The 54817-nt window shown below is 69.5% G+C and carries 55 protein-coding genes (2 of these 55 cut by a window edge); 21 read left to right on the plus strand and 34 right to left on the minus strand.

The genetic code is table 11. From position 1 onward, the window contains the following. The 4 genes from ligD to ACFOGJ_RS30335 form a co-directional block, all read left to right on the plus strand. Positions 1–464, plus strand: the final stretch of a protein-coding gene (gene ligD, locus ACFOGJ_RS15040) for a DNA ligase D (RefSeq protein WP_379901796.1). 2377 nt of this gene lie to the left of the window's left edge; only the last 464 of its 2841 coding nucleotides appear in the window; the start codon falls outside the window, past its left edge; its stop codon occupies positions 462–464. Positions 465–627: 163 nt separating this feature from the next. Next, entirely contained in the window at positions 628–1413 is a 786-nt protein-coding gene (locus tag ACFOGJ_RS15045) for a carboxymuconolactone decarboxylase family protein (RefSeq protein ID WP_379901798.1), read from the plus strand. Further along, on the plus strand, positions 1410–1874 hold the full coding sequence (locus tag ACFOGJ_RS15050; RefSeq protein ID WP_379901800.1) for a cytochrome P460 family protein: 465 nt from the start codon (positions 1410–1412) through the stop codon (positions 1872–1874). Before ACFOGJ_RS15045 ends, ACFOGJ_RS15050 begins: the two co-directional genes overlap by 4 nt. A gap of 85 nt (positions 1875–1959) precedes the next feature. Continuing rightward, positions 1960–2262 carry an SDR family NAD(P)-dependent oxidoreductase gene (locus ACFOGJ_RS30335; RefSeq protein ID WP_449288588.1) on the plus strand — a complete coding sequence of 101 codons (303 nt, stop codon included), beginning with the start codon at positions 1960–1962 and terminating at the stop codon, positions 2260–2262. Here ACFOGJ_RS30335 and ACFOGJ_RS15060 read toward each other — a convergent pair. From ACFOGJ_RS15060 to ACFOGJ_RS15115, 12 genes are all read right to left on the minus strand, one after another. Next, positions 2190–2969, minus strand: coding sequence for a helix-turn-helix transcriptional regulator (locus ACFOGJ_RS15060; RefSeq protein ID WP_379901802.1), 780 nt, complete (start codon positions 2967–2969; stop codon positions 2190–2192). The two genes, ACFOGJ_RS30335 and ACFOGJ_RS15060, sit on opposite strands and share 73 nt — an antisense overlap. 85 nt (positions 2970–3054) lie before the next feature. Next, entirely contained in the window at positions 3055–4263 is a 1209-nt protein-coding gene (locus ACFOGJ_RS15065) for an ABC transporter substrate-binding protein (protein WP_379901804.1), read from the minus strand. A gap of 228 nt (positions 4264–4491) precedes the next feature. After that, entirely contained in the window at positions 4492–5625 is a 1134-nt protein-coding gene (locus ACFOGJ_RS15070) for a hypothetical protein (protein ID WP_379901806.1), read from the minus strand. After that, positions 5622–5885: a hypothetical protein gene (locus ACFOGJ_RS15075; protein WP_379901807.1), complete on the minus strand. Its 264-nt coding sequence runs from the start codon at positions 5883–5885 to the stop codon at positions 5622–5624. Before ACFOGJ_RS15075 ends, ACFOGJ_RS15070 begins: the two co-directional genes overlap by 4 nt. After that, the gene (locus ACFOGJ_RS15080; protein ID WP_379901808.1) at positions 5878–7545 is read right to left on the minus strand and encodes an FAD-dependent monooxygenase; all 1668 of its coding nucleotides are present in this window, start codon (positions 7543–7545) and stop codon (positions 5878–5880) included. Before ACFOGJ_RS15080 ends, ACFOGJ_RS15075 begins: the two co-directional genes overlap by 8 nt. 4 nt (positions 7546–7549) lie before the next feature. Continuing rightward, positions 7550–8092 carry a VOC family protein gene (locus tag ACFOGJ_RS15085; RefSeq protein ID WP_379901810.1) on the minus strand — a complete coding sequence of 181 codons (543 nt, stop codon included), beginning with the start codon at positions 8090–8092 and terminating at the stop codon, positions 7550–7552. Between the two features lie 138 nt (positions 8093–8230). Beyond that, positions 8231–8752: a hypothetical protein gene (locus ACFOGJ_RS15090; RefSeq protein WP_379901812.1), complete on the minus strand. Its 522-nt coding sequence runs from the start codon at positions 8750–8752 to the stop codon at positions 8231–8233. Between the two features lie 81 nt (positions 8753–8833). After that, complete coding sequence (locus ACFOGJ_RS15095; RefSeq protein ID WP_379901814.1) at positions 8834–9301, minus strand: (R)-mandelonitrile lyase; 468 nt, start codon at positions 9299–9301, stop codon at positions 8834–8836. A 105-nt stretch (positions 9302–9406) separates the two neighbouring features. Further along, a complete protein-coding gene (locus ACFOGJ_RS15100; protein ID WP_379901816.1) occupies positions 9407–10801 on the minus strand; it encodes an adenylate/guanylate cyclase domain-containing protein in 1395 nt (464 codons plus the stop codon). A gap of 55 nt (positions 10802–10856) precedes the next feature. Then, positions 10857–11186 carry a cyclophilin-like fold protein gene (locus ACFOGJ_RS15105; RefSeq protein ID WP_379901818.1) on the minus strand — a complete coding sequence of 110 codons (330 nt, stop codon included), beginning with the start codon at positions 11184–11186 and terminating at the stop codon, positions 10857–10859. 481 nt (positions 11187–11667) lie between these two features. Next, on the minus strand, positions 11668–13977 hold the full coding sequence (locus ACFOGJ_RS15110; protein ID WP_379901820.1) for a xanthine dehydrogenase family protein molybdopterin-binding subunit: 2310 nt from the start codon (positions 13975–13977) through the stop codon (positions 11668–11670). Positions 13978–13979: 2 nt separating this feature from the next. Beyond that, positions 13980–14432 carry a (2Fe-2S)-binding protein gene (locus ACFOGJ_RS15115; protein WP_379901823.1) on the minus strand — a complete coding sequence of 151 codons (453 nt, stop codon included), beginning with the start codon at positions 14430–14432 and terminating at the stop codon, positions 13980–13982. A gap of 208 nt (positions 14433–14640) precedes the next feature. Between ACFOGJ_RS15115 and ACFOGJ_RS15120 the strand changes: the two genes are divergently transcribed. Further along, positions 14641–15531 carry a LysR family transcriptional regulator gene (locus tag ACFOGJ_RS15120; RefSeq protein WP_379901825.1) on the plus strand — a complete coding sequence of 297 codons (891 nt, stop codon included), beginning with the start codon at positions 14641–14643 and terminating at the stop codon, positions 15529–15531. On the opposite strand, the gene ACFOGJ_RS15125 is transcribed toward ACFOGJ_RS15120, so the two are convergent. The 6 genes from ACFOGJ_RS15125 to ACFOGJ_RS15150 all read right to left on the minus strand — a co-directional run bounded on the left by ACFOGJ_RS15125 (position 15494) and on the right by ACFOGJ_RS15150 (position 24609). Beyond that, positions 15494–16318 carry a hypothetical protein gene (locus ACFOGJ_RS15125; protein ID WP_379901827.1) on the minus strand — a complete coding sequence of 275 codons (825 nt, stop codon included), beginning with the start codon at positions 16316–16318 and terminating at the stop codon, positions 15494–15496. The two genes, ACFOGJ_RS15120 and ACFOGJ_RS15125, sit on opposite strands and share 38 nt — an antisense overlap. After that, the gene (locus tag ACFOGJ_RS15130) at positions 16315–18729 is read right to left on the minus strand and encodes a Lon protease family protein (protein WP_379901829.1); all 2415 of its coding nucleotides are present in this window, start codon (positions 18727–18729) and stop codon (positions 16315–16317) included. Before ACFOGJ_RS15130 ends, ACFOGJ_RS15125 begins: the two co-directional genes overlap by 4 nt. 142 nt (positions 18730–18871) lie before the next feature. Beyond that, entirely contained in the window at positions 18872–20461 is a 1590-nt protein-coding gene (locus ACFOGJ_RS15135; protein ID WP_379901831.1) for a PAS domain-containing sensor histidine kinase, read from the minus strand. 14 nt (positions 20462–20475) lie between these two features. Then, on the minus strand, positions 20476–22524 hold the full coding sequence (locus tag ACFOGJ_RS15140) for a methyl-accepting chemotaxis protein (protein ID WP_379901834.1): 2049 nt from the start codon (positions 22522–22524) through the stop codon (positions 20476–20478). A gap of 511 nt (positions 22525–23035) precedes the next feature. Beyond that, positions 23036–23602: a PRC-barrel domain-containing protein gene (locus ACFOGJ_RS15145; protein WP_379901837.1), complete on the minus strand. Its 567-nt coding sequence runs from the start codon at positions 23600–23602 to the stop codon at positions 23036–23038. Between the two features lie 86 nt (positions 23603–23688). Beyond that, on the minus strand, positions 23689–24609 hold the full coding sequence (locus ACFOGJ_RS15150) for a LysR family transcriptional regulator (protein WP_379901840.1): 921 nt from the start codon (positions 24607–24609) through the stop codon (positions 23689–23691). 98 nt (positions 24610–24707) lie between these two features. Here ACFOGJ_RS15150 and ACFOGJ_RS15155 point away from each other — a divergent pair, with 98 nt between their 5' ends. Further along, positions 24708–25595: an isocitrate lyase/PEP mutase family protein gene (locus ACFOGJ_RS15155; RefSeq protein WP_379901843.1), complete on the plus strand. Its 888-nt coding sequence runs from the start codon at positions 24708–24710 to the stop codon at positions 25593–25595. Here ACFOGJ_RS15155 and ACFOGJ_RS15160 read toward each other — a convergent pair. The 8 genes from ACFOGJ_RS15160 to phnF form a co-directional block, all read right to left on the minus strand. After that, complete coding sequence (locus tag ACFOGJ_RS15160) at positions 25575–26456, minus strand: ABC transporter permease subunit (protein WP_379901845.1); 882 nt, start codon at positions 26454–26456, stop codon at positions 25575–25577. The two genes, ACFOGJ_RS15155 and ACFOGJ_RS15160, sit on opposite strands and share 21 nt — an antisense overlap. Then, the gene (locus ACFOGJ_RS15165; protein ID WP_379901848.1) at positions 26453–27361 is read right to left on the minus strand and encodes an ABC transporter permease subunit; all 909 of its coding nucleotides are present in this window, start codon (positions 27359–27361) and stop codon (positions 26453–26455) included. Before ACFOGJ_RS15165 ends, ACFOGJ_RS15160 begins: the two co-directional genes overlap by 4 nt. Before the next feature lie 10 nt (positions 27362–27371). Further along, a complete protein-coding gene (locus ACFOGJ_RS15170) occupies positions 27372–28505 on the minus strand; it encodes an ABC transporter ATP-binding protein (protein WP_379901851.1) in 1134 nt (377 codons plus the stop codon). A gap of 37 nt (positions 28506–28542) precedes the next feature. Beyond that, positions 28543–29664, minus strand: coding sequence for a polyamine ABC transporter substrate-binding protein (locus ACFOGJ_RS15175; protein WP_379901853.1), 1122 nt, complete (start codon positions 29662–29664; stop codon positions 28543–28545). 144 nt (positions 29665–29808) lie between these two features. Further along, complete coding sequence (locus ACFOGJ_RS15180; RefSeq protein WP_379901855.1) at positions 29809–31128, minus strand: TRAP transporter large permease; 1320 nt, start codon at positions 31126–31128, stop codon at positions 29809–29811. 28 nt (positions 31129–31156) lie between these two features. Beyond that, entirely contained in the window at positions 31157–31720 is a 564-nt protein-coding gene (locus ACFOGJ_RS15185) for a TRAP transporter small permease (protein ID WP_379901858.1), read from the minus strand. Next, positions 31717–32766, minus strand: coding sequence for a TRAP transporter substrate-binding protein (locus ACFOGJ_RS15190; RefSeq protein WP_379901861.1), 1050 nt, complete (start codon positions 32764–32766; stop codon positions 31717–31719). The genes ACFOGJ_RS15185 and ACFOGJ_RS15190 overlap by 4 nt, the downstream gene beginning before the upstream one ends. A 108-nt stretch (positions 32767–32874) precedes the next feature. Next, a complete protein-coding gene (phnF, locus tag ACFOGJ_RS15195; RefSeq protein ID WP_379901862.1) occupies positions 32875–33708 on the minus strand; it encodes a phosphonate metabolism transcriptional regulator PhnF in 834 nt (277 codons plus the stop codon). Positions 33709–33787: 79 nt separating this feature from the next. Here phnF and phnG point away from each other — a divergent pair, with 79 nt between their 5' ends. The 11 genes from phnG (at position 33788) to ACFOGJ_RS15250 (ending at position 43431) form a co-directional block, all read left to right on the plus strand. Further along, positions 33788–34261 carry a phosphonate C-P lyase system protein PhnG gene (gene phnG, locus ACFOGJ_RS15200; RefSeq protein WP_379901865.1) on the plus strand — a complete coding sequence of 158 codons (474 nt, stop codon included), beginning with the start codon at positions 33788–33790 and terminating at the stop codon, positions 34259–34261. After that, positions 34261–34902 (plus strand): phosphonate C-P lyase system protein PhnH, encoded by a 642-nt coding sequence (gene phnH, locus ACFOGJ_RS15205; RefSeq protein WP_379901866.1) that lies wholly within the window; start codon positions 34261–34263, stop codon positions 34900–34902. Before phnG ends, phnH begins: the two co-directional genes overlap by 1 nt. Beyond that, positions 34893–36074, plus strand: a complete 1182-nt coding sequence (locus tag ACFOGJ_RS15210; protein ID WP_379901868.1) for a carbon-phosphorus lyase complex subunit PhnI — start codon at positions 34893–34895, stop codon at positions 36072–36074. Before phnH ends, ACFOGJ_RS15210 begins: the two co-directional genes overlap by 10 nt. Further along, positions 36058–36930 (plus strand): alpha-D-ribose 1-methylphosphonate 5-phosphate C-P-lyase PhnJ, encoded by an 873-nt coding sequence (locus ACFOGJ_RS15215; protein WP_379901870.1) that lies wholly within the window; start codon positions 36058–36060, stop codon positions 36928–36930. The genes ACFOGJ_RS15210 and ACFOGJ_RS15215 overlap by 17 nt, the downstream gene beginning before the upstream one ends. Then, positions 36927–37739 (plus strand): phosphonate C-P lyase system protein PhnK, encoded by an 813-nt coding sequence (gene phnK / locus ACFOGJ_RS15220; RefSeq protein ID WP_379901872.1) that lies wholly within the window; start codon positions 36927–36929, stop codon positions 37737–37739. Before ACFOGJ_RS15215 ends, phnK begins: the two co-directional genes overlap by 4 nt. A 4-nt stretch (positions 37740–37743) precedes the next feature. Further along, on the plus strand, positions 37744–38565 hold the full coding sequence (gene phnL / locus ACFOGJ_RS15225; RefSeq protein ID WP_379901875.1) for a phosphonate C-P lyase system protein PhnL: 822 nt from the start codon (positions 37744–37746) through the stop codon (positions 38563–38565). Positions 38566–38598: 33 nt separating this feature from the next. After that, on the plus strand, positions 38599–39516 hold the full coding sequence (phnC, locus tag ACFOGJ_RS15230; RefSeq protein ID WP_379901878.1) for a phosphonate ABC transporter ATP-binding protein: 918 nt from the start codon (positions 38599–38601) through the stop codon (positions 39514–39516). 42 nt (positions 39517–39558) lie between these two features. Then, positions 39559–40566, plus strand: a complete 1008-nt coding sequence (gene phnD / locus ACFOGJ_RS15235; RefSeq protein WP_379901880.1) for a phosphonate ABC transporter substrate-binding protein — start codon at positions 39559–39561, stop codon at positions 40564–40566. Positions 40567–40674: 108 nt separating this feature from the next. Then, positions 40675–41517, plus strand: a complete 843-nt coding sequence (gene phnE, locus ACFOGJ_RS15240) for a phosphonate ABC transporter, permease protein PhnE (RefSeq protein ID WP_379901882.1) — start codon at positions 40675–40677, stop codon at positions 41515–41517. A 56-nt stretch (positions 41518–41573) separates the two neighbouring features. Beyond that, positions 41574–42293: a DUF1045 domain-containing protein gene (locus tag ACFOGJ_RS15245; RefSeq protein ID WP_379901884.1), complete on the plus strand. Its 720-nt coding sequence runs from the start codon at positions 41574–41576 to the stop codon at positions 42291–42293. After that, the gene (locus tag ACFOGJ_RS15250) at positions 42286–43431 is read left to right on the plus strand and encodes an alpha-D-ribose 1-methylphosphonate 5-triphosphate diphosphatase (protein ID WP_379901885.1); all 1146 of its coding nucleotides are present in this window, start codon (positions 42286–42288) and stop codon (positions 43429–43431) included. The genes ACFOGJ_RS15245 and ACFOGJ_RS15250 overlap by 8 nt, the downstream gene beginning before the upstream one ends. A gap of 33 nt (positions 43432–43464) precedes the next feature. On the opposite strand, the gene ACFOGJ_RS15255 is transcribed toward ACFOGJ_RS15250, so the two are convergent. The 3 genes from ACFOGJ_RS15255 to ACFOGJ_RS15265 all read right to left on the minus strand — a co-directional run bounded on the left by ACFOGJ_RS15255 (position 43465) and on the right by ACFOGJ_RS15265 (position 46589). Continuing rightward, complete coding sequence (locus ACFOGJ_RS15255; protein ID WP_379901887.1) at positions 43465–44001, minus strand: TRAP transporter small permease; 537 nt, start codon at positions 43999–44001, stop codon at positions 43465–43467. Between the two features lie 2 nt (positions 44002–44003). Next, positions 44004–45356 carry a TRAP transporter large permease gene (locus tag ACFOGJ_RS15260; protein ID WP_379901889.1) on the minus strand — a complete coding sequence of 451 codons (1353 nt, stop codon included), beginning with the start codon at positions 45354–45356 and terminating at the stop codon, positions 44004–44006. Positions 45357–45476: 120 nt separating this feature from the next. Continuing rightward, on the minus strand, positions 45477–46589 hold the full coding sequence (locus ACFOGJ_RS15265) for a hypothetical protein (RefSeq protein ID WP_379901891.1): 1113 nt from the start codon (positions 46587–46589) through the stop codon (positions 45477–45479). 187 nt (positions 46590–46776) lie between these two features. On the opposite strand from ACFOGJ_RS15265, the gene ACFOGJ_RS15270 reads away from it, so the two are divergent. The 3 genes from ACFOGJ_RS15270 to ACFOGJ_RS15280 all read left to right on the plus strand — a co-directional run bounded on the left by ACFOGJ_RS15270 (position 46777) and on the right by ACFOGJ_RS15280 (position 49032). Then, positions 46777–47067, plus strand: coding sequence for a DUF2218 domain-containing protein (locus ACFOGJ_RS15270; protein WP_379901893.1), 291 nt, complete (start codon positions 46777–46779; stop codon positions 47065–47067). 57 nt (positions 47068–47124) lie between these two features. Further along, positions 47125–47898: a ZIP family metal transporter gene (locus tag ACFOGJ_RS15275; protein ID WP_379901895.1), complete on the plus strand. Its 774-nt coding sequence runs from the start codon at positions 47125–47127 to the stop codon at positions 47896–47898. 78 nt (positions 47899–47976) lie between these two features. Further along, positions 47977–49032, plus strand: a complete 1056-nt coding sequence (locus ACFOGJ_RS15280) for a 5-methyltetrahydropteroyltriglutamate--homocysteine methyltransferase (protein WP_379901897.1) — start codon at positions 47977–47979, stop codon at positions 49030–49032. A 36-nt stretch (positions 49033–49068) separates the two neighbouring features. Here ACFOGJ_RS15280 and ACFOGJ_RS15285 read toward each other — a convergent pair whose 3' ends face one another. From ACFOGJ_RS15285 to ACFOGJ_RS15300, 4 genes are all read right to left on the minus strand, one after another. After that, positions 49069–49554 (minus strand): hypothetical protein, encoded by a 486-nt coding sequence (locus ACFOGJ_RS15285; protein WP_379901899.1) that lies wholly within the window; start codon positions 49552–49554, stop codon positions 49069–49071. 148 nt (positions 49555–49702) lie between these two features. Next, a complete protein-coding gene (locus ACFOGJ_RS15290; RefSeq protein ID WP_379901901.1) occupies positions 49703–50518 on the minus strand; it encodes a trypsin-like serine peptidase in 816 nt (271 codons plus the stop codon). Between the two features lie 141 nt (positions 50519–50659). Then, complete coding sequence (locus tag ACFOGJ_RS15295; RefSeq protein ID WP_379901903.1) at positions 50660–51112, minus strand: hypothetical protein; 453 nt, start codon at positions 51110–51112, stop codon at positions 50660–50662. A 257-nt stretch (positions 51113–51369) separates the two neighbouring features. Then, complete coding sequence (locus ACFOGJ_RS15300) at positions 51370–52266, minus strand: OmpA family protein (RefSeq protein ID WP_379901904.1); 897 nt, start codon at positions 52264–52266, stop codon at positions 51370–51372. Positions 52267–52482: 216 nt separating this feature from the next. Between ACFOGJ_RS15300 and ACFOGJ_RS15305 the strand changes: the two genes are divergently transcribed. Then, positions 52483–52944, plus strand: coding sequence for a DUF3237 domain-containing protein (locus ACFOGJ_RS15305; protein ID WP_379901905.1), 462 nt, complete (start codon positions 52483–52485; stop codon positions 52942–52944). Positions 52945–53138: 194 nt separating this feature from the next. On the opposite strand, the gene ACFOGJ_RS15310 is transcribed toward ACFOGJ_RS15305, so the two are convergent. Next, positions 53139–54817, minus strand: the 3' portion of a protein-coding gene (locus ACFOGJ_RS15310) for an IlvD/Edd family dehydratase (protein ID WP_379901906.1). It continues 118 nt past the right edge of the window; 1679 of the gene's 1797 nt are visible here — the last part of the coding sequence; its start codon lies beyond the right edge, outside the window; it ends in the stop codon at positions 53139–53141.

Below are 54817 nucleotides of genomic sequence, written 5' to 3' on the forward strand. Positions count from 1 at the left end.
AGGGCGCGCCGGTGGCCGTGCCGGTCAGCTGGGACGAACTGGCCCGCGCGAGCTCCGGCGGCGACTACGACATGGCGAAGCTGCGCCGCCGCCTGGGCCGGCTGAAGGCCGATCCCTGGGCGGGCTATTTCGATTGCCGGCAGAAGATCACCGCGGCGGCGCTGAAGGCCGTGGCGGACCCGCAGACAGGAGGCAGGAAAATGGCGAAGGATCACGGGCCGCAGGTCAAGAAGGACAAGCTGTACGAGGACCTGCGCGACGAGGGCATGAGCAAGGAGAAGGCCGCCCGCATCGCCAATGCGAAGGCGAACCCGAAGCAGCAGCCCTCGAAGCGCGGCGGCAAGGCGCCGCCCTACGAGGACTGGTCGAAGCAGGACCTGTACGAGCGGGCCAAGGAGCTCGATGTCGACGGCCGCTCGAAGATGGACAAGGGCGCGTTGATCAAGGCGCTGCGGCAGCGGTAGGTGCCTCGCGTCCCGCAAGAGATTGATGAGAACGCCTCATAGGATCTAGCGGATTGCGGCCGGTTATCATCCGCGCCCCGATCCCCGATCTACTGACCAGGCGACATGGCCTGCATGCCGGGCCATACCGCATTTCACTGGACCAGTCGACGGAGATCCCGACATGAAGCGTCTTGCAGCAGCCCTGGTGCTGTCGACCGCCATTGCCCAGGCGGCCCATGCCCCGACAGCGAGCGCCCGGGACGGCGGCGCGCCTGCGGTTCCGGCCGCCGTGCAGTCGGCAACGCCGGCGCTGGCCGCCTATATGCGCGACAGCCTGTATGGCGATGTCTGGCAGCGGCCGGACCTGTCGCCGCGGGACCGCAGCCTGGTCACCCTGGCCGCGCTGGTGGCACGCAACCAGGCCGATGACATGCCGGACGAGGTCGACCGGGCCCTGGAGAACGGTGTCCGCGCGGCCGAGCTTTCGGAACTGATCACCCACCTGGCCTTCTACACCGGCTGGGGCAATGCCGTGTCCGCGGCCGAGGTGGCGGCGGCGGCCTTCGCCGAGCGGGGCATCGGCACCGGCCAGCTGCCGGCCGCGGACCCGACCCTGCTGCCGCTGGACGCGGAGGCGGAGGCGCGGCGCGAGAGCTTCGTGCAGGAGCGGTTCGGCGATGTCTCCCCCGGCGTCGTCGACAAGACACGCGACCTGCTGTTCCTCGACTTGTGGCTGCGACCGGCGCTGACGCCGCGGGACCGCAGCCTGGTGACGGTCAGCGCCCTGGTGGCGACCGGCAAGGTGGAGCAGATGCCCTTCCACCTCAACAAGGCGATGGACAACGGGCTGACGAAGCCCGAGGCGTCGGAGGTCCTGACCCAGCTCGCCTTCTATGCCGGCTGGCCGAACGTCTTTTCGGCCCTGCCGGTGGCGAAGGAGGTCTTCGCCGCGCGGGAAGAAAAATGACTGTCCTGACGGCGCCTGCCGTCCTGGCCGGCTGCCTCGCCGCGGCGCTCTCCGCCGGCGCGGCCTTCGCCGACAACAGCCTGGTCGGCTTTCCCGAGGATCATGCCGAGGGTCTGCACTACGGTACCGTCGAGCGCGGCAATATCACCGAGGAACTTTATACCGACCGCGAGGCGATCGAAGCGGCGAAGCGTGGCGAGCCCTTCCCGAGCGGGACCGTGATCACCCTGGTCGACTATCGCGGCGGCGACCTGCATCGCTATGTCGTGATGGAGAAGCGCGACGGCTGGGGCGCGCTGTCGCCCGCCGGCACCGGTGCCGGCGACTGGCTGTTCCGGGAGTTCGCCGCCGACGGAACGCCGAACCCGGCCGAGGACGGTACGCGCTGCATGTCCTGCCACCGGCCGCAGGCCCGCCAGGACTTCGTCTTCACGGTCGACCGGATGAAAAGCGTCGAATAGCGCCGACGGCAGAAGCCGTACCGGCAGCAGTGACACATGTAGGCCGCCCGGTGCGGCGCCAGAAAATGAATGAGAGACATTCGCCATGAGCGATCAAATCGAAGGCAAGGTCGTCGTCATCACCGGCGCTTCCAGCGGCATGGGCGAGGCCACGGCGCGGGACCTGGCGAGCAAGGGTGCAAAGGTCGTGCTGGGCGCGCGCCGGGCGGACCGCCTGGAAAAGCTGGCTGCCGGCCGAGGTCGATGTGAACGAGATCCTGTTCCGCCCCACCGTGCAGACGGAATAGGCCCGCCGGCCGCCGTCGGAGGCGCCGCCTACACTGCCGGGAAGCCGGACAGGCAGCGGGCGAACAGCTCGTTCTGCGTGGCGATGCCGAGCTTGGCGTAGGCGCGCTTCCGATAGGTCACGACGCTGTTGTGGCCGATCTCCAGGTCCAGGGCGATCCCTTCCGCCGTCATGCCGGAGAGGATCCGGCTGCAGACCTGGATCTCCCGCGGGCTGAAGGGAATCCCGAGCTGCCGCATCCGCTCCTCGACCAGCGGGATCGACAGCTCGCCGTTCATCGGGTTCAGCGCCGCCGCCCGGGCCAGGCCGAAATGGCGCCGTACCGCCTTCAGGAAGAAGGATCCGGCATTCACCACCCGCTCCACGTCCGAATCCCCGAACGCGGCATGGGTACGGAACCGGTAGAAGCTGAGCCGCAGGCGGCACGCGTCATCGTCGAACAGGAGCAGCAGCCGGTCGCCGATGTTGAGATTGTCGAAGCATTCGGCGCGATAGGCCTCGTCGACGCTCAGGTCGAGGCCCCTGTGGAGCTGGCCGACCGGCGTGACGGTGGCACCGTCGGACAGCACCGGGTCGCTGCGCCAGTGCCGGTCGGTGTAGCGGCGCGACGCCTCCAGGGCGTGGCGATCGGTCTGCGTCCCGCAGGAGGCAAGGCAGACCGGCGGCCCGTCGGCAGCGAAGGCGAACAGCGAGCAATAGTCGGCATCGACCACCTCGCGCCCCGCCCGCATCAGGGCGCGGCCGAACTGCTGCGTGCCGACCGTCCCGACCAGGTCGCCGCACAGATCGAATGAGACGAAGTTCGTCACCGTCCGCCTTCCCCCGGAAGCGTGAGCCCAATGCCCTAAACTAGGGCGCCGGAAGGGGGTGGGCAAAGGCAGAGCCGTCTGCTCCTCACTCCCCGCCGGTCGACAGGACGGCGCCGAAGCGGACCCATTCCTTGCCGTCGAAGCGCTGCAGCTGTGCCTGCTGGATCGGCGCATGGTCGCCGGGCGCGGTGTCGATCCGGATTCCCGGCAGCACCATCGGCACCTCCAGGTCCTGCAGGTTGGCCGCCTGTTTCATCATGTTCTCGCGGGTCAGGGTGTCGCCCATCTGCCGGATCACCTGCGCCACGGTCTTGCAGACCGCATAGCCGAAGCCGTTGAAGGCATCGGTCATGTCGCCGTCGGCGTAGTGAGCCTTCATGAACGCGGCCCATTCCTTGTAATCGGGGCTGTCCTGCCAGGCCGGATCGGTCGGATCCTTCATGTAGACGGCGGAGATGACGCCTTTCGCGCGGTCAAGGCCGGCCGGCGTCAGCACCGTGGCGACGGAGTTCGAGGCCGAGTTCAGCAGGTGCACAACGTCCCAGTTCAGGTCGGCGACCTTGCGGATCGCCTGCGCGCCGAACTTCGGCGTGGTGACGTTGTAGAACACGTTGGCGTCGGAGTTCTTCAGGTTGACGATCTGGGAATCGATCGTCGGGTCGGTGACGTCGTAGGTTTCCTCCGCCACGATCATCGTGTCCGCCCTGTCGCCCAGGACGTTCCGCAGCCCCTTCACATAGTCCTTACCGTAATCGTCGTTCTGGTAGAGGATCGCGATCTTGGCGTCCGGCAGGTTCTCCAGGATGTAGCGGCCGAAGATCTCCGCCTCGGTCAGGTAGCTGGGCTGCCAGCCCATGGTCCAGGGATAGTCTTCCGGGTTGTCCCACTTGCTGGCGCCGCTGGCGACGAACAGCTGCGGCACCTTCTTCTGGTTCAGGTAGCGGTGCACGGCGGAGCTGGTCGGCGTGCCCAGGCTGCCGACGATGCCCAGCACCTTCTCGCTTTCTACCAGCTTGCGGGTCTGCTCGACCGTCTTCGGCGGGCTGTAGCCGTCGTCGAGGGAGATCCAGGTGATCTTCCGGCCGTTGATGCCGCCATCGGCGTTGATCTCGTCGAAGCAGGCGCCGATCGCCTTGCCGATCGTCCCGAACGCGGATGCCGGCCCGCTATAGGGCATGGTGTTGCCGAGCTTGATCTCCGTATCGGACACGCCGGGTCCGTATTCCGCGGCGAGGGAGGGCGTGGCGGCGAGTGCGACGGCCGCGGTGGCGGCCAGCAGAATGGTGCGGGTCATCGTTCGGACGGAGCCTCCCTGTGGATCCTGTTGTTATCGGAGCGCCGCGGGCCCGGTCCTCGCGGAGATCGGATCGCCCGCCCCGTCGGGGTCGGCACCTCCGGCTTGCCGCGCGCCCGGCGGGTTTCCACAGACTCTATGGAGGGGGCCCTTTGCCTGCTGTCCCCCTGGAAAGGGACAGTCCCCGGAAGCCCGCGCCGGGACGCGCAGGCCCCGTCCCGTGACGGTTCAGAGGCCGGTCGCGAAATCCGCGATCAGGTCGGCGGCCTGCTCCACCAGGTCCGGCTGGCCGGCGAGATAGTGATTGCCGCCGGGGATCCGGTGCAGGTCCCATCGCGCCGCTTCCGAACGGCCGGCAAGCGCTCCCGACCATGCGGCGATGGTGGAGGGGAAGACCGACTGGTCGGCGGTATAGTCCAGCAACCGCACCGGCACAGAGGTCTCCGCCAGGCGATCGGGCCCGTCCGCCCGGCTGGCCATCGACCATTGCGACAGGTAGGCGGTCAGGGTCGTGAAGCGGCCCATCGAGTTGGCCGCGACGTTCACCGCAGCCGGATCGCCCCAGACGCTGCCGGCCTGGCGGTCGTTCGCATCCAGCGAAAGGTCCAGGAAGCGCGGGTCGGCATGGGTGCGATGGATCACGAAGGCCTCGTCCCGCGCCTTGCCGCTGCCGCGCAGGGTCTCGAGCCGCCGGCGCACCCAGGCATCGAGTCTGTCGTGGCGCCTTGCCTGGGCGGCACGGAAGGCGGCCACGAAGTCGGCCGGATAGGGGGGCGCATGGCGGCGGCCGTACAGGTCCAGCCCGGGGTCGAGCCGGTCGGGGTCGCGTTCGTCCAGCAGGGCCGGGTCGATCCAGCCGCGCAGCAGACGCGAGCGCCCGGCATGGGCGGCGCAGAGCAGGATCCCGTCGACGGCGGGCAGGTCCGCGGGCGACAGCTCGATCGCCGTCCCGTCGGGCGCGTCGCGGATCGTCAGATGCTCGGCCTGGGACTGGTAGAAGGCCGCCAGCGCCGCGCCGCCGGAATTGCCGATCAGGACGACTTTCCGCGCCCCCCTGTCGCGGCACCAGCGCACGCCGGCGCCGACATCCTGGATCGCGCGCTCCATCAGCAGCGACACGTCGTTGCCCAGATAGCGGGTGTTCAGCCCCATGCTCGCCACGCCGCGCCGGTGCAGCGGCTCCAGCAGGTAGTGGTTCATGAAGTTCGAGGTCGGATGGACGACGATCGCGGCGCAGCCGGACCAGTCCGCCGGCTGGCGCCAGGCGCCGTAGATCCGCGGCCAGTTCTGGTTCAGGCCGGACTGGCTTTCATGTGCCGCGCCGGAGGCGACCGGGATGACGGCAAGCTGCGGCTCTGTCATGGCCGGTCCTCCGGCAGGGAAAGGGCGAGGTCCCGCAGCGCCGCGTCGATCAGGCCCTGGGTCCGTTGCGCCGAACCCAGCTCGCGAAGCGCGGCCAGGGCCAGCTTGGCGAGGAACAGCGCCTCCGCCTCCACCGCACGGGCCGCGCCGAGACTGTCGCCGCCGGCATCGACGGCCTGCCGTGCGCGATCCACGCCCTGGGCCAGCGCCTCGTAGATCGCCTCGACGTCAGCGGCGGCGGGCTGGGATGCGTCAGGCATGGGTCCCCCGGATCCTGTCCATGGCGGCGGCAATGGACGCGCGGTCCGGCCGGCGCCTGGTCCGCCCGGCGACATGCCAGTCGGGCCGTACCAGGTAGAGGGTGCCGGGGGCGGCATCGTAGGCCGCCGCGATGCGGCCATCCGGATCGGCCAGGCCGGCCGCGCCCTCGCCGTCGACGACCAGCAGGTCGGCTGTCTTCGCGTCGGCGACCGCCGTCAGGTCGGCCAGCATCTCCCGCTCGTCCCCGTCCCCTGCGAAATACAGAAGCAGCGCCCGGGTGCCGAGCCGGTCGTGCAGGAAGCCCTCGTCCAGCCGGACCGAGCAGAGAGGGCTGCCGGCGGCAGGGCCGGCACGGAAGTCCGCCTCACCCTCCGGCCAGACGTTCAGCGGGCTCTCCGCGTAGGTGAAGGCGGTGCTCTGCCGGGGATTGGCCAGCGCGCCGGCCCAGCCTTCCGACAGCGAGAGGGAGAGCGCCGCGCGGCGCAGCAGCCGGTAGCCGCGGGTCGGCGGGGTCATGAAGCGCGTGGACTTCCCCGCCTCCTGGAAGATGTCCAGTGTCGCGGCCCGCCGCTCAGCGCTGTAGCTCTGCAGCAGGGTGGCCGGTGCGGACCCGTCCAGGACGGCGGCGAGCTTCCAGCCGAGATTGTTGGCATCGGCCAGCCCTGAGTTCAGCCCGCGCACGCCGAAGATCGGCACAAGGTGCGCCGCATCGCCGACAAAGACCACCCTGTCGTGCAGGTAGGACTCCAGGCACAGGCAGTGCGCGCTGTAGAGCGAGACCCAGTCGAGCTCCCACGGCGCGGTCTCGCCCGCCATGTCCAGCACCTCCTGGATCCTGCGGCGCAGCCGCGGCTCCTGCATCTCCGCGTCGGAATCGTCGCCATCCCGCAGCTGGTAGTCCACCCGCCAGATGTCGTGCGGCTGCCGGTGCATCAGCACGGTCGAGCCGCGGTTCGCCTCGCTGTCGAACCAGGCCCGGCGCTCCGTGGGGGAGCGGCTCTGCATGTGGATGTCGGCGATCAGGTAGCGGCCGGAATAGGAGGTGCCCGACAATCCCAGATCCAGCAGCTTGCGCATCGTCGAGCGCGCGCCGTCCGCGGCGACGGCATAGGCCGCCTGCAGGTCGTAGCCGCCTGCCGGCGTCTGCACCTGCAGCACGACACCTGTCCCGTCCTGCCGCAGCCCGGTGACCCGGCTGCGCCAGCGCATCTCCACCAGACCGGTCGCGGCGGCGCGCTGCAGCATGATGCGCTCCAGCAGGTTCTGCTGCAGGTTCGCCATCGGGAAATACCGCTCGTCTCGCGAATGCGGCATCTCCAGGCGGTAGATCGGCCGGCCGCGGAAGAAGGAGGTGCCGGAGGTCCAGGGCAAGGCGACCGCCTCGAAGGCATCGATGCAGCCGATCTGCTGCAGGATCTCCATCGAACGGCGCGAGATGCAGGCGGCGCGGCTGCCGGGGGATTCCGTATCGCCGTCCGTCACGACGACGGAGCGGACGCCGCGGACCGCCAGGTCCAGCGCGACGGCAAGGCCGACCGGCCCGGCGCCCACGATCGCAACGTCGTGACGCGGCGCCCCGCCGGACAGTTCCGGCGGCGTCACGAAGGGATAGGGCCGGTACTCGAAATAGGAGGCCCGGTGCAGGGCCGTAGCGGACACGCCTTCAGCCCTCCGTGCCTGCGCGCCGCCGGCGCTTGCGCTCGGTCCAGGCCTGCAGTTCGCCATGCACCCTGCCGGCGGCCTCGGCCAGGGCGCGCTTCTCGCCGGTGCGCGCCGTCAGCTCGACCCGCAGGCCGTTGGGATCGAAGCAGTAGATCGACCTGATGATGTGGTGGTCGGTGACGCCGATGACGTCGACCCCGGCCGCTTCCAGCCGCGCCTTCGCCCGGGCCAGGCTGTCCTCGTCGGGAACCAGCAGGGCGATGTGGTTCACCCAGGCCGGCGTGTTGGGGGAAGGCAGCGCGGCGGTATCGTCGCCCAGGTCGAAGAAGGCCATGAACGAGCCGTCCGCCATCCGGAAGAAGATGTGGACATAGGGCGTCTCTTCGCCGGTGGAGGGGACGCGGTCGCTCTGGATGATATGGGCCAGCGGCAGGCCGAGCAGGTCCTCATAGAAGTGACGCGTTTCCTCCGCGTCGCGGCACCGCCATGCGAAATGGTGCAATCCAGCAATGCCGAGACTGCCGGCCGCTCCTTGCGGTTCCATCGCGCTCCTCCCCCGATCGGTCCAAGGCATGGCACCGATGCTAGGGTGCCGCGCCCGGGCCCGCTGTCCCACCAGGAAGGGACAGCGGCACGCCAAGAGGGGGGGACGCCAAGAGGGCGGGATGCCAGGAAGGTGGCTTCAGTCGGTCCCGCCGGCAGCCGGTTCCGGTGCGTCCGGGAAGGATGTGAGCTGCTGCCACACGCCCTGGCCGTCCTCCAGCCAGAACATGACCGGCCGCAGTTCGCTGCTGTCGGCGGATTGCAGGAAGCCGATCGCCTCCAGCCGTTCGCCTTCCCGGATCGGCCGGTCCAGGCCCCACCGCGCCATCCAGTCCGGGCCGGCAAGCACCAGCCGCAGTTCCTGGCGATCGCCGCCATAGGGGCGGGTCGATGCCATCGTGGCGCGGCCGATCTCCGGGTCGGCGCCCGGCGGCAGGTCCCGCCCCGACAGGTCGGCCGGCGGTTCGGTCGTCGCGATCCGCAGGCGCACCTCGCCGTGCGGGTAGCCCCAGTAGACCTCCTCGACGGTGCCGGACACGTAGTAGGCGTGCCGGGTCTCGAAGGAACTCCAGCCATGATGCGCGCCGGCCCGTTCGGAAGCCAGGAGCGCAAGCAGGCCGAATGCGATGATTGTTGCGGCTGCGATCTGTCGGACGGGCATCTTCGGGACTCCCTTCGTTATGCGGTCGCGCCGCGGCCCGGATGCCATGCCGGACCGCGGCGCAAAGGTCCGCGGCTTGCCTTATTCCGCGCCGTACTGCGCGTCGGTCACCTGTTCCATCCACTCGACATTCTCGCCGTCGCGCACATTGGTCAGGGCGGTGTGCTGCATGGATGCGGTCGGCGTGGCCCCGTGCCAGTGCTTGACCCCCGGCGGGGTCCAGATCACGTCGCCGGGCCGGATCTCCCGCTTCGCGCCGCCCTCCTGCTGCACCCAGCCCGTACCGGAGGTGACCACCAGGGTCTGGCCGGCGGGATGGCTGTGCCAGGCGGACCTTGCCCCCGGGGCAAAGGTCACATAGGCGCCGGAGGTCGGTGTTTCCGCGTTCGGCGGGAACAGCATGTCGACGATGACATTGCCCGTGAAGTAGTCGGCCGGGCCCTCGAACGAGGACCGCGATCCGTTGGGCGAGATCTCCATCTGCTGCGCCAGTGCCGGCGTCGTGGCGATGAGCGCGGCCGCGCAGAAGCCGATCGTGCGGAGGTTCATGTCGGGTCCTCTCCTGTCTGGGTGCGGGTCGATGGCGGGCGCATGCCCGCCTCCGATAGGTCGTGCCCGAACCGGATTCCGGTAGGGCGCCGCACCCGGACGCCTCTATGAGCGGTGCTCATGAATGCCGGCCGGAATGGGCCCGGGACGCGGCAGCGTCCAGACAGCGACCGGGGCATGCCGGCCGCGGACCATGCGGTCCCGGTCGCGCCGGAGGCCGGGGACGAGGCTTTCGGGCGGGCTGCCGCGGTCCCGTGCGGCCTGGACCAGGGCGTCGCTTGCCACCAGACCCGCCCCCGTCTCCCGCGTGAGCCGTTCCAGCCGGCTCGCCACGTTCACCGCATCGCCCAGCACCGTATATTCGAGCCGCTGCGTGTCGCCGATATTGCCCACCAGCACCTCGCCATAGTGGATGCCGATGCCGATCTCCACCGGCGCGTCGCCGACCAGCGCGCGCGCCGCGTTCCACCTGGCGATCTCGTCGAGCATGGCCGCGGCACAGGACAGCGCCCGGACAGGATCGTCCGGCCGCTGCCGGGGCGTGCCGAAATGCACCATGATCGCGTCGCCCAGATACTTGTCCACGGTCCCGCCATGCGCGAAGGCGACCCGCGCCAGGCGGCTGTGGAACTCGCGCAGCAGGCCGACCAGTGCCGATGGCGGCAGCCGCTCCGAGATTGCGGTGAAGCCCACCATGTCGGCGAACAGGACCGCCACGGGCTGCACTGCCGGTTCGCCGAAGGCGTCGCCGCTGGTGGCGATCTCGTCGACGATGTTGGGGGAGAAATATCGTGACAGCGCGCCGCGCTGGGCCTCCGCGGCGACCTGCCGGCGGACCAGGCGGCGGGACCGCCAGACGGTGAGGGCCAGGATCACGGTGACCAGCACCAGGAAGACGACCTGATTGTACAGGGTGGTCAGGCTGACCGCGTCGGGGTCGAGATAGGCGCGGATCACCGCTTCCGAATTCAGCCCGCGATCGAGCATGTCCACCGAGGTGTAGGCGACCGAGCCCGGCAGGCCAGCCACCCAGAGGAACGCGGTGCTCCACGCCACGACGGAGGCGATGCCGGCCCAGATCACGAGGATGGGCGAATAGCTCAGGGCCATGCCGGCCAGGAAGACACCGAAATACACGAAGCTTGGCAGGCGGAGGTTGAGTTGCGGCGTCCAGCCCTCGACCGAGAAAGGTGCTGGCACCACCAGGATGTAGCTGAGGATGGCGGCGTCGAGCAGCAGGAAGGCGGCGGTCACCCAGGTGCTGCCGCGTCCCGCGCGGGCGAGCAGATAGGGCGGCGCGCCCAGAAGCGCGAAGCAGGCGATCGCCGCCAGGTAGAGGCCCGACCGTTCGAAGGGCAGGGTCAGCGCCAGCCAGACGGCCATCGCACCGAGCGCCACCAGGCGGGCCCAGAACATGTAGGCCAGGCCGGCCAGTTCCTCGCGGGCGATGTCCCGGCTGAGATCCTTCCACGGCATCCGGCCGTCGGCAGCTCCGCTCACGGGTCCGGGCGGTCTGCCATGCTGGTCCTGCCGCGGCATGCGGGATCCCCGCCCGCTACTGCCCGAGCAACCGGATCACCACCCGGCCCTCCGGGGCCTGCGCAAGAACCTCGATGCCGGTCTCGATGCCGCCCAGGCGGACGAGGCCGCGCGAATAGCCGAAGTCCCGGTAGAAGATCGCCAGATTGCCCCAGGGCGCGTAGTAGGCGATGTCGCCCAGTTCGGGGTCGTAGCCTTCCGGCGCATCTTCGGCATCGAGCTTCTCCGGCAGGTCGCTGACTTTCTCGGTCGCGGCATAATCCTTCAGGGTGACGGTGAGGGGAAGCATGGCGGCGAACTGCCTGGCCGCCGCATTGTCCTCCAGGGTCGCCGCTACGCGATTCACATATCTCTTCTCTTCGACGCGCCTCCCTGCTGCCGTCGCCCTCGGGCTTGACCCGAGGGGCATGACGGGACAGGGACGCTGCGCAACTTCGCCGTCTTGCCACGATCCTCGGCTCGGGGGCCGAGGATGACGGCAAAAAGGTAGGACCGCAGGGCTGATCTGGCCCCGCCGGCGAAATGTGTGAATGCCGTAGCGAAATGTGTGAATGCCGTAGAGGGTCGCCGTGAGGGTCACTTCCCCGATCTCGATGCCGATCCGCGTGCCTTCGACCTGGCGCCGGATCTGGTCCTCCGTCATTGCCGGCCCGGCGGCGGCGACCATCAGGCCGGCTGCGCCGGCCATTGCGTTCCGCAGCGCTCGCTTTGTCATTCCTTGTCCTCCCACGTCGCGGCGTATCGTGCTGCCCGCGATCGTGCGGCCCGCAGGTCCGGATCGCCTTCCCTGGATCTGCCCCCGCCGGACGATCCGGCAGGGGCAGTGCCTAGGCCAGCTGGTCGCGGATCGGCAGGCTGCGGATGCGCTTGCCGCAGGCGGCGAAGATCGCATTGGCCAGGGCCGGGGCCACCGGCGGCAGGCCGGGCTCCCCGACCCCGCCCAGCGGGGCGTCGAAGCCTGTGGGGCTGACCAGATGGGTGTGGATCCGGCGCGGGGCCGTGTCGATGCGGGTCACCTCGTAGTCGTGGAAGTTCGACTGTTCGACCCGGCCTTCGGCAAAGCTGATCTCGCCGGTGGTGGCCAGGCTGACGCCGAAGACCACCGCCCCTTCGAGCTGCGACCGCACCCGGTCGGGATTGACCACGGCGCCGCAATCGAAGGCGATATCCACACGCGGGATGCTGAGCTCCCCGCTGTCGCTCACCGCCGCCTCGACCACCACGGCCGCATAGCTGAGGAAGCTGCGATGCGCGGCGATCCCCAGGCCGTGGCCGGCCGGCAGGTCGCGGCCCCAGCCGGCCTCCCGTGCCGCGGTCTCGATCACGGCGCGCAGGCGGCCGGTGTCGAACGGATACTTCTCCGGATCCTCGCCATAGAGCCACGGGTCGGACAAGGCGGAGGCAGCGATCTTCCGGTCGGGGCCGAGCAGTTCGAGCAGACAGTCCTTCTGGTCGCGGCCGGCGGCATCGGCCAGTTCAGCGGCGAAGCTCTGCACCGCGAAGGCATGCGGCACGTTGGACACGGCCCTGAACCAGCCGATCCGGGTATGCGCCTCGGCCGCCGGGTTCTCCACCCGCACGTTGGGGATCGCGAAGGGCATGTCGACCGCGCCCATGCCCAGCTCGAACCCGCCCTCATGCTCCGCGCCGGGGGCGAACAGCGATTGGATCGTCGGCGCCACGGTGCGGTGCAGCCATGCCACCGGCTTGCCCGTTTCGTCCAGCCCGGCCTCCAGCCGTTCCACGGACACCGTGTGCAGGAAGCCGTTCCGGATGTCGTCCTCGCGGGTGAAGGTCAGCTTGACCGGGCGGCCGTCCATGGCGCGGGACAGGATCGCCGCCTCGCTGGCGAAGTCGGGCTTCGACTTGCGGCCGAAGCCGCCGCCCAGCAGCATCGTGTTCACGGTGACCTTCTCCGCCGGCAGGCCCAGGCGCTGGGAAAGGTCGTTGCGGATCGCCTGCGGGTTCTGGACGCTGCACCAGATCTCGCAGCTGTCGGCGCTGACCCGTGCCGTTGCGGTCGGCGGCTCCATCGGTGCCTGCGCCAGGTGCGGCAGGTAGTAGGAGGCAGTGACCCGCCGTGCCGCACCCGCCAGCCCGGCATCGACATCGCCGTCGTTGCGGACCACCTTGCCCGGCTTCTCTGCAGCGGATTGCAGGGTGTCGCGATAGCTGGCGGAATCGTAGCCGGCGTTCGGCCCGTCCTCCCACTCGATCTCCAGCATCGACCGGCCCTTGATCGCGGCGAAGGTGTTCTCTGCCACCACGCCGAGCCCGCCGAGTGGGGCGAAGACCGACGGGATGCCCGGCGCCGCGATCGGCACCACTTTCAGCACCCCGGGGACCTTCAGCGCCTCTGTGGCGTCGTAGCGCTTCACCTTGCCGCCATAGACCGGCGGCCGTGCGACGACGGCGAAGGCCATGCCGTCGACCTGCGCGTCGATGCCATAGACCGGCTTGCCGGTGGTGATGTCATGATTGTCGACCAGCGGCAGCGCCGCCTTGCCGATATAGCGGAAGCGGTCCGGCGTCTTGAGGGCCAGCGCAGTCTCCGCCGGCACCGGCCGTTCGGCCGCGCCGCGCGCCAGGGCACCGAAGCCGATGCGCCGGCCGCTGGCGGCATGAACGACCTCGTGACTGTCGGTGCGGAGCTCGGCGACAGGCACGTCCCAGCGTGCGGCGGCTTCCGCCTCCAGCATCTGGCGTGCGGCGGCCCCGATCCGGCGCAGCGGCATGAAATGGTGCCGCATGGAACGGGAGCCGTCGGTGTTCTGGTTGCCGTAGCGCGCCTCGTCGCCGGGCGCCTGCCGCACCGTGCAGCGGGCAAGGTCGGCCTCCAGTTCGTCGGCGACCACCATTGCCCAGCTGGTGCGGATACCCTGGCCCATCTCGGCCCGGTTGCAGAGCAGGGTGACCTCGCCGTCATCGGCGATGGACAGGAAGATCCGCGGATCGTCCTTCACCCCGCCGGGCATCGCGTCCGCGCCATAGACCTTGTCCTGGCCGAACGACAGCCTGGGCCGGGTCGCCAGGACGAAGGTGCCGGCGGCGAGGCCGAGCAGCACCGAGCGGCGGCTGACATTGGTCAGTCCGCCAGTGGTCAGTCCGCCATTGGTCAGTCCGGTACTCCCGGTCATCGTCATGCCCCCCCTGCGGCGCGCTTGATGGCCGCGCGGATCCGCGGATAGGTGCCGCAGCGACAGATATTGCCGCTCATCGCGGCGTCGATGTCGGCATCGCTGGGCTGCGGGGTCTCGTTCAGCAGGGAGGCCGCCTGCATGATCTGGCCGACCTGGCAGTAGCCGCACTGCGCGACGTTGAGGTCGCGCCAGGCTTCCTGCACCGGATGCGTGCCATCCGGCGACAGGCCCTCGATCGTCGTCACCTGCCGCCCTTCGATGTCGCCCATCCGGGTCTGGCAGGAGCGGATCGCCGTGCCGTCCAGATGGACGGTGCAGGCGCCGCACAGGGCCATGCCGCAGCCGAACTTGGTGCCGGTCAGGCCGGCCACGTCGCGCAGGTACCAGAGCAGCGGGGTCTCCGGGTCCCCGTCGAAACTCTGCGCCTGTCCGTTGATGGTGAAGGTCGTCATCTCCGCTCCTCGGGCTTCCACGCGGGGGCCATGCGGGCATGACTGCACCCATCGGGCGCGGTCTCCCCTACACTCAAGGTGGATCGAGGGAAGGCGGTGACTAGACATCTCAATTCACTAGGTCTTATGAATCAGGTTCATCAATGCGGTTGCAGTTAGAACTTGGCGGTCGCGGCCCGCGACAGCCCCTTACCCGAAGGGTGCGGCCGTGCTGCGTGACAATGCGAACGATCTGATCGCCTTCCTGGCCGTCGCCCGCGAAGGCAGCTTCACGAAGGCGGCGGGGCGGATCGGCGTCTCGCAATCGGCCCTCAGCCATACCATCCGGCAGCTGGAGGCCCGTCTGGGCATCCGTCTTCTGGCGCGTACCACCCGCGCGGTGGCGCCGACAGAGGCGGGGGAGCGCCTGCTGCGCAGCATCGGCCCGCATTTCGAGGAGATCGAGGCCCATCTCGAGGCGCTCAGCGAACTGCGGGACAAGCCGGCCGGCACCATCCGGATCACCGCGTCCGACGATGCGATCAACCACCTGCTATGGCCGAAGCTGCGCCGCTTCCTGCCCGACCATCCCGACATCACGGTCGAGCTGATGCGCGACAACGGGCTGGCAGACCTGGTGACAGAGCGCTTCGACGCCGGGGTCCGGATGGGCGAAATGCTGGCCAAGGACATGATCTCGGCCCGCATCGGCCCGGACTTCCGCTTCGCGGCGGTGGGGTCGGGCGCCTATTTCGAGCGGCATCCGCCGCCGGCCGATCCGCAGGACCTCGTCGGTCATGCCTGCATCAACATCCGCCTGTCCGCCGGCGCCCTTTATGCCTGGGAGTTCGAGAAGGAAGGGCGGGAGGTCCGGATCCGGGTGGACGGACAGATTGTCGTCAACAATCCCTACGATGCGGTGCAGGCGGCGATCGACGGGCTCGGCATCGCCTATGTCCCGGAACATGTCGCCGAGGGCGATCTGGCCGCAGGGCGGCTTCGCCATGTCCTGCAGGACTGGTCGCCCTGCTGGGACGGCTACTACCTCTACTATCCCAGCCGGCGGCAATCCTCGCCCGCCTTCACCGCCCTGGTGAACGCGCTCCGCCATCGCGACTGACGGGGGCGGTGCCCGTGACCAGGACCGGGACCATGCGACGGGCCGCGATGTCTGCCAACAGGGCCGGTGCGCCGACCGGCAGGGCGGGGCGGTCCAGCACCAGGAGGCTCTCGTCGATCCCGGCCAGTGCGCGCTCGAGCATGGGCAGGCTCAGGGTGAACGGCCCCGCACCCTGCCTGATGCGGTCGGCGAGATCGACCAGCGGGGCGCCGATGCGATGCGCGATGGCGGCCGCGATGCGATGGCCTTCCCCATCCGGCCCCAGGGTCGCCACCGGGCCCCGCCTGCGCCGCGTCCCGTGCGGCAGGTAGAGCACCGGGACGGTGCTGGCCGCGACCGACCGCAGGATGCCGGCAAAGGGATAGCTCAGGCGGGCCATCGGGTCGGCGGGCTCCAGGACGGCGAGCAGGTCGGCCGATTGCCCGCCAGCATGCTGCAGGGCGGCGGCGCTTGCCCGTTCGACCTGGAAGCCGGCGCGAACCCCGTGCGCGGCAGCGGCCTGCAGCAGGCGCTGCCGCATCAGGGCGGCACTGGTCGCGAACTCCGCGGCGAGCCGGTCCCGGGTCACCGCCACCGCGGCGCCGGATGCCCGGGCCAGATGCCGGGAGAGCGGCGCGGCAGACCATTCCAGGACCGGGTCGTCCTCGACGAAGACGCCCAGCAGCTCGCTCTGCAGCGCCTGTGCGAAGGCGACCGCGGTCTCCAGGTCCGGCATTGCGCAGGTCGCATCGTGGAAGCCGAGGACGATCCGCCGGAACGGCGGCGCCAGCGATGCCGGATCGGTCATGCGCCGCCTCCTTCGCTGCGCCCCTCCATGGCCCGTCGCGCCCGGCCGAAGGCCTTCAGGCGGTCGGCCACGAGCCGGTTCACGCTGCCCTCGGGAAAGCTCCCGTCGGCATCGGCCGCGCCGACCGGCCGGCCGGTCATCAGCGCCAGCCCCTCGTCGATCGTGGCGATGCCGTAGACGGCGAAGCGCCCGGCGGCGCAGGCCTCGACGACATCGTCGCGCAGCATCAGGTGCTGCACGTTCGCCGCCGGCACCAGGACGCCCTGGCTGCCGGTCAGGCCGCGGGCATTGCAGATGTCGAAGAAGCCCTCGATCTTCTCGTTGGCACCGCCGATCGCCTGCACCTGGCCGTGCTGGTTCACCGAGCCGGTCACCGCCAGGTCCTGCCTCAGCGGGACCTCTGCCAGCGCCGACAGCAGGGCGTAAAGTTCTGCCGAGGAGGCGCTGTCGCCGTCCACCCCGCCATAGGACTGCTCGAAGACCAGGCTTGCCAGCAGCGAGACCGGCGCGTCGCCTGCAAAGCGCCCGGACAGGAAGCCCGACAGGATCAGCACGCCCTTGGAATGGAGCGGGCCGCCGAGCTCGACCTCCCGCTCGATATCGACCACCTTGCCCGCGCCGGGGCTGACCCGGGCGGTGATCCGGGTCGGGCGGCCGAACATGAAGTCGCCCAGGTCCATGACGCTCAGGCCGTTCACCTGGCCGACGGCAGCGCCATCGGTATCGATCAGCGCGATCTCGCGCAGGATCGATTCGGCCACCCGGTCGCGGATGCGGCTTGCACGCCGCACCTGTTCCGCGATCGCCCGCTCCACGTCGGCCGCGCGGATCGTGAGGGCTTCGTCCCGCTTCGCCCAGTACGCCGCCTCCACCAGAAGGTCGCCGACCTCCTCCACCGCGAGGGTCAGCTTGGCGGCATCGCCGGCCAGGCGGGCGGCCCGCTCCAGGACCCGGCCGACCGCGCCGGGCTCCAGCGGCAGCAGGCCCTTGCGGCGGCCGACAGTCGCGACCAGGCGGGCATAGAGCGCCTCGCTTCCCTCGACCCTGTCGAGGCTGTCGTCGAAATCCGCCAGCACCTTGAAATGCTCCCGGAAGTCCGGGTCGACCGCGGCGAGGAGGTAGTAGAGCATGCGCTCGCCGAGCAGCACGACCTTGACGGCCAGCGGGATCGGGTCCGGCTCCAGGGAGATCGTGCTGGTCAGGCTCAGCAGGTCGACCGCGCTTTCGATCCGGATCTCGCCGGCCCGCAGCGCCCGTTTCAGGGCGGTCCAGGTGAACGGCTCGCCCAGCACCGCGCGGGCGTCGAGCAGCAGGTAGCCGCCATTGGCGCGGTGCAGCGCGCCGGGCTTGATCAGGCGGAAGTCGGTGATCAGGGCGCCCTGGCGCGGGATATGCTCGATCCGGCCGACCAGGTTGCCGAGGCTCGGATGCAGTTCCTGCACCACTGGCGCGCCCTGTCCAGCGGACTGGGTCACCAGCAGGTTGACCTCGTAGCGGTCGGTCGGCGCGGCGCCCGCCAGGTCGCCGTCGGCGCCCGGACCGCCGTCCTGCTGCGGCGCGAACAGGCCGACATTTTCCACCAGGTCGGCCTGCACCGCCTCCAGATGCGCCAGGACCTCCGGCAGGTCGGCGAAGCCGGCCCTTGTCTCCTCGATCAGGTGGCCGACCGCCACCTCCGCGGTTTCGCGGCCCAGCTTGCGCAGGTCCGCGCGGCGCTCCTTCTCCCAGGCCGGCACCGACCGCAGCACGGCTTCCAGCTTCTTCTCCAGTGCCTGGATCACCTCCCGCAGATGCGCCTTCTCCTCCTCCGGCAGTTCGTTGAACTGCTCGGGACGCACCACCTCGCCGTCCTTGATCGGCGCCAGGGTGAAGCCGAACGGCGTGCGGATGACGGCGACGTTCGCCGCGTTCGCCTCTTCCTGCAGGGCCTTGAAGGCGGTCTCCTGCGTCTCCTTGAACGCCTGCTCGATGGCGGCGTGACGCGACTGGAAGTCGTCGGCCTCGAAGGCCTTGGGCAGCGCCGCCTTCAGGTCCTGCACCAGTTCGCGCATCGCGTCCCGGAAGGCCGGGCCGCGACCCGGCGGCAGGGCAAGGGCGATCGGGCGGTGCGGGGTCGCGAAGTTGTTCAGGTAGACCCAGTCCGATGGCGCCGGCGCGGCCTTCGCCCGCGCTTCCAGAAGCCCGGTGACCGCTTCGTCCAGGCTATCGGGGGTGGCGCCCACGACGAACAGGTTGAAGCCGGGTGCGCTGACCTCCGTGCCGAAGGCGATGGCGGCGCCCGCGCGCTCCTGGCCCACCATCAGGTCGATATCGTCGAGTTCGGCGGTCGTCGCGAAGCGCAGCGCGGACATGTCGCAGTGGCGGATCAGCCGCTCCGGCGGGAGCGGCTGCACGACCGGCTCCGCGGTCATCCCTTGCCGCCCCCATGGCCGATGCGCCTGAAGCGATGTCCGGTCGGCACCATCATCCCCCTCTGCTGCCCGATGCCTGGCCAGCATCGGCTGGACCGCGGCGGTCCCGCCTTGATCCAGGTCAATCGGGACGCCACCGGCGTCAGGCTTCGGCGGCGGTCGCTTGTGCCGGGACCAGTCTAGCGGCGGGGAAGGTCACCGTCACCGAGGTGCCGCGACCGGGATGGCTGTCGATGGCCAGGCGGCCCCCATGCTGCTCCACGATACCGGCGACGATGGCCAGGCCGAGGCCGGCACCGCCGGGCCGACGGACCATGGCATCGGCCCCGGGCCGGAAGGGGTGCAGCGCCTTCTCCACCTGGGCCGGGGTCATGCCGATGCCGGTGTCGCGGACCTCCACCGTCAATCCGGTCCCGCCCGCTCCTGCCGGTCGGTTGCAGTCGGCCGCGAGGACGACGAGGCCGCCCGGCCGCGTAAAGGCCAGCGCGTTCGACAGAAGGTTGATCAGGATCTGCCGGAAGCGCAGGGGATCGCCGCGCATCTGGGGCAGGTCCGGCTGGGTCTGCACGGCAAACGCCAGGCCGGCTTCCGCCATCTTCGGGTGGAGCATTCCGGCGCAGGTCTCCACCTCATGCATCGGGTCGAAGACCGACTCGTGGAGGATCGGACGTCCCAGCTCGATCTGCGACAGGTCGAGCATGTCGTCGATGATCGCCTGCAGATGTTTGCCGCTGGTCAGGATGTGGGTCGCATAGTCCCTGTAGCGGTCGTTGCCCAGCGGCCCGAACGTCTCCTGCTCCATCATCTGCGAGAAGCCGAGGATCGCGTTCAGCGGCGTGCGCAGTTCGTGGCTCATGTTGGACAGGAACTTCGATTTGGTTCGGTTGGCAAGTTCCGCCTCCGCCTGCGTGCGGCGCAGCTCGGCCTCCTGCCGGCGCATTTCCGTGATGTCCTGCTCGACAGCGATGAAATGCGTGATCGCGCCCGTCGCGTCGCGGACCGGGGCGATGCGGTTGTCGACCCAGTACAGGCTGCCGTCCTTGCGGCGGTTGCGCAGCTGGCCCTGCCAGGGCCGGCCGGCACGCAGGTTCTGCCACATCTGCGCATAGACCTCCGGCGGGGTCTGGTCGGACTTCAGGAGCGCCGGCCGGCTGCCGACCAGTTCGTCCTGCGTCCAGCCGGTGATCTCCGACATGCGGTGGTTGGCGTAGACGATCCTGCCCGCGGTGCAGGTGATCAGGATGCCGGCCTGGGACTGCTCCACGGCGAGCTGCAGGATCTCCCGGCCGAAGATGCCGTCCGGCGGCGGCAGTTCCCGCAGCAGGGCGAGGTAGAGCGGGGCCGAGGCGGTGCCAGCCTGGCTGACCGAAACCGACAGGCTCCGGCCCGACGCCAGGGGCCAGGCGGCGGCAGGCTGCCCTGTCCGGACGGCCAGGGTTCGCACCAGGCGGAGCCGCGCGCCCTCGGCCGGCCTACGTTCGGTCCCGTCGGCTTCGGCGGCCGGCAGGGTCAGGCTGGCATCCGCACCGACGGCTTCCCCGGCGGAACGTCCCAGAAGCCGCTCCGCCGCCTCGTTCATCGCCACCAGCCGGCCGGCACCATCGACCAGCAGCGCGGCGTCGGCAATGATCCTGAGCAGGGCGCCGGTGTCCGGCTGCAGCGGGCTGCTTCCGGCCCGCTGCAGCCATCCCGGAAAATTCCCGTCCGGGCCGGTTGTCCGTGCGGCAGGCATGGCGATGCCCATGCTCAGGCGGCGCGGACGCCGGACAGGAAGCTGTCGACCTGCTCGCGCAGGACTTCGGCCTGGCGAGAGAGGTCGCCGGAGGTCGACAGCACCTGGCTGGAGGCGGATCCGGTGTCATTCGCCGCCTGCGACACGCCGGAGATGTTGGTCGACACGTCGGCCGTGCCGGCCGCCGCCTGCTGTACGTTCTGGGCGATCTCCTGCGTTGCGGCGGCCTGCTCCTCGACCGCGCCGGCAATCGCCGCGGCGATCTCGGAGACCCGGGAAATGACGCCGCCGATGCCGTCGATCGCCTGCACCGCGTCCCCGGTGGCGGACTGGATGCCGTTGATCTGGGCCGCGATATCCTCCGTCGCCCGCGCCGTCTGGGTCGCCAGGTTCTTCACTTCCGAGGCCACCACGGCGAAGCCCTTGCCCGCCTCGCCGGCGCGGGCGGCCTCGATGGTCGCGTTCAGGGCCAGCAGGTTGGTCTGGCTGGCGATGTCGTTGATCAGCTGGACGACATCGCCGATCTTCTGGGCGGCCTCCGCCAGGCCGCGAACCTTGCCGTGCGTCTCCTCCACCTGGGCGACCGCCTCGCCCGCGATCCAGGTGGACCGCTCCACCTGGCGCCCGATCTCCTGCACCGACGCGGCCAGCTCTTCCGAGGCGCTGGCGACCGTCTGTACGCTCACCGTCGCCTGCTCCGATGCCGCGGCGACCGCCGTCGACTGGCGGGCTGTCTCCTCCGCTGTCGCCGACATCGCCTCCGCCGTGTGCTGCATTTCGGTGGAGGCCGAGGCCAGAGTGCCGAGGATGGTGCCGACCTCATCCTGGAAGCGGTTGATCTGCGCCTCGATCCGCTGCTGCCGGGCAGCCTTGCGCTCCTCCTCGGCGCGCTGTTCGGCCGCCAGCCGGTCCATCTCGATGGCGTTGCGCTTGAAGATCTCAACCGCCGCTGCCATCCGGCCGATCTCGTCGCCGCGGTCCTGCGCCGGGATCTCCAGGCTCTTGTCGCCCTCGGCCAACCGGCCCATGACCTGGGTCATCGTCACGACCGGGCGCGAGATGCCGCCGCCGATCAGCCAGGCCAGCACCAGGCCGATGACGATGCCGCCGGCGCCCAGCGCCAGGGCCAGCAGCTCGGCATTGGCGATGGTGGCATGGGCCTCCGCATTGATCGCGCGCTCTTCCGCGATCGCCGCCTGGCGGATCGCCTCCGCGTCGGCATCGATCTGTGCGCCTTCCGCAGCAATCACCTCTTCCGTCAGGGTGCGGATCTCGGCATCGAGCCGCCGGCTCTCCGCCACAGCGGCAGCATAGGCGGCCAGGTCGCCGCGCACCTGCTCCAGGCCAGCAGCGGCCTGTGTCCCGACCAGCCGGGCGTCCAGCCGGTCGAGCAGCGTCGACAGACGCTGGACGGCCTGCCCGGCGCCATCCTCGGTCGGGGACTCACGCCGTTCCAGCGCCAGGTTCGCCTGCAGCCGCAGGTTCATCGCCTCCGCCAGGGCAGAGCCGGCAAGAACGGCCGCTTCGGAATCGCCGGCCTGGCCAGCCATGCCGGCCAGTGCATCGATGCCCGAAGTGACGGCCGGTCCGCTCCTGTCGAGCTCCTCCCTGGCCAACCGCGTGCGCTCCGCCTCGAGGGTGGCGAGGCGATCGAAATCCGCTTTCAGCGCCTGCACGACCTCGCGCAGGTGGACGAAGCGGGCCCTGCTTTCGGGCTCCTGCGCGAGGCCTTCGCCATGGGAGATATCGGCCGCCAGCCGTTCCGCGTCGGCGCGGGTCTCGTCCGCGGCATCCTTGCTGCCATCGCGGAGGAAGCTCTCAAGATGGTAGCGGAAGCGGGCACTGTCCGCCTCTATCGTGGCCGCATCCGCGGCCAGTTCGACGGCATGGCCGTAGCCGTCGAACTCCGCCGCCGTCCGTTCCAGGCTCAGATAGGCGGACCCCGCCACCACGGCGAGGATCAGCAGAACGACGGCGAAACCCGCCAGAATCCTGCTCCGGATGCTGGCATCGCCGGCGAGCCGGCGAATGCCACCGGCGCGGGGGGTGATTTCTTCGGACATGACTTTTCTCCCAGGCGGTCGTTGCCGACGTTCCGCGGCAGCCGATCGCCGCGGAAGATCGAGGGCGGAGCAGAATGGTTCAAGAGGAAAAGCGAGGTGCTATACGCAGGTATAAGAAGGGGATGTGATAAAAATTGAATCGCGGCGACATGCCGGAAATCAAGCGCTGTGAAATTTTGATTTCAAGCGGTGGCAGCAACCCTCATTTGGGGATCTGGGAATCCTAGTCGAATGACATATACATGTTGGAACTATAATTTTAATATATTAACAGGCATTTGTTCTAAATTCGATCCCGGTAAGACGTCGCTACGACAGGTTCCGTCAGGTTCATCCACCCCATGCATGGATCTGGATGAACCGGTACATGCGACAATGCATTCCTATGCAAGCAAAGCCGCAGCCGCCTGTGTCGTCAGGGTGCTGCGACCGCTCTGTCTTCTATCGTACGCAGGGATCGGCCGACCGGATCACTGCCGGGTGCCGCTGGGCACCGATCGGGCGCCTAGACCTATTGGCGAGGCCGGTCTTGCCCGTAGGGCAGGTCCCTTGGATCGGGATAGGGTTGCTCTCCGGCCATCGTCGGCGCCTCGCGCGGCCGCGGGCGAGGCGTGAGTTCGGGACGTTCGAGCCGCTCCAGCCACCAGGTCTCCAGCCCTTCCGGCCAGCCACCGGGACCGTCGGCGAAGTCCGCCTCGGCGAAGTGCGGCGCATCGGCGAGGAAGCCGGCCGGCAGCAGGGTCTGCAGGCGGTCCGGCCCGGCCCGCACGATCCTGTGCTCCGGCACCGGGAGGTAGCGACCTTCCCCCGCGGCGCCGGTGCCGATGACCAGAAACCGTCCCTGGCCGCTGGCAGCGGTGACCACGGCATCGACCTCGCCCAGGGGTGTGCCCTCGGCATCGGCCACGGCAAGCCCGATCAGCTCTGCTTCCTCCGCCAGCGCGCCGTAGGCGAGGTCCGGGCGTGCCACCGCGGTGGTCTCCCGGACCTCCTCCATCGCCAGGGCGGGGAGGGTGGCCAGCACGGCGAGGCCGGCGAGGGCGGCGAGGGTATCGATGGCCAGATGCCTGGGCAGCATGTCGGTCTCCGGGGTCTGCGGATTCGTCGCGGTATCCTTCCTTGCAGAACCGGCGGCGGGCGAAGCGGTTCCCCCGACCGTGGGTTCTAGCGACCTGCTGCAGTCTCCGGCCAGGCGAGATGGGTGGCCAGGTGTCGGCAGAAATCCTGCGCTGCCATGCTCAGGAAGCCTGCCCCGCGCCGAACCAGTACGACGGGCCGGCTGGCGTCGAGCCCGGCGACCGTAATCGCCGCCAGGCGGCCCGACCCGCACTCCTCCGCCACGCCGCTTTCCGCCAGCAGCGCAAGGCCGAAGCCGGCCTCGACCAGTCGCTTCTGCGCGGTGAGGCTGTCGACCGCGGTCCAGTCCGGGGCCTCGATGCCATGCGCCAGGAACATTGCGAAGATGTGCGCTGCGGCATGTTCGCTGCGCCCGGGTTGATCCGGAAAGGCGAGCCAGTGCGCCTGGGCCAGGTCGCGAAGTCCGGCGACGGTGCGGCCGGCCAGCGGGTGATCGGGGGCGCAGACCACGATCAGACGCTCCCGCGACAGGGTGACGCAATCCAGGTCGGCGGCGCTGTCGCTGCCGTAGCGCAGGCCCAGCAGCGCCTCGCCGCGGCGCACCAGGTCGCTGACCTCGGCACTGGTTGCCGTCCGCAGCCGCATCTCGACGGCAGGGTGGCGGCGCGCGAAGGCTCGCAGGACATCGCCGAAGGCGGCATCCGCAAGGGTGCCGACGACGGCCAGCGAGATCGGGCCGGCATCGGGACCGGCCAGGGCCCGGACGGCCGCTTCCGCATCGGCGAGCGCTGCCAGCGCGCGCTCCGCATGGGGCAGCAGGACCCGGCCGGCCTGGCTGAGAACGGGGCCCTGGGCGGTGCGCTCGAACAGGGGCGCGCCGAGCGCCTGCTCCAACAGGCGCACCCGGCGCGAGATTGCCGGCTGGGTGCGGTACAGCCGTTCCGCCGCGCGGGAGAAGCTGCGCTCACGGTGGACGGCCAGGAAGGCCGCCAGCCCGTCGCGATCCATATCTATGCAAAATCCTTATGGTGATGGGAAAAGTTAGAAATTAGACGCATCCGATCAGGGCGGCTACCACCCGGGTCCCACCGACAAGGGAGAGCGGGATGATGACGTTGATGGAAAAGGCCCTGGCGCTGCGCGCGCTGCAGCAGCGGGTGCGGCAGGGCGGCAGCGCCTTCGTGATCGGCAATGCCTGGGACCGCGGCTCGGCGCGGCTGATGGCGGCGGCCGGCTTCGAGGCGCTGGCGACGTCCAGCCATGGTTTCGCGCACAGCATGGGCGTTCCCGCCGGCACCACCGGCCCGGAGACGGTGCTGGCCAATGCGGCCGACATCGCCGCGGTCACCGACCTGCCGGTCAGCGCCGACCTGGAGCGGGGCCTGGGCGATACGCCGGAAAGCGCGGCGGAAACGGTGCGGCGGGCGATCGCCGCGGGCCTGGCCGGCGCCTCGCTGGAGGATGCCGTGCCCGGCTCGGTGACGCCGATCTACGATATCGGCCTGGCGGCAGAGAAGATCCGCGCCGCGGCCGAGGCGGTCCGGGCGCAGCCGGTGCCGTTCCAGCTGGTCGCCCGGGCGGAGAACTTCCTGCATGGCCGGCCCGACCTTGCCGATACGATCCGACGGCTGCAGGCCTACCAGGAGGCCGGCGCGGACGTGCTCTACGCCCCGGGGCTCAAGACGCGGGACGAGATCCGTGCCGTGGTCTCCTCGGTGGACCGGCCTGTGAATGTGGTGATGGGGCTGGCGGGCTGGGACCTGACCGTGGCCGACCTCACGGCGCTGGGCGTGGCGCGGATCAGCACCGGCAGCGCGCCGGCCCGCCTGGCCTATGGCCTGGTGGTGGCCGCCGCGCGGGAAATGCTGGACGAGGGCCGCTTCACCTTCGCCGGCAAGGCGATGAAGGTGGCCCCGATCGAGGCGATGCTGGTCGCCGCCGGCGCGCCGGCGGCCGGGGCCGCGGCAGGTGCCTCAGTGGCGGCCGGCGCGTAGCTGCTGCGCCGCCTCGTCGGCGCGCCGCGCGCGGTTGGCCGCGGCGCGCCGCATCTGCCAGGCGGCGATGCCGACGCCGATGCCGACCAGGAAGATCAGGATCGACGCCAAAGCGTTCACGTCCGGGCTCACCCCCAGCCGGATCTTGGAGAAGATCACCATCGGCAGGGTGCTGGAGCCCGGCCCGGCGGTGAAGCTGGCCACCACCAGGTCGTCGAGCGACAGGGTGAAGGCCAGCAGCCAGCCGGAGACCAGGGCCGGTGCGATCATCGGCAGGGTGATCCAGAAGAACACCTGCATTGGCCGCGCACCCAGGTCGGCGGCGGCATCCTCGATGTCGGACTGCAGGTCGACCACCCGCGACTGCACGATCACCGCGACATAGGCCATGGCGAAGGTGGCATGTGCGATGGTGATGGTGGTGGCCGAGCGTCCGGCCGGCCAGCCGATCAGCTGTTCCATCGACACGAACAGCAGCAGCAGCGACAGGCCGGTGATCACCTCCGGCATCACCAGCGGCGCGGTCACCATGCCGGTCAGCAGCAGCCGGCCGCGGAACGGGCCGAAGCGGGCCAGCGCGATGCCGGCCAGGGTGCCCAGCACGACCGCCAGGCTGGCGGACAGGGCGGCGACCTCCAGGCTGACCCGCGCGGCGTTCAGGATCTGCCGGTCCTGCAGCAGGCTGGCGTACCATTTGAACGAGAAGCCGGACCAGACGGTGACCAGCCGGTTCTCGTTGAAGGAGAAGACGACCAGAGACACGATCGGCGCATAGAGGAAGACGAAGACCAGGATGGTGATCCCGGGCAGCAGGTAGTGCCGCCAGGGGAAACCGTCGAGGGCGCTCCCGCGGCCGGTCATTTCCGCACCTCCGCCTGCTGCGTGTTGCGCAGGAACATGATCGGCAGGACCAGGATCACCAGCAGCAGCATCGCGATGGCGGAGGCGACCGGCCAGTCGCGGTTAAGGAAGAACTCGTTCCACAGCACCCGGCCGACCATCAGGTTGTCCGCCGGGCCCAGCAGTTCCGGAATGACGAATTCGCCCACCGCGGGGATGAAGACCAGCAGCGAGCCGGCCAGGATGCCGGGCAGCGACAGCGGCAGGACGATGTGCAGGAACGTGCGCAGGGGCCGCGCGCCCAGGTCGGCGGCGGCCTCCAGCAGGGTGCCGTCCAGCTTCTGCAGGTTCGCGTAGAGCGGCAGGATCATGAACGGCAGGTAGGAATAGACGATGCCCAGGTAGATGGCGCCGTCGGTGCGCATCATCTGCAGCGGCTCGCTGGTCAGGCCGAGCCAGATCAGGGCGTTGTTGATCAGCCCGGAATTGTTCAGGAAGCCCATCCAGGCATAGACCCGCAGCAGGAACGAGGTCCAGAACGGCAGGATCACCGCCAGCAGCAGCAGGTTGCGCAGGCCCTCCGGCGCGCGCGCGATGTAGAAGGCCACCGGATAGCCGATCACTAGGCAGATCGCGGTGCAGATCGCCGCCACCTTCAGCGAGGTGACCAGCGCCGCCAGGTACAGGGCGTCGCCGGCGACGAAGGTGAAGTTGCGGAAGAACAGGGTGACCTGCAGCACGCCCTGCTCGGCCCAGCTGAAGAGCGGCCGGTAGGGCGGCACGCCGAAATCGGCTTCGCTGAGGGAGATCTGCAGCACCACCAGGAAGGGCAGCAGGAAGAAGATTGCCAGGAAGGCGGTCGGCAGGGCGATGAAGACCCGCTTCCAGAGCGGCAGGGAGAGGCGGGCGCTGCTCTGCTCCGGCACCGGCCCGCTCCTAGCTGGTCAGCACGACCGGGGCGTAGGCGTCCCACAGGACCAGCACCTCTTCCCCGGTATCGAACTGGTCGTCGCCGCGCCGGTTCTCGTTGGGCCGCTTGACCGTCAGCCGCCGGTCGCCGGCGATCGCGACGTGATAGACGGAATGGCTGCCCATATAGGCGACCTCCGCAATCCGTCCCGGTACCTGGTTGTGCGGCGCATGTTCCGGCATCTCGGTGCCGGGCTTCGCCAGGCGGATCTTCTCCGGTCGCACCGCCACTGCCAGATCCTGGTCGGGCGCGGCGGTGATGCCATGGTCGACATAGAAGCTGCATCCCGAGGCCGGGCAATCGATCACCGCGTAGTCCGCCTCGTCCTCCACCAGGTGGCCCAGGAACATGTTGGCGGTGCCGATGAAGTCGGCGACGAAGCGGCTGTTGGGATATTCGTAGACGTCGTAGGGATCGCCGATCTGGACGATCTCGCCATAGTTCATGACGCCGATCCGGGTCGCCAGGGTCATCGCCTCCTCCTGGTCGTGGGTGACCACGACGAAGGTAATGCCCAGCTCCTTCTGGATGCGCATGATCTCGACCTGTGTCTCCTCCCGCAGCTTCTTGTCCAGCGCGCCCAGCGGTTCGTCCAGCAGCAGCAGCTTCGGCTGCTTCACCAGGGCGCGGGCCAGCGCGACCCGCTGGCGCTGGCCGCCGGACAGTTCGTGCGGCTTGCGGTCGCCGAACGGGCCGAGCTTCACCAGCTCCAGCATCTCCGCCACCCGGCGGCGGATCTCCGCCCGGCCGACCCGGTCCATGCGCAGGCCGAAGGCCAGGTTCTGCCGCACATTCATGTGCGGGAACAGCGCATAGGACTGGAACATCATGTTCACCGGGCGGGCATAGGGCTCCACCCGGGACATGTCGGTGCCGTCGATCTCGATGCTGCCGGAGGTCGGCCGTTCGAAGCCGGCCAGCATGCGCAGGAGGGTGCTCTTGCCGGAGCCGGAGCCGCCCAGCAGGCAGAACAATTCGCCCCGTGCAATGTCGAGGGAGACGTCGTCGACGGCGGTGAAGCCGCCGAAGCTCTTGGTCAGGTTGCGGATCCGGACGAAGGCGTTGTCCGCCGCCCCGTCCGGATCCTGCCGTTCGGCCATGTTCCCGCCGCCGCCGGGTGCCCCCCTCGGCGCGCCGTCAGCGACCGGCCTTCAGCCGGGTCCAGAGCCGGTTCAGGCTGCGCAGGACCTGCGGCGGCAGCTCCTGCAGGACGAAGGTCTTCTCCAGCACTTCCGGGGTCGGGTAGACCGCCGGGTCGGTCTTCACGTCCTCGCTGACGAATTCATAGGCCTTCGTGTTCGGGTTGGCGAAGAAGACGTAGTTGGTGATGTCGGCGGCGACCTTCGGCTCCAGGATATAGTCGATATAGGTCAGGCCGTTGTCGGGATTGGGCGCGCCGGCGGGCATGGTCATCAGGTCGAACCAGAGGCTCAGCCCCTCCTTCGGCATCATGAAGCTGACATTGACGCCGTTGTTCGCCTCGCCCGCGCGGTCGCGCGCCTGCAGGATGTCGCCGTTATAGCCCATAGCGACGCAGACTTCGCCATTGGCGAGGTCGGAGATGTACTGCCCGGAATTGAAGTCGCGCAGATGCGGGCGGACCTTCTCCAGCGCCGCATGGGCCTTCTCGAATTCGGCGATGTCGGTGGTCAGCGGATCGGCGCCCATATAGGCGAGCATGGCGCCGTAGACCTCGTTGGACTCGTCCAGCAGGCTGATGCCGCAATCGGCGAGCTTCGACGCCACCGTGGGGTCGAACACCAGCGACCAGCTGTTCGGCACCTCGCCGCCCAGGCGCTCCTTCACCTTGTCGACATTGTAGCCGATGCCCACGGTGCCGAACATGTAGGGCACGGCGTACTTGTTACCCGGGTCCAGTCGCGCCAGCCGCTGCATCAGCTTCGGGTCCAGATTGCCGTAGTTCTTCAGCTTCGCGGTGTCGATCGGCTGCAGCGCCCCCGAGGCGATCATCCGCTGCAGGTCGACACCGGCCAGCACCGCCATGTCGTAGCCCGATGAGCCGGCGCCGATCTTGGCATTGGCGACCGCGGTGGAATCGTACACGTCATAGTTGACGGCGATCCCGGTCTGCTTGGTGAAATTGGCGAGTGTGTCCTCGGCGACATAGTCGGACCAGTTGAACACGTTCACCACGCCCTTGTCCTGGGCCCGCAGGTCCGCCTGCAGTCCGGGAAGAAGGGCCGTGCCGGCGAGCGCCGCGCCGGTCAGCAGGGCAATGAGCGAGAGGCGAGAGGTCATTGGCGGATGCTCCAGTTCCCGAAACCCGTCCGGGTGCCGGCCGCGGCGGGCCGGGTGAAAGGCGACCCCGACACGGTATCGGGGAAAATGTCGGTATCAAGGGCAAAAAAGCAGTAGGGCACCGACGATCGCGGCCCGGCCCGTTCAATAATAGCTGCCGAGCCCCAGCAGGCCGGGCAGCCAGAGCACCAGCTGCGGGAACAGGATCAGCAGGACCAGCCGCAGGATGTCGGCGATCAGGAAGGGGACGATGCCGCGGAAGATCTCGCCCAGCGGCAGGTCCGGGGCCATCCCGTGCAGGACGAAGACGTTGAGCCCGATCGGCGGGGTGATCATGCCGACCTCGATCAGCACGATCATCACCAGGCCCCACCAGATCGGGTCGTAGCCCAGTTCCAGGATCAGCGGATAGACAAAGGGCAGGGTGATCACCATGCCGGCAGTGGTGTCGAACACCGAGCCGAGGAAGACGAACATCACCGCCAGGATCGCGATGACGCCGAGCGGCGGCAGCCCAAGATCGCGGATCCAGTCCACGATCGCACCCGGCGCGCCGGAGATCGTCACGAAATAGCTCATGGTCGAGGCGCCGATGATCACCACGAACAGCATTGCCGTCGTGCCGGCCGTGTCGCCCAGCACCTCCAGCAGGCTGGCGCGGCTGCGGCCGCGGCCGACCAGGTAGAACAGGAAGGCCAGCGCGCCGCCCACCGCGGCTGCTTCCGACACGGTGAAGGCGCCGCCATAGATCCCGGCGGAGACCACGAAGGCCAGGGCCACGACCCGCCAGCTGCGCGCCGAGGCCTGGAGCCGGTCGCGCCAGGGCTGTCGTTCGCTGCGCGGCGCGGCTGCGGGGAACAGCCGGACATGGACGGCGATTGCAGCCATGTACAGCAGCACGGCCAGCACGCCGGGCACCACGGCGCCGGCGAACATGCTCAACACCGACTGCTCGGTCAGGATGGCGTAGAGCACCATCAGGATCGACGGTGGGATCAGCATGCCGAGCGAGCCGCCGCCGGCGATCGCACCGGCAGCCAGGCGGGCCGCGTAGCCGCGCGCGCGCATTTCCGGCAGCGCGACCTTCGTCATGGTCGCGGTGGTGGCGATGGAAGAGCCGCATACGGCGCCGAAGCCGGCGCAGGCGCCGATGGTCGCGAGCGCCAGCCCGCCGCGCAGATGGCCCAGCCAGCTCTGCGCCAGGCGGTAGAGGTCGGTGGACATGCCGGCGGCGGTGGCGAAGCCGCCCATCAGCAGGAACAGCGGGATCACCGCCAGTTCCAGGCTGGAGAGCGCGCCCTGCGTCTCGGTCTTCAGGATGCTGAAGGCCAGGTTGAAATCGCCGTCGAGCAACCAGAAGCAGACCAGCCCGGTGGCTCCCATGGCCACGCCCACCGGCACGTGCAGGGCGATCAGCAGGAACATGCCGGCGAGGCCGAGGCCGACGACGAGAAGGGGATCCATGGTCAGCCCCGTGCGGCGGTCCGGCGGCTCATTCGCCGTGCAGGGCCGCCGCCGCCGGCAACGGCCGTCCGGTGACCGCGGCGGTGAGATGGACGAAGACCACCACCGCCTGGACGGCGGCGGCGATGATGGCGAGCCCGGCGGCGACCTGCCAGGCCCATTGCACCGGCAGGCCCAGGATGAAGGTCACCCGGCCGGCCATGTCGCCGACATGGACGACAAGCTGCCAGGCGACGAGGAGGATGAACACGAAGCCGACCGTCTGGCCGAAAAGCTCCAGCCGCATCGCGGCCGCCGGCCCGAGCGCCTTGCCGAGCATGCGCACGGTGATGTTGGTGCGCAATGCGAAGGCCGCCGGAAAACAGGCCGCCACCGCGATGGTGACGATCAGCGCGACGATGTCCTCCAGTCCGTGGATCGGGCTGGCGAACAGGTAGCGAAGCGTGACGTCCAGCGAAATCGCGAGCGAGGCCGCCAGCAGCACCAGCACGGCCAGCCAGGAGAGCAGCCGCGCCGCCGTCACGGTGGCCGTGTAGAGCCGCAGGCCCGGCGGCCCGGCCGCCGGGCTGTCCGCGTTCCGCGGCGGCGTCATCCCTTCCTGCCGGCCGGTTCGATCCGTGCCTTTTCCTCGTCCAGGGCTTGCATCAGCGCGGCCCCGTTGGGATGGCCGGCGACCCATTTGTCGATGATCGGCTGCAGGGCGGCGCGGTATTGTGCCCGCTCCGCGTCCGACAATGTGATGACGTTGTTCTTGCCGCTGTCGATCGCTTCCTTGCGCGCCTTCTCGCCCTGGATTTCATAATTGGCCGACATCCGCTCCGCGATCCATTCGCCCGAATAGCTGTCGACGATGGCCTTCAGGTCGTCCGGCAGCGCGTCGTACTTCGCCCGATTCATGGCGACCATCAGCGGGGTGAAGCCCAGCGGGATCTCGACATGGTGGGTGGTGACCGGGGTCACCCGGAAGGTGGCCATCGATTCCCAGCCCAGCAGGGTACCGTCGATCACGCCGCGGCTCAGCGCCTCCGCGGTCTGGGTCACCGGGATGCCGCCGACCGGCGTGGCGCCCAGCGCCTCGATGATCTCCGACTGGATCCCGGTCGCGGCGCGGATCTTCCGGCCTTTCAGGTCGTCGATCGAGGCATAGGGGAAGTTCAGGTGCAGGCCGTAGGCGGAGGTGGTGCCGAGGCCCAGCACCTTGACCCCGTCATAGCCGCGCAGCAGGCCGCGCTCGAACAGGCGCTGATGCACCAATGCGGCTTCGCGCGTACCGCTCATCACCAGCGGCAGCTCCATCAGGGAATTGTCGGGGAACTGCCCCGGCGTGTAGCTCTGCACGAGGAAGGCGAGGTCGACCACCCCGTCCAGCACCAGCTGCAGCTGCGCCGCAGGATTGCGGCCCAGCGAGCCACCCGGATAGACCTTCGCTTCCAGCCGGCCGCCGGATTCTGCGGTCAGGCCCTCGGCCAGGGGCACGAACAGGTTGCTGTGGGTCAGCGACTGGACCGGCAGGAAGTGGCCGATGCGCAGCGTCGTGCTGTCGGCGGCCTGCGCCATGCCAGCGGTTCCGCCGGCGACCAGGCCGGCCGCCAGGGCTAGCCACCATGCCGCGGCGATGAACCCGCGTCGGTTGCGCATCTGACTCCCTCCCACCTGCACGACCGTGCCATTCATCGCACAGGGTGGCTTGCAGATACAGTCTCTTCAGGGCGTGCGGCTCTTCATGGCGTGCCGGGGCCGCCGGCTTCAGCTATTCAGGACGATCTGCACCCGGTCGCTGGCGAAGCGGGTGACGGCATACTGGATCGGCCGGCCGTCGGGGTCCACATTGATACTTTCCGCCACCAGCAGCGGCCGGCTGGGGGGCTGGCGCAGCAGGGCGGCATCCTCCGCCCCGGCCGCCTGCGCGGTGATCCGGGTCTGCCGGCGCATATAGTCCGCGATGCCGTCCCGCCGCAGCGCCTGGGTGATCGAGCCGGTCTCCGCGTAGGCGGCCAGAAGGTTCGGCGCCAGCTGCACCGGGAACCAGTTGGTGGAGATGCTGAGCGGCGTGCCGTCGGCCACGTGCAGGGTCTCCAGCCGCAGGCAGGGCGCACCGGCAGGAATTTCCAGCGCTTCCGCCACACGGGGATCGGCGGCGACCTCGGCCGAGGCGATCAGCCGGCCCGAAGGCTCCTTGCGGTGACGGGCGATGATCTCGGAGAAGCGGGTCCGGCGGCCGATCTCGTAGTCGAGGAACTGCGGCTGGACGAAGGTGCCGCGGCCCTGCTCCACCCGCAACAGCCCGTCTTCCGCCAGGACGGCGATAGCGCGCCGCACGGTATGCCGATTGACCCCGTAGCGCCGCGCCAGGGCCGCCTCCGTCGGCAGCTGCGTGCCCGGCGGATGCCCGCCGCCGGCGATCTCCGCCCGCAGCAGGGTGACGATCTGCTGCCAGACCGCGATGCCGCCACCGCGCCGCAAGGGAAGGCTGTCGTCCTCCGGCCGCTCTTCCGACGAGACGCCGGCGGGCGCGGCTTCGTCCGGTGACAGGCTGTCGGCGGCAAGATCGTCGGGGAAGTGGGCAGGCGGGGGAGTCATCTGGCTGTCACACAGTCCTGCTACGGTCGGTCCAAGCATCTAGATGACTGGATGATATCTTTAGATTTGTCGAGTTGGAATGACAGATCCATTGCAGACGGAACAGGAGATCCGGCGCGCCGCGCTTGGCGTGCTGGCGCGTGCCGCGCCCGACAGCCTTGCGGCGCAATGGCGGGGCTATGTCGCCCGGCAGGGCGGCGCGCCGGCCTTCACGTGCCTTCGCGGACCGGAAATCGGCCTGACCATGGTCCGCGGCCGCATGGGCGGCACCGGCCGGCCGTTCAATGTCGGCGAGGCGACGGTGACCCGCTGCACCCTGCGCACCGACTGCGGCCGGGTCGGCACCGCCTATGTTCTGGGTCGCCAGAAGCGGCAGGCGGAGATCGCGGCCCTGGTCGATGCCCTGCTGCAGGACCCGGACCGCCGCGACGAGCTGCGCCGAGCCGTCGTCGAGCCCCTGGCGGCCGTGCAGGCAGGCGCGCGGCACCGCCGCGCCGCCGAGGTGGCCGCGACGAAGGTCGAATTCTTCACCCTGGTACGGGGAGAGGATTGATGGCCGACCCGATGGCGGCTGCGCTGGCGCGCGGCGGTCTTGCCGATCCGGTGTTCGATGCGCAGGCCGTCTTCCGGGCGGTGATGAATGCGATGGCGCGGCCTGGCAGCGCGCAGCCGATGCCGCTGGCAGTGGAGGCGCCGCCGCCGCTGCAGCCGGCCGCGGCGGCGATCGCGCTGGCGCTGCTCGATGCAGAGACCAGCCTGTGGCTGGACCCTGCCCTGGCGGCGGCGCCGGAGGTCGGCGCCTGGCTGCGTTTCCACACCGGCACCGCGTTGGCTGCCGCCCCGGGCGATGCCGGCTTCGCTCTGATTGCCGACCCGGCGGCCCTGCCGCCTCTGGCCGGCTTCGCGCAGGGCGATCCGGACTATCCGGACCGCTCCGCCACCCTGATCCTGCAGGTCGACGCGCTGGAGGGCGGGCCGCCGCTGATCCTCTCCGGGCCGGGGCTGGCCGCACCGGCGCGCATCGCGCCGCGGCCGCTGCCGGCCGACATGGCCGGGCGCTGCGCCGCCAACCGGGGCCGCTTCCCGCTCGGCGTCGACATCCTCCTTGCCGCCGCCACGGCGGTGGCCGCGCTGCCGCGCTCGACGGCGGTTGCAGCGGGCGCTCCGGCCGACGGGGTGACGGCATGTATGTAGCGGCGAAAGGCGGCGAGGCCGCGATCCGGAACGCCCATGAGCTGCTGGCCCGGCGTCGCCGCGGCGATCCGCAGGTGCCGGAGCTGCAGGTCGACCAGATCGAGCAGCAGATGGCGCTGGCGGTCGCGCGGGTGATGGCCGAGGGCGCGTTGTACGACCGCCGTCTCGCGGCGCTGGCGATCAAGCAGGCGCGCGGCGACCTGGTGGAGGCGATCTTCCTGCTGCGGGCCTATCGCACCACCCTGCCGCGGTTCGGCGCCAGCCGGCCGGTGGATACCGCCGGCATGCAGATCGACCGGCGGATCTCCGCCACCTTCAAGGACCTGCCCGGCGGCCAGGTGCTGGGGCCGACCTTCGACTATACCCACCGCCTGCTGGATTTCGCCCTCGAGGCCGAAGCGGATGCGGATGGCGGTGCGGCCACGTCCGCGGCTGCGGAACCCGCAGCCGGACAGGAAAGGGCGGCGGCGATGCCGCGGGTCGCCGACATCCTGGGCCGGGAGGGCCTGGTGGAACCGGAGGCGGCCGACCCGGATGCCGATGCGGCACCGGTGCCGGACCTGACCCGGGATCCGCTGACCTATCCCGCCGACCGGCCGCTGCGGCTGCAGAACCTGGCCCGCGGCGACGAGGGCTTCCTGCTGGCGCTCGGCTATTCCACCCAGCGCGGCTATGGCCGGACGCATCCCTTCGTGGGGGAGCTGCGGGTCGGCACGGTGGCGGTGGAGATCGAGGTCGAGGAGCTGGGCTTCGCCATCGAGATCGGCGATCTGGAGCTGACCGAATGCCAGCTGGTGAACCAGTTCGCGGGCGCCGATGGCGCCGCGCCGCGCTTCACCCGCGGCTATGGCCTGGTGTTCGGCCATGCCGAGCGAAAGGCGATGTCCATGGCGCTGGTCGACCGCGCCCTGCGCGCCGGCGAGCTGGGGGAGGAACGGGTGGCGCCGGCGCAGGACGAAGAATTCGTCCTGGCCCATTCCGACAATGTCCAGGCGACCGGCTTCGTGGAGCATCTGAAGCTGCCGCATTACGTCGACTTCCAGTCCGAGCTGGAGCTGCTGCGCCGGCTCCGGGCCGAGCACGCGGCGCAGGAAGACGAAGCGGCCGACAGCAAGGCCACAGACAGCGAAGCGACCGGTCGGGGGGAGGCGCACGATGCAGCCGCCGACTGAGCGCGATCCCAGCTACAACTTCGCCTATCTGGACGAACAGACGAAGCGGATGATCCGCCGCGCGATCCTGAAGGCGATCGCCATTCCCGGCTACCAGGTGCCGTTCGCCAGCCGCGAAATGCCGATGCCCTACGGCTGGGGCACCGGCGGGGTGCAGGTGACCGCCGCGATCCTGGGCCCGGACGACGTGCTGAAGGTGATCGACCAGGGCGCCGACGACACCACGAACGCCGTTTCGATCCGCGCCTTCTTCCGGCGTACCGCCGGGGTGGCGGTGACCGAGGAAACGGCGGCGGCCAGCGTGATCCAGACCCGGCACCGGATCCCCGAGGCGCCCCTGCGCGACGACCAGGTGCTGGTCTTCCAGGTGCCGATCCCGGAGCCGCTGCGCTTCCTGGAGCCGCGGGAGACCGAGACACGGCGCATGCATGCGCTGGAGGAATACGGCCTGATGCACGTCAAGCTGTACGAGGATATCGCCCGCCACGGCCATATCGCGACCAGCTATGCCTATCCGGTAAAGGTCGATGGCCGCTATGTGATGGATCCCTCGCCGATCCCGAAGTTCGACAATCCGAAGATGGCCGACTGCCCGGCACTGCAGCTGTTCGGCGCGGGCCGGGAGATGCGGATCTATGCGATCCCGCCCCACACGAAGGTCGTCAGCCTGGATTTCGAGGACCATCCCTTCGCCGTGCAGCGCTGGGACGCGCCCTGCGCCCTCTGCGGCGCCCGGGATTCCTTCCTGGACGAGGTGGTGACCGACGATGCCGGGGGGCGCATGTTCGTCTGTTCCGACACCGACCATTGCGGGCGCCGCCAGGCAGCCGGACGTACCGGGGAGGCCGCGGAATGAGCGCCGCCACGCTGTCGGAGGCGCCGGCCGGGGCGGTCGATGCGCCGGTCCTGTCGGTGCGGGGCATCGGCCGCAGCTTCGGCAGCCATCTGGCCTGTGCCGAGATCTCCTTCGACCTCTGGCCGGGCGAGGTGCTGGCGATCGTGGGCGAGTCGGGCTCCGGCAAGACCACCCTGCTGCGCTGCCTGTCGGGCCTGCTGACACCTTCCGCCGGCGTAGTGTCGTATCGGACCGCGACAGGGCGCGATGTCGACATCCATGCTGTCGCCGAGGCCGAGCGCCGGCGGCTGGCGCGGACCGACTGGGGCTTCGTGCACCAGGACCCCCGCGACGGCCTGCGGATGGGCGTCTCCGCCGGCGCCAATGTCGGCGAGCGGCTGATGGCGCTCGGTGCCCGTCACTATGGCGATATCCGCGGCACCGCGCTGGACTGGCTGGACCGGGTGGAGATCCCGCGGGAGCGGGTCGACGACCTGCCGCAGACCTTCTCCGGCGGCATGCGCCAGCGGCTGCAGATCGCCCGCAACCTGGTCACCGGGCCGCGGCTGGTCTTCATGGACGAGCCGACCGGCGGACTGGACGTCTCGGTGCAGGCCCGGCTGCTGGACCTGATCCGCGGCCTGGTCGCCGGCATGGGGCTGGCGGTAGTGATCGTCACCCACGACCTGGCCGTCGCACGCCTGCTGTCCCACCGCATCCTGGTGATGCGCCGCGGCCGGGTGGTGGAGGCGGGCCTGACCGACCAGGTGCTCGACGATCCGCAGCATGCGTACAGCCAGCTTCTCGTCGCGTCGATCCTGCAGGGATAGGGCCATGACCGCCACGATGCCAGCCCCCGCAGCCCCGGGCCCCGACCTGCAGGCCGGGGCGGATGTCGTCCTGTCGCTGCGCGGGGTGGCGAAGAGCTTCACCCTGCACCTGCGCGGCGGCACCGTGCTGCCGGTGCTGGCCGATGCGGGCTTCGACCTCGCCGAGGGCGAATGCCTGCTGCTCGCCGGCCCGTCCGGTGCCGGCAAGAGCAGCCTGCTGAAGATGATCTACGGCAATTACCGTGTGGCCGCAGGCAGCATCCGCCTGCGCCATGACGGGGCGATGGTCGACATCGCCACCGCCGGCCCGCGGCAGGTGCTGGAAATCCGCCGCCGGACCCTGGGCTATGTCAGCCAGTTCCTGCGGGTGATCCCGCGGGTGCCGGTGCTGGACGTGGTCGCGGAGCCGGCTTTGGCCTTCGGCATGGACGCGGATGCGGCGAAGGCGCGGGCGCGCGACCTGCTGCGGGCGCTGAACCTGCCGGAGCGGCTCTGGTCGCTGCCGCCGGCGACCTTCTCCGGCGGCGAGCAGCAGCGGGTGAACATCGCCCGCGGCCTGGCGGCGCCCTATCCGGTGCTGCTGCTCGACGAACCGACCGCGTCGCTGGACGCGGAGAACCGCGCCGCCGTCGTGGCGCTGCTGCAGGACGCGCTGGCGCGCGGCGCGGCCATGGTGGCCATCGTGCACGACGATGCGGCGCTGGGCGGCCTGCCGATCCGCCGCCTCGACGTCACCGGCTTTGCCGGCGGATATGAAGCCGGGAGACATGAAAGCGCAACGGATCTGCAACAAAAGCGACAAGTGCCTGTCATCGACCGGCAGTAGGATCGCGCGCGAGTGCAAGGACCGGGACGGACCATGGCGGCGATTTCCATTCAAGGCCTGTCGAAGACATTCCCGGGCGGCTACCGGGCGCTGGACGATGTTTGCTTCGACGTCGGCTCGGGCGAGATGATCGCCCTGATCGGCGCCTCCGGCTCCGGCAAGTCCACCCTGATCCGGCACATCGCGGGCCTGGTCCAGGCGGACCGGTCGGAGCTGTGCTGCGTCGCGATCGGCGGCGAGCCGATGCAGCAGGACGGCCGACTCACGCCGCGGGCGAAGGCGCTGCGGCGCCATATCGGCGTGATCTTCCAGCAGTTCAACCTGGTCAGCCGGCTCAGCGTGATGACCAACGTCCTGGTCGGCATGCTGGGCAGCATTCCGGCCTGGCGCGGCACCCTGGGACTGTTCACCAGGCAGGAGAAGCTGCTGGCGATGCAGGCCCTGGCCCGGGTCGGCATCGAGGGCAAGGCCCGCGCCCGCGCCGGAACCCTGTCCGGCGGGCAGCAGCAGCGCGCGGCAATCGCGCGGGCGCTGATCCAGGGTGCCCGGGTGCTGCTGGCCGACGAGCCGATCGCCTCCCTCGACCCGTCCTCGGCGCGGCGGGTGATGGAGACCCTGGCCAGCCTGAACCGGGAAGACGGGATGACCGTGATCGTCTCCCTCCACCAGGTGGAATATGCCCGCATGTACTGTCCCCGCACGATCGCGCTGAAGGCGGGAGAGGTGGTGTTCGACGGAGCCTCCACCGATCTCACCGCCGCGCGGCTGCGGGAGATCTACGGCGATGCGAGCGAGGAACTGATCCTGCCCGGCCTCACCGATGCTGCCCCGGCGCCGGCCGGGGCGCGCGCCGGCGCCGGGGCGCCGGCGGGACAGGCCGCCGCGGCGGCCCTGGCCGTCCCGATGCGGCCGGCCCGCCACACGCTCGAGGTCGCGGCCGGCCGCACCTGACCCACGTCGAACTGTCGTCCAAACCGAGGGGAGAGACGAACGATGAACGCGTTCTTCAAGGGGGCTGCCGCGGCTGCCCTGCTGATGGCGGCCGGCACCGGCACGGTCGCCGCCGCGGACGATGCGAAAGTGATCAACTTCGGCATCATCTCCACCGAATCCTCGCAGAACCTGAAGACCATCTGGGATCCTTTCCTGGCCGCTATGAGCGAACAGACCGGGATGGAGGTGAAGCCCTTCTTCGCCTCCGACTATGCCGGCGTGATCGAGGGCATGCGCTTCGGCAAGGTCGATGTCGCCTGGTTCGGCAACAAGTCGGCGATGGAAGCCGTCGACCGCGCCGGCGGCGAGGTTTTCGCGCAGACCGTCGATTCCGAGGGCAATCCCGGCTACTGGTCGCTGCTGATCACCCACAAGGACAGCCCGCTGTCGAAGCTCGAGGACGTCCTGGCCTGCGACCAGTCGCTGACCTTCGGCCTGGGCGACCCGAATTCCACCTCCGGCTTCCTGGTGCCGACGACCTTCGTCTATGCGCAGCGCGGCATCGATCCCCGCAAGTGCTACAAGACGGTCACCAATGCCAGCCACGAGGCGAACCTGATGGCGGTTGCCGCCGGCCAGGTCGACTTCGCCACCAACAACACCGAGAACATGCGCCGGCTGGAGAAGACCGCGCCGGAGGCCCGCGCCAAGATCAAGGTGATCTGGCAGTCGCCGCTGATCCCGTCCGACCCGCTGGTCTGGCGAAAGGACCTGGACCAGGCGATGAAGGACAAGGTCTACACCTTCATCATGACCTTCGGCCGGATCGGCAGCCCCGAGGAAGTCGAGCAGGAGCGCCAGATCCTGACCGGTCTGCAGTGGGCGCCGTTCCGGCCCTCCTCCGATGCGCAGCTCTATCCGATCCGCGTGCTGGCGATCAGCAAGGACATGGCCAAGATCGAGGCCGACGAAGGCATGTCCGCGGCGGAGAAGGAAGAGAAGCTGAAGACCCTCAAGGCCGAGAAGGCCAAGTACGAGATGCTGATGGAGAAGGTGCCGCAGGCCTGACGGCCGGCACGATCCGCAATCGCGGCGGGGAGCCCCCTTGCGGGGCTCCCCTTCTTTCTTGAGCCGCCGTCCCCGGGCCGGGCGGCCCCGACAACGGGAGAGTGGCAGGTGCAGCAGGCCAGTGGTCCATCCGCCATCTCGGCGTCCGGCAGCGGCGCAGGCCCGGCGCCGGTCGAGATTCCCCCGCGGGACTGGGGACGCACGGCGTACAACCTGCTGGTCTGGGTCGCGCTGCTTCTGGTGCTGGGCTGGAGCTGGTCGCCGGCGGAGATGTACCGCTGGATCAGCCTGTTCTCCGACGCCGGCAACATGGCCGAATATGCCGGCGGCTTCATGGAGCCCAGCTTCCGCCACCTGGATTACTATATCGAGGAGATGATCCTGACCGTGCAGATCGCGGTCTGGGGATCGGTCCTGGCGGTGATCGCCTCGGTGCCGTTCGGCATCCTGTCGTCCAGCAACATGGCGCCGGTCTGGATCGTGCAGCCGGTGCGCCGGCTGATGGATGCGTTCCGCGCGATCAACGAACTGGTCTTCGCCGTGCTGTTCGTGGTGGCGGTCGGCCTGGGCCCCTTCGCCGGGGTGATGGCGCTGTTCGTCCATACCACCGGCGTGCTGGCGAAGCTGTTCTCCGAGGCGGTGGAAGCGATCGACCCGCGCCCGGTGGAGGGGATCCGCACCACCGGTGCCGGAAAGGTGCAGGAGGTCGTCTACGGCGTGATCCCGCAGGTCCTGCCGCTCTGGATCTCCTATGCCCTCTACCGGTTCGAATCCAACACCCGGTCCGCCACCGTGCTGGGGCTTGTCGGCGCCGGCGGCATCGGCCAGGTGATGTTCGAATCCATCCGCGGCTTCCAGTATGCCGAAAGCGCGACCATCCTGCTGGTGGTGATCGTCACGGTGTCGATCATCGACCTGATCTCCCAGTACCTGCGGAAGCGGGTGATCTGAGTCTCTGCCATCCGGCCCCGCTGTCCCAACACGCCGCGCCAAACGACCGATCGAGCATGCGCTACGCCATCTACTACGCCCCGCCGGCGCAGCATCCGCTGCACGCCCTGGGCTCTGCCTGGCTGGGCCGGGACGCCCTGACAGGGGCCGCGGCGGCGCAGCCCGCGACCAGACTGCCGCCGGAAGAGCTGGCGGCGGTGACCCGCTCGCCACGACGCTACGGCTTTCATGCCACCCTGGCGCCGCCGCTACAGCTGGCGCGGGGTCGCGACATCGCCGGCCTGGAGGCGGCCGTCGCCGCCCTGGCCGCGCGGACCGATCCGTTCTCCCTGCCACTGGAACTGGGCAGCATCCAGGGCTTCCTGGCGCTGCGGCCGGCGGCCCGGCTGCCGGAGGTCGATGCCCTGGCGGCCGCCTGTGTAGAGGTCGCGGAAGACTTCCGCGCGCCGCCGGGGGAAGCGGAGCTGGCGCGGCGTCGCGCCGCCGGCCTGACCCCGCGGCAGGAGGCTCTTCTGCAGCGCTGGGGCTATCCCTATGTGATGGACGAATTCCGCTTCCACATGACCCTTTCGGAGCGTTTGGAGGAGCCCCGCCGCAGCCGCGTGCTGGCCGCCCTGCAGGCGCATTTCGCTGGCGCGCTTGACCGCCCGGTATCGCTCGACGCCCTGACCATCTTCGCGGAGCCCGCGCCCGGCGGCCCGTTCCACCATCATCGTCGCTTTCCTTTTCTTGCCGGCAGCGACGCCGGCGCCGTTCGGAACATGAGACATGCCTGACAGCCGCAACCTGACCTTCGCCAATGCCCGCATCGTCGCCCGCGACCGTATCCTCGAAGGCGAGGTGACCGTCGAGGACGGCCGCATCGCGGCGGTGGGCGCCGCGGCGGCACACGGCGTGGTGGAGGATCTGGGCGGCGACTTCCTGCTGCCCGGCCTGGTGGAACTGCATACAGACCATCTGGAGCCGCATTTCACGCCGCGGCCGAAGGTGCGCTGGAATCCGCTGGCGGCCGTGCTGGCCCATGACGCGCAGATCGCCGGCGCCGGGATCACCACCGTGTTCGACGCGCTGCGGGTCGGCGGCGATGTCGATTCCGACATCGCGAGCGACGCCGAGGTGCTGGCCCAGGCGATCGGCCGTGCCGGCGCGGCCGACATGCTGCGCGCGGAGCATCTGGTGCATCTGCGCTGCGAGGTCTCTGCCGCGGACGCCCTGACCGGCTTCGAGCGGATGAAAACCCGGCCGGAAGTCCGCCTGATCTCGGTGATGGATCACACGCCGGGACAGCGGCAGTTCGTGTCCATGGATGCCTACCGCACCTACTACATGGGCAAATCGGGGATGACCGCGGCGGAACTGGAAGACTATATCGCCATGCGCCAGGAGCAGCACCGGCGCTATGCGGCCGACCATCGCCGCGGCATCGTCGCCGGCGCACGGGACCGCGGCATCGCGCTGGCCAGTCATGACGACGCGACCGAGGGTCATGTGGCGGAGGCGGTGGCCGACGGCGCGGCGATCGCCGAATTCCCCACCACCCGGGAAGCTGCCGCCGCCGCGCAGCGACACGGCCTGAAGGTGCTGATGGGGGCGCCGAACGTCGTCCTCGGTGGCTCCCATTCCGGGAATGTCGCGGCCGCCGACCTGGCTGCGGGCGGCCTGCTGGACATCCTGTCCTCGGATTATGTGCCCTGCAGCCTGCTGCAGGCGGTGTTCCAGCTGGCCGACGAGGTTGCGGACATGGACCTGCCGGCGGCGGTGCGGCTGGTCAGCCTGAACCCGGCGCAGGCCGCCGGGCTGGACGATCGCGGCGAGGTCGCAGAAGGGCGCCGCGCCGACCTGATCCGTGTGCGCCTGACCGAGGGGCACCCGGTGGTCCGCGGCGTCTGGCGGGAGGGGCGTCGGGTGGCCTGAGTCGCCCGCCGTCCGGCAAGCCCGTCTTCGGCCTCAGCCCCGGCCCGCCAGCATCCGCGCGTCGCGCCACAGCAGGCGTGCGATCTCCAGCACCATCAGCCCGAACGACAGTGGCACCATGACCAGGATCGGATAGACCGGCCAAGTCTCGGTGGCGATGCGCATCATCCGCTCCCGCGCGACGCCTTCCCAGGCAAACTCGAAGACGAAGCGGAACAGGATCAGGTAGATCACCAGTTCCACCGCCAGCACGAAGACGGAGACGGCGAGCCGTGCCCGCGGGCCCAGCCGGTCCACCAGGACGGTGAGGCGCGGGAAGGTGCCGTCGCGGTGGGCGATCGGGATCGCCCAGAACACCATCAGCGGGAACAGCACCCGCTCGATGATGTTGTAGGCGCCCGGAATCAGGTCCGCCGCCAGCAGGTAGCGGCCCAGCACCGAGATCACGATCACCAGCATCATCGCCGCCAGGCAGGTGCCCGCGCCGTACTGCGCGATGCGGTTCTCCGCCAGGGTCAGGCCGCGGGTGAAGGCGGATGTCCGGCGTTCCGCGTCGTCTGGTCCCGACATGCTCATTGGCCGATCCGCCCGGGCAGGAAGGTGATGCTCTCCGGCACCGCCAGCATGGCGGCCACGCCGATCAGGGCGGCGAACAGCGCGAACATGAAGGCGGGCCGGAAGATCCGCTCCACCGGATGCCGTGTCGCGGTGGAGGCGGCATAGACCGACAGGCCCACCGGCGGCGTGATCAGGCCCAGCGAGATCATGAAGCAGGCCATCACGCCGAACCACAGCTGGTCGACCTGGGCGCTGTCCAGGATCGGCAGGAAGATCGGGATCAGCAGCACCATCACCGCAGCCGATTCCAGCACCATGCCGAACAGGAAGAAGATCGCCAGCAGCACCAGCATGATCAGCATCTGCTGGTCGATGAAGGGCTGCACCAGGTCGACCAGTTCCCGCGGCACCTGGCTGAAGGACAGGAAGCGGCCGAACATCTCCGCCCCCATCACCAGCACCAGGATCATCGCGGTGACCTTCACCGCATCCTCCAGCGACAGCCAGAAGTCGCGCCAGCCGATCCGCCGCATCACCACCATGCCGACCAGGCTGGCGAAGGCACCGACCGCGCCGGCCTCGCCCGCGGTGACCACGCCGCCATAGATGCCGCCGAAGACGACGACCATCAGGGCGACGACGAAGATGAAGGCCGACAGGCTGCGGCCGCTCACCGTGGCAAGGGCGGGGTCGTCGGCCGCCTCACCCTTTGTCGTCGTGCCGCCATCCGCGGTGGCCGGCGGAATCTTCATCCGGTTGCCCTCGCGCCAGCCCAGATAGGCCAGGCAGCCGATATAGGCGCTGATGCAGACCAGGCCGGGGACGATCGCGCCCATGAACATGTGGCCGATCGGCACCTGGGTCAGGGAGCCGTAGAAGATCATGATCAGGCTGGGCGGGATGATCGCCGACAGCGAGCCGGCGGCGGCGGCGGTGGCGATGGCCAGGTCCTTGGAATATCCGTAGCGCTCCAGCTGCGGCGAGGCGAGTGTGGACAGCGCCGCCGCGGTGGCGGATCCGGAACCGGAGACCGCGCCCAGCAGGCCGCCGGAGAAGATCGTCGCCACGCCCAGCGGAAAGCGCCGATGGCCGCTCAGCCGGTAGGCGACCTGGAACAGGTCGACGACCACCCCGCCGCGCATCAGGAAATTCGCCATCAGCAGGTAGAGCGAGATGATCGAGAGCGAGAAGGTGGAGGTGGTGTAGAAGATGTTCGTCGCCACCATGCCGTCGAGCACCCGGCTGCCCTTGAGCAGGAAGATGCCGAGCAGGCCGGCGCCGAACATGCAGGTCGCCACGTTCTGGCCCAGCAGCATGAACAGGGCGAACCAGGCGGCGAAGATCAGTATGATCAGCCAGACGTCCATCGGCTGGAGGTTCCTCGGCAGGTGACGGGACGCCCGCAGGCGCCCGGGCAGGGCAGGCGCGGTCGGCCGGTGCCTTCGTGACGGGAAGGCACCGGCGGACCGCTTCGCGGTCTGGCCCCGCTACTGCAGGATCTTCTCCACCCCGTCGGGCAGCTGGCCGCCTTCGGCGGTGATCAGCTTCGCCCAGAGCCGTGCCGTCGCCAGCCCGGGCTCGCCCTGCTCCTCCATCTTGTCGATCCAGACCTTCCAGGTATTGGTCGCCGCCTGCGCCATATGCGCCTGCATCTCCGGCGACAGGGTCTTCACGTCGACGAACCTGGCGTCGTAGTCCTTCTTCGCCTCGTCGATCATGATCTCGTCCTGCTTCACCACATAGGCGGCATTGTCGAGGGCGGCCTGGCGGGCGGTCTCGTCCCAGACCTTCTTCAGGTCGTCGGGCATTTCGTCCCAGGTGTCCTGGCGGATCGCCAGATAGCTTTCCCAGCTGCCCATGTTGATACCGGTGATGGTGTATTTCAGCAGCTCCTGCACCGAATAGGAGCGCCAGTCGCCGATCGACAGCAGGATCCCCTCGATGGTGCCGCGGGACAGGGCCTCATAGGCCTCCGCCGCCGGCATGTAGACGGAGGTGGCGCCCAGCTGCTCCACGCCGATCACATGCAGGGTCGCACCGGCGCGTGCCGGCAGGCCCTGGAAGTCGGACGGGTCGTCCAGCACCTTGCCGGTGGTGGAGATCGCATAGGGCTGCGATGCGCCGAGCGGCCAGCCGACCAGGCCGTTGTCGGTCAGTTCCAGCTGGTAGAAGGTCTTGCCGTCCTGCAGTGCCACGTCGCTGTCCAGCAGCTTCTGGAAGGCGCGGGTGATCATCGGCGAATCCGTGCCCAGGGTCGGCAGCTGCGACACGTCGGACAGCGGGAATATGCCTTCCTGGTAGGGCGCCAGGAACGGCGCGGACACGTCGATCGTATGTCCGGTCAGGCCGTCATATTCGCGACCGACGGACACCAGTTCGCCGGCATAATACCGGTCGAAGGCAATGCGGCCGTCGGTCGCCTTCTCGATCCGGTCGGCAAAGGGGTCCATGTGCTGGCCGACCCACATATGCTTCTGCGGCAGGGCGGAGGAGATGATCAGGTTCATCTCCTCTGCCGATGCCGCGGCCAGGGGCGCCGTGGCCGCGGCCAGGGCAAAGGCGCCGGCGGCAAGCAATCGTCGCGAAAAGAGTCCAGGCATGGGGCTTCCTCCTCCAGTCGGCCGGGTTCGGTCCCGGCATCGTCGTACACAGGCATCTTTGCTGGTCGGCCAGCAAGCATCAAGCGGCATCGCCGGTGTCCGGCGACAACAGGACGCATCGCCGCCGGGGATCGATTGCTGCCGGGCCGGTGTTGTTGCCGGGTGCAACGATTTCAGGAGTGCAGCGATGATCTGCAGCGAGACCAGCATCCGCACCGCCCATGCCAGCGGCTATCTGGCCGAACTGGCGGTGCGCCTGTCCGAACCCGCGGTCGTGGGCGATGGCGGGCTGAAAGCCCATTTCGACATCAGGGGCGGGCATTGCGACCTGCAGGCCGATACCGAGCGGCTGGTGATTGCCTGCAGCGGCGAGCAGGAGGAGGTCGTCTCCGAACTGCGCCGCCTGGTGGAACAGAACTTCCCCGACCAGCAGCCGGGGGACGAGATCGCGATCAACTGGCGGACCATCACCCTCTGACCGCCGCCGCCGGCGGCATTGCCGGCGGCGGCCGGACGGGCATAATCCGCGCCCAGGATGGATGTACTGCTTCTCGGCGTCCTGGGCAGCCTTGCCGCGGGCCTGATGACCACCGTCGGCGCCCTGCCGGTGCTGCTCGGGCGCACGGTTTCGGCGCGGGCGAGCGACGCCCTGCTGGGCTTCGCCGCGGGCGTCATGCTCTCGGCCTCCTTCTTCTCCCTGCTGATCCCGGCGATCGAGCGCGCGGAAGGGCTGTACGGCAATGTCCTGCTGGCGGCGGCGATCGCCGCCAGCGGGCTGCTGCTGGGCGCGGCCGTCGTCGCATTTGCCAACGAGGCGGTACCGCACGAGCATTTCACCAAGGGGCATGAGGGGCCGGAGGCGCATGCCCTGAAGGGCATCTGGCTGTTCGTCATCGCCATCACGATCCACAACTTCCCGGAAGGCCTGGCGGTCGGCGTCGGCTTTGCCGGTGGCGGTGTCGCCGACGGAACGGCGCTGGCGATGGGCATCGGCCTGCAGAATGCGCCGGAAGGGCTTGCCGTGGCCGTGGCGCTGCTGGCGCAGGGCTATGGCCGTCTCTACGCGTTCGGCGTGGCCGCGCTGACCGGTCTGGTCGAACCCGTGGGCGGCCTGATCGGGGCGGCCGGTGCCAGCATCTCCGCGCCCGTCCTGCCATGGGCGCTCGCCTTCGCCGCCGGCGCGATGATCTACGTGATCAGCCATGAGATCATTCCGGAAACCCATCGCCGGGGTAGCGCCAGCCTGGCCACGGCCGGCCTGACCATCGGCCTGACCGCCATGATGGTGCTGGAGGTGGTGCTGGGATAGCCGGCCGTTGACGCCCCGCCCGGCTCTGCCGATGGTGCCGCCTCTACCCGCCGCCACCACCCATTCGGGGAGGACAAGATGACCGTTTCCACCGCCGACCTGCCGCTGCTGCCCACCGCCCTTGTGGGCAGCTATCCGCAGCCCGGCTGGCTGGTGGACCGCGAGGTGCTGCTGGGGTCGAAGCCCCCGCGGGTGCGGATGGAGCAGGTCTGGCGGTTCGACGGTGCGCTGCGGACCGAGAGCCAGGACGATGCTGTGCGCCTGGCGCTGCGCGACTTCGAGGCGGCCGGGATCGACATCGTCACCGATGGCGAGATCCGGCGGGAGAGCTATTTCAACCATTTCGCCAATGCGCTGGACGGCATCGACATCGACAATCCCGGCTATGTGCAGAGCCGCGCCGGCACCCCATCGCCGGTGCCGCGGGTGGTCGGACCGGTGCGGCGCACCCGCCCCGTTGAGGTGGAGGCGGCGCGCTTCCTGCGCGCCAATACCGGCCGCCGGGTGAAGATCACCGTACCCGGCCCCTTCACCATGACGCAGCTTGCCGTCGACGAGCATTACGGCGATGTCGAGGCGCTGGCGATGGCCTATGCGGATGCGGTGAATGCGGAGCTGAAGGACCTCAAGGCGGCCGGTGCCGACGTGGTGCAGATCGACGAGCCCTACCTGCAGGCGAAGCCCGACCTTGCGCGCAGCTTCGGCATCGCGGCGATCAACCGGGCTCTGGCCGGCGTGACAGGGCCGACGGTGGTGCATATGTGCTTCGGCTATGCCTATGTCGTGAAGGACAAGCCGTCCGGCTATTCCTTCCTGCCGGAACTGGCGGGATGCGACGCCAGCCACATCTCCATCGAGGCGGCGCAGCCGAAACTGGACCTGGCCGTGCTGGAGCGGCTGCCGGGCAAGTCGATCCTGGTGGGCGTGCTGGACCTCGGCGACGATGCGGTCGAAACGGCGGAAACGGTGGCCGGCCGGCTGCGCGCCGCGCTCAAGGTGCTGCCGGCGGAACGCATCGTCGCGGCGCCCGATTGCGGCATGAAGTACCTGCCGCGCGCGGCGGCTTTCGGCAAGCTGAAGGCACTGGCGGAAGGCGCCGCCATCGTGCGGCGGGAACTGACCGGCAACGGCTGACGGCGGCGGCGCCGGAAAGCCCGGTCGTCGCAGCGATCACACGGCGCCCGCGGGGCCTGCGGACGTGTCGGTCCCGCGCATCATGTCTTCCAGCTGCGCGATGGCGGCCGGCAGGTCGGCTTCGTACCGGGCGATGCTGTCCATGCCGCGGACATGGTTCACGTCCTGGGCCAGCCGCACCATGTAGGGGCGAACGGGGTCCGGGTCGCAGATCACGATGCGAAGCCGCGTCTTGCCGCGTGCCACCAGCAGCTGCGAGGCCGCGTCATAGCCGGCATGGCCGATATGGGATTCTGCCCGTGAGACATCGCCGATCACGTAGAGTGTATCCCCGGCCGTGGCATCGGCGAGGCAGTCGAACACCCGGACCAGCATCTCGTTGGTATAGCGCCCGATCGGCCGATACAGCAGGGCACCCTGCAATCCCCCCGGCGCAACCTCGAACTCCACCCTGCTTCCGTCGAGATCGAGCATCCGCGGCAGTGGCCGGATGCCTGGCCTCCCGTCATCCGCGGCGTTCATCCTTCCTCCTCGCCGAAATCGCCAGGAAATGTCCGCCCGGCAACAGTGGGCGGTCGATGATAGGAGAACCGGAGGTGGAATCGAAATCCGCCAAGAGGATGGGGCCGGGCGCCCTGCCGTCCCGCTACGGCCATCCGCAGCCCGTCGGCTACCGTCCGGGGTCGATCGAAGCCGCGGGCACGGCGATGCCCACGGCGCCGGAACTGCCCTTCCCGGTGGCGACATGGATGGCGAAAATCCGCGCTCCGTCCGATGTCAGGACCAGGATCGGCGAGCCGGAATCGCCATGAGTCGCGTCGCAGTCATGGACCAGCACGCCGCCGGTGCGCACCGGGCCCAGGGGGTGGCAGTCATGGTGTGCGGTCAGGACATGCGGCTTGTCCTGGCTGTAGCCCACCTGGATCAGACTCTCGGCGCGCGGGCCGCCGGTTGCGGATTCGGGCATGGCAAGGGGGATATGGCCCAGCATGCCGAGCGGCTTGGCCAGCGTCAGGACCGCCCAGTCCGAGGCCGGCGCGAACCGCCCGTTCCCGTCCGGCCCACCGGCGATCCCCGGGGCCAGCCGGATGGACCTGACACCCGCTTCTGCGATCCAGGCGCCGCGGCTGTAGCCGCCGACGAAGTGCAGGGCCTCCGGTCCCAGCCAGCGCCGGGTCCGCCGGTTCCACAGGCAATGGGCCGCCGTCAGCACCTTGCCCGGCGCGATCAGGGTTCCCGTGCAATAGCCGCCGATCCGCCGGTTGACCCGGCCGATCGCCTGCCAGGGGGCAGAATCGCTCTCGACGACATGCCGCTGGTCCTCGCCCTTGATGCCGGGCAGGAAGCGCTGCCGCAGCTGAAGATAGCTTTCGGTTTCGGCGTGGGCAGGCAGCGGCCCGGCCAGGCATAGCGGCAGCAGCAGGGCGGTCATCGCGGCGGCGATGCCGGGGAGGATTCTGGTGGGGCCGTAGGGGATGCGGATCATGGCCGCCGGTGTCGCCCGAACCGGACGCCGCTTCAACCCCCTGGCGGCTCCGGCAGGGTCGTGCGGCACGAAAAAGGGGCCGCCGGTCGGCCCCGCGGCCCCTTGCCGGTCGCTCCGGTACTGCCGTTGCGCGGCGCGGTGTCAGCCTGCCATGCCGGCATAGGAGATCCGCAATGCGCCGTCTTCCGCCGCCAGCGTGTCGTTGGCGGGGGAGATCACGAGCTGCGTCTCGGTCACGCCGCGTGCGGCCAGATAGTCCTGCACTGCCGAGGCGCGGGCCACGGCCAGCGGGTCGCCGGCATCGACATTGCCGATCATCAGGACGGACTGGCCGTCCTGCGGCAGCAGCATCGGCAGCATGTCGAGGCGCTCCCGGCTTTCCGCCGTCATCTCGGCGCTGCCGGGGCGGAAATGCACCAGGCCGCTGGTCGCGTGCTCGGCAACCAGGTCGCCCATGGCATCGGGGGCCGCCCAGGCGGGTGCGATCTCGACCTTGCGGTCCTGCTGCAGGTCCAGGGTGCCGGCGGCTGCCGTGCCGGCACCCGCCAGCATGGCGATCGCAGTGAGGCTCGTCAGTATCTTGCGCGCTTTCATCCTGTCCTCCTTTCCGCCGCCGGGCCGGGATCCGAATCTCCGATCCCCGGGGGCATGGGGGGATTGCACTGCCAAGTTCTGCTCTTGCACCCCGATAACGGCCTGCGCGGGCAGAGCGTTCCGAGCGAGGCCGGGTCGATGCCGGATTGGTGATGGCGGTCACAAAGGGCTGCGGCAGGCCGCCCGGACGCAGAACGGGCCGCGGCATGCCCTGCCGCGGCCCGTCCAGGATTGAACCGAAAGGGGGAAGATTCCGGTCAGCTCGCGTCGGCCTCGGCCTGGATCTTCACCCGGCGGTTTTCAGGCATGCGCACACCGTCCGCTGTGGGGATCGCAGGGCGCGTCTCGCCATAGGCCGCCATGTCGTATTCCTCGACCCGGGTCTTGGTAAAGCCTTTTGCGGCCAGATAGTCCTGCACGGCCGCGGCGCGACGGGCGGACAGGGCCTCGTTGTAGCCCTTCGGCCCGGAGCGGTCGGCATGGCCGGCGATGACCAGCTCGGTCGTGCCGGGGTTCGGCAGCAGCGCGGCCATCGTGTCCAGGGTCTTCTTCGCCTTCGGGGTCAGGACCGCCTTGTCGAACTCGAAGAACACGACGCCGATCTCTTCCATGCCGCGGATCGAGAAGGGCTCGGTCGCGGGCTCGGCCATCAGCCCTTCCAGCTGCGACATCGCCAGCACGAACTTCTCCTTGCAGCCGGCGATATGGGAGCGCTGCCAGCCCTCCTCCTGCTGTTCGATCCAGCAGTCGTAATAGGCCTGCGCCTGCGCCGCCGCATTGGGATGCGCGCTGCGCGCCGTGGACAGCAGGGCGACCAGGTCGGTGCGGGCCGCCTTCAGCTCGGCGATCGCGGCGTCGTTCTCCACGCCCCAATCCTCGACCCGCTCGGGCATCACCTTGCGGCCCTGCTTCGCCATCAGCGCCTTGTCGGCATAGAACTCGGCATCCGGCCAGTCGACCATGGCGTCGCGTTCGAACAGCGACAGGGTGCGATAGTCGCGGGCCAGATGGTCTGAAAAGCCCTGTCCCGCCACCTTCATCTCGCCGATGGTGTCGGCCTCGAAGTTCAGGTCCACGACTTCGGCGGCTGCGGGGCCGGAAATGGCCAGCATGGCGGATGCAACGATGCCGCCCAGGATCTCGCGCTTCTGCATGGGATCCTCCAGTTTGTCGGTCTTGAAGGGATTCGGCACGGCGCCGGGGGAAGCCTTCGTCCGGCGCCTGTCTCACGCCCGCACAACCATCGCCCCGGGGCGCTTGTTCCATCGCCGCAGCGACGAATCTGCGGCACGGCTGTTGCGTGCGGGGCCGCCAGGACGGAAGCTCCCCCGCACAGGCCGTGCGGCAGCGACGTGAGGGGGAAGAAGGACATGAGCATGACGGTCCAGACCAGGCACCTGTTCACCCTGGAAGCGAAGGTGAGCATCCAGATGGGACAGGAGACGCCCACCGGCATGCGTCGCATCGCCGTGGTGGAGGGCGGCAGCTTCCGGGGCGAGCGGCTGCGGGGGGAGATCCTGCCCACCGCCGGCGGCGACTGGCTGCTGGGTCGGCCGGACGGGGTGCTGCTGATGGACGTGCGGCTGACCCTGAAGACCGATGACGGCGCCTTCATCTACATGACCTATACCGGCATGCGGCACGGGCCGGAGGACGTGATCCGCCGCCTGAACGCCGGCGAGCCGGTCGACCCGTCGGAATATTATTTCCGGGTCACGCCGCGCTTCGAGACGGCTTCCGGCCCCTACGACTGGCTGAACCGGCTGCTCGCCGTCGGCATCGGCGACCGCAAGCCGCACGGCCCGGTCTACGAGGTGTTCGAGATCCTGTAGCGGGCGGGGGCGGCCATCACCGCATGGGCATCGAAGCCGGCGGAATGGATGGTCGGCTCAAGGCCGACCATGACCATGCTGTTGGCCGCAAACCCTTCAGCCGTCGTGCCCGGCCTTGAACCAGGCACCCATTCCGCAAGCGGTGCCGTCTGCCGGCGAGCCCCGGCCGGGACCCGCCGTCGGCTTCGGCCCCCTCAATGGTTGTTGCGCGGCACACCTTTGGTCTGCGCCACCCGCTGGAAGCCGACCGCAGGCCCCAGCACCATGCCGGCGTCCAGTTGCGATACCATGGAACGCTGGATCGCCTGCCAGGGGGTCTGGTCCTCCGGATAGGGATAGCCGCCATCGCCGGCGATCTCCGCCCGCCGGGCGGCCAGTTCGTCGTCGGGGATCAGGACGTTCGCCTCCCGCTTGCGCAGGTCGATGCGGATCCGGTCGCCGGTGCGCAGCAGCGCCAGGCCGCCCATCGCGGCGGCCTCCGGCGAAGCGTTGAGGATCGACGGCGAGCCGGAGGTGCCCGACTGCCTGCCGTCGCCCAGGCAGGGCAGGCCGGTGATGCCGCGTTTGATCAGGGCGGCCGGCGGCTGCATGTTTACGACTTCCGCCGCGCCCGGATAGCCGATCGGCCCGGCGCCGCGGATCACCAGGATGCAGGTCTCGTCGACGTTCAGCGCTGGGTCCTCGATCCGCAGGTGGTAATCCTCCGGCCCGTCGAAGACGATGGCCCGCCCCTCGAAGGCGTCCGGGTCGTCGGGGTTCGACAGATAGCGGGAACGGAACCCGTCGGCGATCACGCTGGTCTTCATGATCGCGGAATGGAACAGGTTGCCCTTCAGGTTCAGGAAGCCGGCATTGGGCAGCATCGGCGCATCGAAGGGCAGGATCACGTCGCGGTCCTGCACCGGCCGGTCGCGGCAATTGTCGCCGATGCCGCGGCCGTTGACGGTCAGCGCATCCTCGTGGATCAGGCCCTGGCCCATCAGTTCGTGCACCACCGCCGGCACGCCGCCGGCGCGGTGATATTCCTCGCCCAGATACTTGCCGGCCGGCTGCAGGTTGACCAGCAGCGGCACCGCATAGCCCAGCCGCTCCCAGTCGTCATTGTCCAGCGACACGCCGATATGGCGGGCGATGGCGTTCAGGTGGATCGGCGCGTTGGTGGAGCCGCCGATGGCGGAATTCACCCGGATCGCGTTCTCGAACGCCTTGCGGGTCAGGATGTCGGAAGGCTTCAGGTCCTCGTGCACCATCGCCACGATGCGGCGACCGGTCTCGTAGGCCATCTGGCCGCGCTCGCGGTAGGGAGCGGGGATCGCCGCACAGCCCGGCAGGCTCATGCCCAGCGCCTCCGCCAGGCTGTTCATCGTGCTGGCGGTGCCCATGGTGTTGCAATGGCCGACAGATGGCGCGGATGAGGCGATCAGGTCGGTATAGCCGTCGATGTCGATCTCGCCCGCGGCCAGCAGTTCCCGCGCCTTCCAGACGATGGTGCCGGAGCCGGTGCGCTGGCCCTGGAACCAGCCGTTCAGCATCGGCCCGCCGGACAGCACGATCGCCGGCAGGTTCACCGTCGCCGCCGCCATCAGGCAGGCCGGCGTGGTCTTGTCGCAGCCGGTGGTCAGCACGACCCCGTCCAGCGGATAGCCGTACAGCACCTCCACCAGGCCCAGATAGGCGAGGTTGCGGTCCAGCGACGCGGTCGGCCGCTTGCCGGTCTCCTGGATCGGATGGACGGGGAATTCGAAGCAGAGCCCGCCGGCGGCGGTGATGCCGTCGCGCACCCGCTTCGCCAGCTCCAGATGGTGGCGGTTGCAGGGCGACAGGTCGGAGCCGGTCTGGGCGATGCCGATGATCGGCTTGCCGGACTGCAGTT

The organism is Marinibaculum pumilum (assembly GCF_042646425.1).
Taxonomy (GTDB): Bacteria; Pseudomonadota; Alphaproteobacteria; order Ferrovibrionales; family Ferrovibrionaceae; genus Marinibaculum; species Marinibaculum pumilum.

Coding starts and splice junctions, on each gene's coding strand:
- ACFOGJ_RS15045 (WP_379901798.1), top strand. CDS start 628: ATGAAGCGTCTTGCAGCAGCCCTGGTGCTGTCGACCGCCATTGCCCAG.
- ACFOGJ_RS15050 (WP_379901800.1), top strand. CDS start 1,410: ATGACTGTCCTGACGGCGCCTGCCGTCCTGGCCGGCTGCCTCGCCGCG.
- ACFOGJ_RS30335 (WP_449288588.1), top strand. CDS start 1,960: ATGAGCGATCAAATCGAAGGCAAGGTCGTCGTCATCACCGGCGCTTCC.
- ACFOGJ_RS15065 (WP_379901804.1), bottom strand. CDS start 4,263: ATGACCCGCACCATTCTGCTGGCCGCCACCGCGGCCGTCGCACTCGCC.
- ACFOGJ_RS15070 (WP_379901806.1), bottom strand. CDS start 5,625: ATGACAGAGCCGCAGCTTGCCGTCATCCCGGTCGCCTCCGGCGCGGCA.
- ACFOGJ_RS15075 (WP_379901807.1), bottom strand. CDS start 5,885: ATGCCTGACGCATCCCAGCCCGCCGCCGCTGACGTCGAGGCGATCTAC.
- ACFOGJ_RS15085 (WP_379901810.1), bottom strand. CDS start 8,092: ATGGAACCGCAAGGAGCGGCCGGCAGTCTCGGCATTGCTGGATTGCAC.
- ACFOGJ_RS15090 (WP_379901812.1), bottom strand. CDS start 8,752: ATGCCCGTCCGACAGATCGCAGCCGCAACAATCATCGCATTCGGCCTG.
- ACFOGJ_RS15095 (WP_379901814.1), bottom strand. CDS start 9,301: ATGAACCTCCGCACGATCGGCTTCTGCGCGGCCGCGCTCATCGCCACG.
- ACFOGJ_RS15110 (WP_379901820.1), bottom strand. CDS start 13,977: ATGACCGGGAGTACCGGACTGACCAATGGCGGACTGACCACTGGCGGA.
- ACFOGJ_RS15115 (WP_379901823.1), bottom strand. CDS start 14,432: ATGACGACCTTCACCATCAACGGACAGGCGCAGAGTTTCGACGGGGAC.
- ACFOGJ_RS15125 (WP_379901827.1), bottom strand. CDS start 16,318: ATGACCGATCCGGCATCGCTGGCGCCGCCGTTCCGGCGGATCGTCCTC.
- ACFOGJ_RS15130 (WP_379901829.1), bottom strand. CDS start 18,729: ATGACCGCGGAGCCGGTCGTGCAGCCGCTCCCGCCGGAGCGGCTGATC.
- ACFOGJ_RS15135 (WP_379901831.1), bottom strand. CDS start 20,461: ATGCCTGCCGCACGGACAACCGGCCCGGACGGGAATTTTCCGGGATGG.
- ACFOGJ_RS15140 (WP_379901834.1), bottom strand. CDS start 22,524: ATGTCCGAAGAAATCACCCCCCGCGCCGGTGGCATTCGCCGGCTCGCC.
- ACFOGJ_RS15145 (WP_379901837.1), bottom strand. CDS start 23,602: ATGCTGCCCAGGCATCTGGCCATCGATACCCTCGCCGCCCTCGCCGGC.
- ACFOGJ_RS15150 (WP_379901840.1), bottom strand. CDS start 24,609: ATGGATCGCGACGGGCTGGCGGCCTTCCTGGCCGTCCACCGTGAGCGC.
- ACFOGJ_RS15155 (WP_379901843.1), top strand. CDS start 24,708: ATGATGACGTTGATGGAAAAGGCCCTGGCGCTGCGCGCGCTGCAGCAG.
- ACFOGJ_RS15160 (WP_379901845.1), bottom strand. CDS start 26,456: ATGACCGGCCGCGGGAGCGCCCTCGACGGTTTCCCCTGGCGGCACTAC.
- ACFOGJ_RS15170 (WP_379901851.1), bottom strand. CDS start 28,505: ATGGCCGAACGGCAGGATCCGGACGGGGCGGCGGACAACGCCTTCGTC.
- ACFOGJ_RS15175 (WP_379901853.1), bottom strand. CDS start 29,664: ATGACCTCTCGCCTCTCGCTCATTGCCCTGCTGACCGGCGCGGCGCTC.
- ACFOGJ_RS15180 (WP_379901855.1), bottom strand. CDS start 31,128: ATGGATCCCCTTCTCGTCGTCGGCCTCGGCCTCGCCGGCATGTTCCTG.
- ACFOGJ_RS15185 (WP_379901858.1), bottom strand. CDS start 31,720: ATGACGCCGCCGCGGAACGCGGACAGCCCGGCGGCCGGGCCGCCGGGC.
- ACFOGJ_RS15190 (WP_379901861.1), bottom strand. CDS start 32,766: ATGCGCAACCGACGCGGGTTCATCGCCGCGGCATGGTGGCTAGCCCTG.
- phnF (WP_379901862.1), bottom strand. CDS start 33,708: ATGACTCCCCCGCCTGCCCACTTCCCCGACGATCTTGCCGCCGACAGC.
- phnG (WP_379901865.1), top strand. CDS start 33,788: ATGACAGATCCATTGCAGACGGAACAGGAGATCCGGCGCGCCGCGCTT.
- phnH (WP_379901866.1), top strand. CDS start 34,261: ATGGCCGACCCGATGGCGGCTGCGCTGGCGCGCGGCGGTCTTGCCGAT.
- ACFOGJ_RS15210 (WP_379901868.1), top strand. CDS start 34,893: ATGTATGTAGCGGCGAAAGGCGGCGAGGCCGCGATCCGGAACGCCCAT.
- ACFOGJ_RS15215 (WP_379901870.1), top strand. CDS start 36,058: ATGCAGCCGCCGACTGAGCGCGATCCCAGCTACAACTTCGCCTATCTG.
- phnK (WP_379901872.1), top strand. CDS start 36,927: ATGAGCGCCGCCACGCTGTCGGAGGCGCCGGCCGGGGCGGTCGATGCG.
- phnL (WP_379901875.1), top strand. CDS start 37,744: ATGACCGCCACGATGCCAGCCCCCGCAGCCCCGGGCCCCGACCTGCAG.
- phnC (WP_379901878.1), top strand. CDS start 38,599: ATGGCGGCGATTTCCATTCAAGGCCTGTCGAAGACATTCCCGGGCGGC.
- phnD (WP_379901880.1), top strand. CDS start 39,559: ATGAACGCGTTCTTCAAGGGGGCTGCCGCGGCTGCCCTGCTGATGGCG.
- ACFOGJ_RS15245 (WP_379901884.1), top strand. CDS start 41,574: ATGCGCTACGCCATCTACTACGCCCCGCCGGCGCAGCATCCGCTGCAC.
- ACFOGJ_RS15250 (WP_379901885.1), top strand. CDS start 42,286: ATGCCTGACAGCCGCAACCTGACCTTCGCCAATGCCCGCATCGTCGCC.
- ACFOGJ_RS15255 (WP_379901887.1), bottom strand. CDS start 44,001: ATGTCGGGACCAGACGACGCGGAACGCCGGACATCCGCCTTCACCCGC.
- ACFOGJ_RS15260 (WP_379901889.1), bottom strand. CDS start 45,356: ATGGACGTCTGGCTGATCATACTGATCTTCGCCGCCTGGTTCGCCCTG.
- ACFOGJ_RS15265 (WP_379901891.1), bottom strand. CDS start 46,589: ATGCCTGGACTCTTTTCGCGACGATTGCTTGCCGCCGGCGCCTTTGCC.
- ACFOGJ_RS15270 (WP_379901893.1), top strand. CDS start 46,777: ATGATCTGCAGCGAGACCAGCATCCGCACCGCCCATGCCAGCGGCTAT.
- ACFOGJ_RS15275 (WP_379901895.1), top strand. CDS start 47,125: ATGGATGTACTGCTTCTCGGCGTCCTGGGCAGCCTTGCCGCGGGCCTG.
- ACFOGJ_RS15280 (WP_379901897.1), top strand. CDS start 47,977: ATGACCGTTTCCACCGCCGACCTGCCGCTGCTGCCCACCGCCCTTGTG.
- ACFOGJ_RS15285 (WP_379901899.1), bottom strand. CDS start 49,554: ATGAACGCCGCGGATGACGGGAGGCCAGGCATCCGGCCACTGCCGCGG.
- ACFOGJ_RS15290 (WP_379901901.1), bottom strand. CDS start 50,518: ATGATCCGCATCCCCTACGGCCCCACCAGAATCCTCCCCGGCATCGCC.
- ACFOGJ_RS15295 (WP_379901903.1), bottom strand. CDS start 51,112: ATGAAAGCGCGCAAGATACTGACGAGCCTCACTGCGATCGCCATGCTG.
- ACFOGJ_RS15300 (WP_379901904.1), bottom strand. CDS start 52,266: ATGCAGAAGCGCGAGATCCTGGGCGGCATCGTTGCATCCGCCATGCTG.
- ACFOGJ_RS15305 (WP_379901905.1), top strand. CDS start 52,483: ATGAGCATGACGGTCCAGACCAGGCACCTGTTCACCCTGGAAGCGAAG.